This is a genomic window from Pseudoxanthomonas suwonensis J47 (genome assembly GCF_000513955.1).
In the GTDB taxonomy this organism is placed as follows: Bacteria; Pseudomonadota; Gammaproteobacteria; order Xanthomonadales; family Xanthomonadaceae; genus Pseudoxanthomonas; species Pseudoxanthomonas suwonensis_C.
Genome location: NZ_AZUZ01000014.1, coordinates 57259 through 99758 on the forward strand (window position 1 = coordinate 57259; position 42500 = coordinate 99758).

At 66.5% G+C, this 42500-nt stretch carries 38 protein-coding genes and 2 tRNA genes (1 of these 40 running past the window's edge); 8 read left to right on the forward strand and 32 right to left on the reverse strand.

Going from position 1 to position 42500, the window contains the following annotated elements; genetic code table 11:
* Positions 1–347, reverse strand: partial view of a hypothetical protein gene (locus tag M503_RS0105625; RefSeq protein WP_028920039.1) — the 5' portion only. Its footprint begins 1 nt before the window's first position; the window shows 347 of its 348 coding nt (coding positions 1–347); the start codon lies at positions 345–347; its stop codon straddles the left edge of the window (only 2 of its three bases are visible, at positions 1–2).
* A 171-nt stretch (positions 348–518) separates the two neighbouring features.
* Between M503_RS0105625 and M503_RS0105630 the strand changes: the two genes are divergently transcribed.
* Together M503_RS0105630 and M503_RS0105635 are read left to right on the forward strand one after the other, a co-directional pair.
* Entirely contained in the window at positions 519–1829 is a 1311-nt protein-coding gene (locus M503_RS0105630; protein WP_028920038.1) for a sugar MFS transporter, read from the forward strand.
* A 13-nt stretch (positions 1830–1842) separates the two neighbouring features.
* Positions 1843–2772 (forward strand): carbohydrate kinase family protein, encoded by a 930-nt coding sequence (locus tag M503_RS0105635; protein WP_028920037.1) that lies wholly within the window; start codon positions 1843–1845, stop codon positions 2770–2772.
* Positions 2773–2996: 224 nt separating this feature from the next.
* On the opposite strand, the gene M503_RS0105640 is transcribed toward M503_RS0105635, so the two are convergent.
* From M503_RS0105640 to M503_RS0105665, 6 genes are all read right to left on the reverse strand, one after another.
* Positions 2997–4193 (reverse strand): AGE family epimerase/isomerase, encoded by a 1197-nt coding sequence (locus tag M503_RS0105640; protein ID WP_028920036.1) that lies wholly within the window; start codon positions 4191–4193, stop codon positions 2997–2999.
* Positions 4194–4204: 11 nt separating this feature from the next.
* On the reverse strand, positions 4205–4600 hold the full coding sequence (locus M503_RS15755) for a PGDYG domain-containing protein (RefSeq protein WP_051414304.1): 396 nt from the start codon (positions 4598–4600) through the stop codon (positions 4205–4207).
* Complete coding sequence (locus tag M503_RS0105650) at positions 4600–5619, reverse strand: hypothetical protein (RefSeq protein ID WP_028920035.1); 1020 nt, start codon at positions 5617–5619, stop codon at positions 4600–4602. Before M503_RS0105650 ends, M503_RS15755 begins: the two co-directional genes overlap by 1 nt.
* A 12-nt stretch (positions 5620–5631) precedes the next feature.
* Positions 5632–9891, reverse strand: coding sequence for a tetratricopeptide repeat protein (locus M503_RS0105655; RefSeq protein ID WP_028920034.1), 4260 nt, complete (start codon positions 9889–9891; stop codon positions 5632–5634).
* 279 nt (positions 9892–10170) lie between these two features.
* Positions 10171–11412, reverse strand: a complete 1242-nt coding sequence (locus M503_RS0105660; protein WP_028920033.1) for a type IV secretory system conjugative DNA transfer family protein — start codon at positions 11410–11412, stop codon at positions 10171–10173.
* Complete coding sequence (locus M503_RS0105665) at positions 11396–13471, reverse strand: type IV secretory system conjugative DNA transfer family protein (protein WP_155951970.1); 2076 nt, start codon at positions 13469–13471, stop codon at positions 11396–11398. The genes M503_RS0105660 and M503_RS0105665 overlap by 17 nt, the downstream gene beginning before the upstream one ends.
* A gap of 350 nt (positions 13472–13821) precedes the next feature.
* Here M503_RS0105665 and M503_RS0105670 point away from each other — a divergent pair, with 350 nt between their 5' ends.
* Entirely contained in the window at positions 13822–14319 is a 498-nt protein-coding gene (locus M503_RS0105670) for a lysozyme (RefSeq protein WP_231472326.1), read from the forward strand.
* Here the strand turns inward: M503_RS0105670 and M503_RS17030 are convergent, their stop codons facing one another.
* The 22 genes from M503_RS17030 to M503_RS0105780 all read right to left on the reverse strand — a co-directional run bounded on the left by M503_RS17030 (position 14320) and on the right by M503_RS0105780 (position 35010).
* Entirely contained in the window at positions 14320–15048 is a 729-nt protein-coding gene (locus M503_RS17030) for a M48 family metallopeptidase (protein ID WP_081720948.1), read from the reverse strand.
* A complete protein-coding gene (locus tag M503_RS0105675) occupies positions 15045–18245 on the reverse strand; it encodes a type I restriction endonuclease subunit R (protein WP_028920030.1) in 3201 nt (1066 codons plus the stop codon). The genes M503_RS17030 and M503_RS0105675 overlap by 4 nt, the downstream gene beginning before the upstream one ends.
* Position 18246: 1 nt before the next feature.
* Positions 18247–19869, reverse strand: a complete 1623-nt coding sequence (locus M503_RS17300) for a hypothetical protein (RefSeq protein WP_155951971.1) — start codon at positions 19867–19869, stop codon at positions 18247–18249.
* A 3-nt stretch (positions 19870–19872) separates the two neighbouring features.
* Positions 19873–20691, reverse strand: coding sequence for an SMODS domain-containing nucleotidyltransferase (locus M503_RS0105685; protein ID WP_028920029.1), 819 nt, complete (start codon positions 20689–20691; stop codon positions 19873–19875).
* A complete protein-coding gene (locus M503_RS0105690) occupies positions 20688–21191 on the reverse strand; it encodes an SLATT domain-containing protein (RefSeq protein ID WP_028920028.1) in 504 nt (167 codons plus the stop codon). Before M503_RS0105690 ends, M503_RS0105685 begins: the two co-directional genes overlap by 4 nt.
* The gene (locus tag M503_RS15760) at positions 21188–22369 is read right to left on the reverse strand and encodes a restriction endonuclease subunit S (protein WP_028920027.1); all 1182 of its coding nucleotides are present in this window, start codon (positions 22367–22369) and stop codon (positions 21188–21190) included. The genes M503_RS0105690 and M503_RS15760 overlap by 4 nt, the downstream gene beginning before the upstream one ends.
* The gene (locus M503_RS15765; RefSeq protein ID WP_051414305.1) at positions 22366–23487 is read right to left on the reverse strand and encodes a virulence RhuM family protein; all 1122 of its coding nucleotides are present in this window, start codon (positions 23485–23487) and stop codon (positions 22366–22368) included. Before M503_RS15765 ends, M503_RS15760 begins: the two co-directional genes overlap by 4 nt.
* Complete coding sequence (locus M503_RS0105705; RefSeq protein WP_028920026.1) at positions 23484–25064, reverse strand: type I restriction-modification system subunit M; 1581 nt, start codon at positions 25062–25064, stop codon at positions 23484–23486. Before M503_RS0105705 ends, M503_RS15765 begins: the two co-directional genes overlap by 4 nt.
* Positions 25065–25116: 52 nt before the next feature.
* Positions 25117–25359: a DUF2188 domain-containing protein gene (locus M503_RS0105710; protein ID WP_028920025.1), complete on the reverse strand. Its 243-nt coding sequence runs from the start codon at positions 25357–25359 to the stop codon at positions 25117–25119.
* An 84-nt stretch (positions 25360–25443) separates the two neighbouring features.
* The gene (locus M503_RS0105715) at positions 25444–26022 is read right to left on the reverse strand and encodes a restriction endonuclease subunit S (protein WP_028920024.1); all 579 of its coding nucleotides are present in this window, start codon (positions 26020–26022) and stop codon (positions 25444–25446) included.
* Between the two features lie 643 nt (positions 26023–26665).
* Positions 26666–28036: a type II toxin-antitoxin system HipA family toxin gene (locus M503_RS0105720; protein ID WP_037060606.1), complete on the reverse strand. Its 1371-nt coding sequence runs from the start codon at positions 28034–28036 to the stop codon at positions 26666–26668.
* A complete protein-coding gene (locus M503_RS0105725) occupies positions 28030–28296 on the reverse strand; it encodes a helix-turn-helix domain-containing protein (RefSeq protein ID WP_028920022.1) in 267 nt (88 codons plus the stop codon). The genes M503_RS0105720 and M503_RS0105725 overlap by 7 nt, the downstream gene beginning before the upstream one ends.
* Before the next feature lie 96 nt (positions 28297–28392).
* Complete coding sequence (locus M503_RS0105730; RefSeq protein ID WP_028920021.1) at positions 28393–28899, reverse strand: GNAT family N-acetyltransferase; 507 nt, start codon at positions 28897–28899, stop codon at positions 28393–28395.
* Positions 28896–29174, reverse strand: coding sequence for a DUF1778 domain-containing protein (locus M503_RS0105735; RefSeq protein WP_028920020.1), 279 nt, complete (start codon positions 29172–29174; stop codon positions 28896–28898). Before M503_RS0105735 ends, M503_RS0105730 begins: the two co-directional genes overlap by 4 nt.
* A gap of 98 nt (positions 29175–29272) precedes the next feature.
* Entirely contained in the window at positions 29273–29893 is a 621-nt protein-coding gene (locus M503_RS0105740) for a plasmid pRiA4b ORF-3 family protein (protein WP_028928138.1), read from the reverse strand.
* A 79-nt stretch (positions 29894–29972) separates the two neighbouring features.
* A tRNA-Arg gene (locus tag M503_RS0105745) sits at positions 29973–30049 on the reverse strand.
* A 303-nt stretch (positions 30050–30352) separates the two neighbouring features.
* Entirely contained in the window at positions 30353–31243 is an 891-nt protein-coding gene (locus tag M503_RS0105750; RefSeq protein WP_231472327.1) for a nucleotidyl transferase AbiEii/AbiGii toxin family protein, read from the reverse strand.
* Between the two features lie 16 nt (positions 31244–31259).
* Entirely contained in the window at positions 31260–32027 is a 768-nt protein-coding gene (locus M503_RS0105755; protein ID WP_051414307.1) for a type IV toxin-antitoxin system AbiEi family antitoxin domain-containing protein, read from the reverse strand.
* A gap of 396 nt (positions 32028–32423) precedes the next feature.
* On the reverse strand, positions 32424–33563 hold the full coding sequence (locus tag M503_RS17720; protein ID WP_231472329.1) for a cyclin-dependent kinase inhibitor 3 family protein: 1140 nt from the start codon (positions 33561–33563) through the stop codon (positions 32424–32426).
* Between the two features lie 69 nt (positions 33564–33632).
* A complete protein-coding gene (locus M503_RS0105770; RefSeq protein WP_197017185.1) occupies positions 33633–34274 on the reverse strand; it encodes a VWA domain-containing protein in 642 nt (213 codons plus the stop codon).
* Between the two features lie 188 nt (positions 34275–34462).
* A tRNA-Arg gene (locus M503_RS0105775) sits at positions 34463–34539 on the reverse strand.
* A 123-nt stretch (positions 34540–34662) separates the two neighbouring features.
* Complete coding sequence (locus M503_RS0105780) at positions 34663–35010, reverse strand: hypothetical protein (protein ID WP_155951972.1); 348 nt, start codon at positions 35008–35010, stop codon at positions 34663–34665.
* Positions 35011–35122: 112 nt separating this feature from the next.
* Here M503_RS0105780 and tviB point away from each other — a divergent pair, with 112 nt between their 5' ends.
* The 5 genes from tviB (at position 35123) to M503_RS17305 (ending at position 39195) form a co-directional block, all read left to right on the forward strand.
* On the forward strand, positions 35123–36412 hold the full coding sequence (gene tviB / locus M503_RS0105785) for a Vi polysaccharide biosynthesis UDP-N-acetylglucosamine C-6 dehydrogenase TviB (protein WP_028928141.1): 1290 nt from the start codon (positions 35123–35125) through the stop codon (positions 36410–36412).
* 101 nt (positions 36413–36513) lie between these two features.
* Positions 36514–36936 (forward strand): glycosyltransferase, encoded by a 423-nt coding sequence (locus tag M503_RS17035; RefSeq protein WP_430536855.1) that lies wholly within the window; start codon positions 36514–36516, stop codon positions 36934–36936.
* Positions 36937–37113: 177 nt separating this feature from the next.
* The gene (locus tag M503_RS0105795) at positions 37114–38124 is read left to right on the forward strand and encodes an NAD-dependent epimerase (RefSeq protein ID WP_028920015.1); all 1011 of its coding nucleotides are present in this window, start codon (positions 37114–37116) and stop codon (positions 38122–38124) included.
* Between the two features lie 223 nt (positions 38125–38347).
* Complete coding sequence (locus tag M503_RS15775) at positions 38348–39016, forward strand: phosphatase PAP2 family protein (RefSeq protein ID WP_051414308.1); 669 nt, start codon at positions 38348–38350, stop codon at positions 39014–39016.
* A 38-nt stretch (positions 39017–39054) separates the two neighbouring features.
* Entirely contained in the window at positions 39055–39195 is a 141-nt protein-coding gene (locus tag M503_RS17305) for a hypothetical protein (protein WP_155951973.1), read from the forward strand.
* A gap of 66 nt (positions 39196–39261) precedes the next feature.
* On the opposite strand, the gene galE is transcribed toward M503_RS17305, so the two are convergent.
* The 3 genes from galE to rfbD all read right to left on the reverse strand — a co-directional run.
* Entirely contained in the window at positions 39262–40236 is a 975-nt protein-coding gene (gene galE, locus M503_RS0105810; protein WP_028920013.1) for a UDP-glucose 4-epimerase GalE, read from the reverse strand.
* Between the two features lie 84 nt (positions 40237–40320).
* Complete coding sequence (locus tag M503_RS0105815) at positions 40321–41718, reverse strand: mannose-1-phosphate guanylyltransferase/mannose-6-phosphate isomerase (protein ID WP_037060608.1); 1398 nt, start codon at positions 41716–41718, stop codon at positions 40321–40323.
* A 74-nt stretch (positions 41719–41792) separates the two neighbouring features.
* On the reverse strand, positions 41793–42500 hold a 708-nt coding region (gene rfbD / locus M503_RS0105820; protein ID WP_028928142.1), incomplete at its 5' end, for a dTDP-4-dehydrorhamnose reductase.

The window sequence follows — 42500 nt, forward strand, 5'->3', positions numbered from 1 at the left end:
CAGCTGCAGGACATCCCGGTGATCGCGTTGTTGCGGCCGGTCTCCACGGTCAGGCGCGAGCCGCCGCTGGTGGCCGGGACGGGCTGGTGGGTGCTGCCCTGGCGTTCGCCCGCGCCGCGCACCACCTGCAGTTCGGTGCTGTCGCTGTCCACCCGCGCCCGGGCGAGGGTGGCGTCGGAGGCGGCCAGGCCGACCGCGCCGCGGACCATGTCGGTATGGCACTGGCCGGAGATGACGCCGTCGATCGGCGCCACCTCGGCGATGCGCGGTCCGGCGCAGCCTGCGAGCAGGCAGGCGCCGAGCAGGCAGGCACCCGTGGCGGCAATGGGGCGGGGGGATCGCGCCATGGCGGTACTCCGTGAAGCCGGGAAAGCCAGCCTGCCGCCGCCGCCGTGGGCGCAGGATGAAGACCGCGGTATTCCGCGCGGCCATGCCCGACCCGCGCGGATGGAATAGGCGGACGGCGCCCGGCGGATGCGCCATGATCGGCGCCATCACAGCGCGGGGAGGCCGCACCGATGCATATCCAGGAAACGCCGCCGGATGCCAGCGGCGGACAGGCCGCGGTCGCGTCATGGCTGCTGCCGCTGGTGATCACCCTGTTCTTCGCCTGGGGTTTCTGCACGGTGCTGGTGGACGTGCTGATCCCCAAGCTCAAGGCGACGTTCCAGCTGAGCTACGCCGAGGCGATGCTGACCCAGTTCTGCTTCTTCCTGGCGTACTTCATCGTCTCGATCCCGGCCGGGCTGCTAGTGAGCCGGATCGGCTACATGCGCGGCATCGTGCTGGGCCTGGCGGTGATGGCCGGCGGCTGCCTGATGTTCTCGCCGGCCGCGTCGATGGGCTGGTATCCGGCCTTCCTCGCCGCGCTGTTCGTGCTGGCCGGCGGCATCACCCTGGTGCAGGTGGCGGCCAATCCGCTCGCCGCGGGACTTGGCGATCCGGCGCGGGCGCACAGCCGGCTCACCCTGGCGCAGGCGTTCAACTCCTTCGGCACCATGCTCGGGCCGCTGTTCGGTTCCTCGCTGATCCTGGCGGCGGGCGTGAGCGAGCCGACGCCGGGCATGGATGCGGCGGCGCTGGCCGCGTTCCGCGTCGAGCAGGCCGGCCACGTGCGCCTGCCGTACATGATCATCGCCGGCGTGCTGCTGGTGCTGGCCGCGCTGTGCTGGGCCTACCGCCGCGCGCCGGTGCCGGTGGTGCGACCGGTCGGGCAGGCCGACTATCTGCGCCTGCTGCGGATCCCGCGGCTGAGCCTGGGCGCGCTGTCGATCTTCCTGTACGTGGGCGCGGAAGTGGCCATCGGCAGCGCGCTGGTGAACTACCTGATCATGGTCGGCGCGACCGGTTCGGAACACGCCGCCGGCAACCTGATCTCGGTGTACTGGGGGTTGGCCATGGTGGGGCGTTTCATCGGCGCGTGGGTGCTGCGCATGGTGCCGGCCGGGGTGGTGCTGGCCACCTGCGCGACCTGCGCCGGCCTGCTGGCGCTGCTGGCCGGCACGACCCTGGAAGGCACCGCCGCGGCGGTGGCGATCCTGTCGATCGGCCTGTTCAATTCGGTGATGTTCCCGACCATCTTCACCCTGTCGATCGACGGGCTGGGCGAGGACACCCCGGGCGGTTCCGGCATCCTGTGCCTGGCCATCGTCGGCGGCGCGATCGTGCCGCTGCTGATCGGCATGACCGCGGACCGCTTCGGCCTGGCGCTGGCGCTGGTGGTGCCGGCGGCGTGCTACGTATGGATCGCCTGCTACGGGCTGCTGGTGCGGTTCGGCGTGCTGCCGGCCCGCCCGGCGCCGGCAGCGGTCGCCGCGGCGGAAACCTGAGGCGCGGTTGCGGATGGGGGCACAGGAGCGCGCGGGCGGATTGCCGCGGCTGGTGGTGTTCGGCGAGGCGCTGACCGACATGGTCCGCACCGGGCCGGACAGCTGGCGCAGCGTGGCCGGCGGCGCCTGCTGGAACGTGGCGCGGGTGGCGGCGCGGCTGGGCGCGCCCACCGGCTGGGGCGGGGCGGTGAGCAGGGACCTGTTCGGCGAGGAGATCGTCGCGCTTTCGCGCGAGGCCGGCCTCGACCTGCGTTTCCTGCAGGTGGTGGAGCGCGCGCCGCTGGTGGCGATGGTCCACGCGCTCTCGCCGCCGCGCTATTTCTTCCTCGGCAACGACACCGCCGACCTGGCCTTCGATCCTTCGCTGCTGCCGGCCGGCTGGGAGCGGGCCTGTGCGTTCGCCCATTTCGGCTGCATCAGCCTGGTGCGGCAACCGCTGGGCGCGCGCCTGCTGGCGATTGCCGAGGCGCTGCATGCGGCCGGGGTGCCGATCAGCTTCGATCCGAACTGGCGCAACCTGATGGGCGACGATTACCCGGCGCTGTTCGAACGCCTGGCGGCGCTGGCGACGGTGGTGAAGCTGTCGGACGAGGACCTGCGGCATATCTATCCGGCGCTGGAGCCGGAAGAGGCGATCGCGCATGTGCGCGGGCTCGCGCCGGCGGCGACCCTGCTGTACACGCAGGGCGTGGAGGGCATCACCGCTTGCCAGGGCGATACCTGCATGCGGCAGCCGGCGTTCCGCGTCGAAGTGGTCGATACCGTCGGTGCCGGCGACGCCTGCATTGGCGGTTACCTGGCCAGCCTGTTGCAGCGGCCGGAAGCGTCGCTGGGGGAACATGTGCGCTTCGCCGCCGCCGCTGCCGCTGCCGCCTGCACGCGCGCCGGTGCGCATGCGCCGACGGCGGCCGAGGTGCAGGCGCTGCTGGACGCATCGGCCTGAGTCGGACGCCGGCCCTCTCCCCCAACCCCTCTCCCGGTGGGAGAGGGGCTCGTTTCGCTCGTGTAGCCCGGATAAGCGAAGCGCATCCGGGACGGGTAAGCGGTTGGCGCTTGAGTCGCGTAGTGGGTGAATTACCCCGGGTGCGGCCTGCGGCCTTACCCGGGCTACGCCCCGGTTTCCGCTCTTCCTTTGCAGCTGGCGCCGGGCACAGCCGGTGAGCGTGGCTACCGGATCGTGCGCAGTACTTCGTAGCAGGCGCCCATGGTGTGGTAGTCGGTCTTGCCGGCGGGGCTCTTCTCGTCGGTGAGCTTGCGGTTGTCGGGGCCGAGGATGCGGTACCAGGCGCCGTGCTGGTGGTCGACGAAGTGCGTCCAGCTGTAGGTCCAGATGCGGTCGTACCAGTCCCAGTAAGTGGCATCGCCCGTGCGTTCGGCCAGCACTGCCGCCGCGGCGATCGCCTCGGCCTGCACCCAGAAGTACTTGTCGGCGTCGTAGATGCCGCCGTCGATGTCGTTGCCGTAGACCAGGCCGCCATGGACCGGATCCCACGCCATCGCCACGGCGCGGTCGAACAGTTCGCGCGCGCGCGGCAGTCGCCAGTCCTGCGGGTCATGCCGGTCCAGCCCGAGCAGCAGCTTGGCCCATTCCACCTGGTGGCCGGGCTGGAAGCCCCAGGGCCGGAAGATGTTGCTGCGGTCGCCGCGGTTGTAGTCCCAGTCCACCGACCAGTCCGGATGGTAGTGCTCCCATACCAGGCCACCGGCCAGCGCGGCCTGGCGGCGGGTCATGTTGTCGGCCAGCAGCGCCGCGCGCTGCAGGTAGCGCCGCTCGCCGCTGGCCTCGAACGCCGCCAGCCAGGCCTCGCAAGCGTGCATGTTGGCGTTCTGGCCGCGGTAGGGCGAGACGTTCCAGTCCGGATCGGCCTCGTCGGCGTAGAGCCCGGATTGCGGCTCCCAGAAGCGCCGCTCCATCAGTTCCCAGGTTTCCTCCAGCCAGCCGCGCGCCTCTTCCAGGCCCGCTTCCAGCGCCTTCGCGTAGGCCAGCACGACGAAGGCCAGGCCGTAGCAGTGGTTGGTCGCGTCCTGCACCTGGCCGTCGTGCAGCACCCAGGCGTAGCCGCCGGTGGCCGTATCGCGGTGCGCATCGCGCAGGAAGGCGATGCCGTGGCGGACGGCGTCGCGGTAGGCGTCCTCGCCGAATGCCTGCCAGGCCATGGAGTAGTTGAAGACGAAGCGCGTGCTGCTGACCAGGTGCCGCGTATGCGCGTCGTAGACGCGGCCGTCGTCCTTGAAGAACTGGAAGAAACCGCCGCGCGGGTCGATGCAGCGCGGATGGTAGAAGGCCATCGTGCGGCGCACGTGGTCGAGCAGGAACGGGCGGGAGTGGAAGTCGGGTGCGCTGGTGGCCGGGTTCCCGCTCATGCCGCTGCTCCTCAGTCGTCCAGGGGGTCCTGCATTACATAGGATTCGCGGAAGACGTCGTCGCGGACGATCCACTGGCTGCCGTCCGCGGCGGTGACCAGCCAGTCTCCCGCCGACCCGGTCAGCATGCCGCCTTCGATCTCGACGCTGAAGGCGGAATCCATCCGCACCGCATCCACTTCGACCGGCTGCTTGACGTAGCTGCCCGGAGCGCCGGCCACCAAGCCCGGTTCCGGACTGTAGCTGGCCAGGAAGGTCTCGCGCGGAATCGGCCAGCGCTCGCCCTTGACGCCGGTGGCGAGGGCGTCGCCGGCGCGGTAGCGCACCGGGCCCTCCAGCGTCTGGAGCGTGCCGTCTTCCGTGGCGAATTCCACCGCCACGGAAACCGGCTTCTTGGTGGCTCGCATCAGGCGGGTTCCTCCAGCTCGGCGTGTTCGACCAGGCTGAGCCAGTTGCTGTGTTCGGCGGTCAGCTCGTCGGCGATGCGCTGCGCCAGCCGCTCGAGCTCGCGCCCATTGTCCGGGCCCAGGCTTTCCAGTTCCAGCTTCAGCGCCGAGAGCCGGGCCGCCATCGCGCCGGCCTGCGAGGCCAGGCGCTTCACCTCGAGCTTGCTGGCGATGCCGTGCAGGCAGGCGGCGAACGCCGGACCGGCCGCGGTGATGATCAGCCACTTCGGGCTGTGGAAGAAATGCGCGATCGCCTCGAGAGCGTGGGGCACCGCATTGCCCATTGCGCGCCACGACTCGACGCCGATCGGCACCAGGTGGCCCGCCGCCGCCGCGAGCACCAGGTAGAAGATGCCACGGGTCGCCCGTTCCAGCCCGCCATGCAGCTCCTCCCAGCGATGGTGGGCCTTGGCCTGGTAGCCGATCTGGTCCTCGAGCAGGGCCAGGATCGCCGCACGCCGCGTCGCCTCGTCGGCGATCCCGGGCGCCGCGGGAATCCGCGCCAATGCCTCGGCCCGGAAGCGTTCCGCCTGCTTGCGGCAGGACAGCCAGGCGTGGTGGGTCGACGACTCCGGGCGGCGGTCGCGGCGGACCATGGCGACGATGCTCACCAGGATCACCACTTCCGCCAGCGCCCAGACCAGGCCCATGGCGTGGCCGAGGAAACCGATCGCGCCCAGCACCGCGGTCAGCACCGCCAGCGCGGCCAGGAAGTGCAGCAGCACGACGCGGTCGCGGTGGCGGTTGGCCGCACGCGACGCGGCACGGTCCCACTGGTCGAAGTGCCGCGCCCACGCATCCTCGTCCAGTCCGCAGGCCTCGACGAACGCCTGCGGTCCGCGATACGCACTGATGAAGCTGCCGCCTTCCAGGCGCGGATAGCCGAACGGCCGCATCAGCAGGCTGAACAGCCGACCGCTGCGCGACGGGGCGGACGGCTTGTCCCACGTCCTGGCCAAGGTTTCGTCGACTTCGTGCATGTTCTTTCCCCCTCAGTGCTGCGAATGATCGCCTTGCGCCGCCGCGCCTTGCATCGAATCCTTGCTCCCCAGCTGCGCGAGCAGGCCATCCAGGAACGCCTGGAAGTCCTGTTCCCGCCCCGCCAGCACGTGCAGCTTGTGCAGTTCCGCCAGGTACTGCCGGATGTGCGGATGCTCCGGTCCGAGCCCGCGGCACAGCAGCACCGCCGCTTCGGCGTGGATCGCGATGGCGCCGGCGAAATCGCCGGCCTTCGCGCGCAGGTCGGCGAGCTCCTTCATCACCGGGAACAGGTCCAGGTGGCCGGGGGGCAGGCGTGCGCGCAGCAGGTCGAGGGCGGTGCGGTAGTGCGGCTCGGCCTCCGCGTCCCGGCCGAGCGCGCGCAAGGCGCTGCCGAGCAGGAAGGCGGGATTGGCCGCGTCGCCGCTCCTGCCCTGGTCCGCCAGGCGGATGGCCAGGGCTTCCTCGAGCACGGGCACGCAGCCGGCCGCATCGCCGAGCCCCTGCAGGGCCGTGGCCAGGTTCACCAGGCGCAGCGCCAGTCCGGCACGGTCGTCAGGCAGATGGGCGCGACGCAGGCCGATGGCTTCGCGCAGCAGCTGCGCTGCCGAATCGAGACGCCCCAGCTCCTGGTGGCAGGTGGCGAGGTTCTCGCAGGCGAGGGCGAGGATCCCGGGCGGCGGGTTCTCCATCGCCCGCCACCCGGCCAGGGCCTCGGCCAGGACGGGTTCCGCGGCAGCGTGGTTGCCCTGCCGGGTGAGCGTCATGCCGTGGTCGTTGAGGCTGCGGACCAGGGCCTGGGCGTTGTCCGGCGCGTACTGGCGGCGCAGCGCCACGATCTCCCTGTACAGCGGTTCGGCCTCGGCCCAGCGCTGGCGCTCGCGCATCCGCGCGGCGACGGTGGCCAGGTCGACCATGAGTTCTTCCGGATCTTCCGGCAGGCGCACCCGGCGGAACTCGAGGAGCCGGCGCATCCAGGTTTCGGCCTGCTCCTCCTGGCCCGCCTTCAGGTGCAGCGAAAGCACCATCTCCGCGATCTTGGGCAGCATGGCGCCTTCGGCGGAGCGCGGATCGATCGCACCGGCGGCCGCGGAGAACAGCTCGATGCACTTTGCATCGTGCCCGGCACCGAGCAGGGGAGACACCAGCTCCAGCGAGTGCTGCAGCAGGACCGCGGGTGCGCCTTCGCCGAACTTCCAGCGCGTCGCCAGTTCGTCGCAACGGGCATCCACGGCCGCGATGGCATCGCCGAGCCGCTGGTGCGAGGCGGCGAGGATCCGGAACGCCTCGATCCGCGCGCCGGCCATCACCCTGGAATCGGGACTGGTGATCGCGAGCGCTTCGGTGCACAGCGCCAGCGCCTGGCCAGGCTCGGTCTCCTCGCACAGCTGCGCCAGGCTCACCAGCACCAGGCCCAGCGCTTCGGCCTGCGCCGGCAGGTGCTTGCGCAGGATGGCCTCGGCCGAGCGGAACCAGGCCACGGCTTCGTATGGCCGTCGGGCCGCGACTTCCAGCTGGGCGCAATGCACCAGACAGGTGGCCACGTCCGGATGGTCGGGCGCCTTGCACGCGCGCCAGATCGCCAGCGCCTCGCGGTAGGTCTTGCGGGCGGCGTCGAAGTCGCCCTGCTTGCGCTGCAGCAGGCCCACCGCATCGAGCGTGGCGGCACGCTTGGGATGGTTGGGCGGGAGGTGGACCGACATGATAGCCAGCACCCGCTCGAGCATCGCCGAGGCTTCGGCGAGCCTGCCGGTCATCGAGTAGAGCAACGCCAGGTTGTTCATGATGGACGCCGAGTCCATCGTCTGCTGCATGCCGGTGGCGCGGTCGTATTCCAGCGCCTTCAGGTATGCCGCCTCGGCTTCCTCCAGCTTCGCCTGCTCGCCCAGTGCGACGGCGAGGTTGTCGTAGGCCACCGCGAGCACGCGCGGGGGGATTCCCGGTGTCCGTTCGAAGTGGGCGGCGATTTCCCGGTACAGGGCCTCGGCTTCCGCCGGCCGGCCCTGGTCGCGGCGGATGCCGGCCAGGGTCATCTTCAGTTCCATCCGCACTTCGACGTTGCCGGGGTTCACCTTGGCCAGGATTCCTTCCAGCCTGGCCAGGGCCGCTTCGGCCTGGCCCAGGTCGCCGCTGGCCCGGTGCAGTTTGGAAAGCGTGCCCAGCGCCTGGCCGATCCAGTTCAGTTCCTCGCGCCGGCCGGAGACGCGGTCGACCAGGGCCGAGGTCCACGCCAGGCCGATGCCGACGAAGTGCCATTCCTCCAGCGCCCTGGCGAAGGCGAAGGCCTTCTGCAGGTCGATCGCGGCACCGGCGATCGATCCATGCCAGCTGGAAGCCAGCGCATGCAGGTCCCCGGTGGGCGTGGTCAGCCCGGCGCCCATCGCGGCGAGGGCGCGCCGCGCAAGCTCGGGATCGGTGCCATGCAGGGCCAGCGCCGCGGCTGGCGGCGACAGCGCGCGGCCGATGCCGGCGAGGTCGTCGAGCATCAGCAGCTGGAAGACGCGTTCGGCCACCGCCTCGCCATCCTCGCCGGTGAAGTGCCGGGCCAGGTGCTCGCGGGCAGTACGGGTGGCGGTGTCGTCGAGGTCGAGCGCCGCTTCCAGGATGCCGTGCATCAGCCGGTAGCGACCGTTGTCGTTGACCAGGTAGGGCAGCAGGCGGGAGATGACCGGCGACAGGATGCGGTCGGGAATGCGTTCCAGGCCGGGCGGCGGTGCCAGCCGCGCCAGGTCGGCACGCGCCAGGCCGCGGCGGGACAGCGACATGTAGCCGAGCAGGGTGGAGACGAGCCCGCCGTTGCCGTACTCCGCGTCCATCGACCGCAGCGCGTCGCGGAACAGCGCCGGCGTGTCCGGCATCGCCAGCAGGCGGCCGAGTTCGTCCGACAGCGTCTCGTGGTTCGGGTGCAGGCGCAGTTCCTCGAGCACCAGACGCAGGAACAGCGGCACCGCGCAGTTGCCGGCACCGGCGAGCATGTCCGCCTGCGCGGGCGAGATCGACTTGCCGTACAGCTGCAGGAACGCCCCCACCACCCGCGCGCGCGCCGCGCCGTCCAGGGGCGGCAGCCGGAGCGTGGTCCAGGTCGGGCTGGCGGCCTCGGGCGTGCAGGTGACGACGAGGGCGACGCCGCGCGGCAGCGGCAGGTGCGACAGGCGGTCGAGCGCCTGGCCTGGATCCTCCAGCTGGTTCAGCGCGTCGAGGGTGAGCAGCAGCGGCTTCGGCGTGCGCTGGGCGGCCATTCCAAGCAGCGTCGGCAGCGCGGCCCAGCGGCCATCGTCGTCGTTCGGCAGCTGGGCGTCGGCCAGGCCCGCGCGCTGCAGCCAGGCGACCAGCCGGTCGCGCCAGTGGGCCAGCGTGCGGTTGCCGTCGGCGCCGGTGTAGTGCGCGAAGCAGGTGGCGTCCACGCTGCGGGCCAGGTAGGCGAGGAAGGCGCTCTTGCCGTAACCGGAAGGCGCGACGACCTGGATGGGCGCTGCGTCATCCTGGTTCCACTGCGCGGCGCACGCGTCCTCGACGATCGCGCGGAAGTCCGGCAGCGGCACGTAAGCCTGCAGGCGCGACAGCGCGTAGTGCGCGTGCGCCTGCGAGTCGCGGGTCTGCGGATCCGGCGCGTCTTCGAGCGGGTAGATGCCGTCGAGCTCGCGCAGCAGGTAATCGAGCACGTCGGCGCCCAATTCCTCCAGGCTCGCGTAGCCGTCGATGCCGACATTGCCCGAGGCGCGCAGGCGATCCTTCAGCCGGGCCTGGCGGGGATCGGCGTCGGCGAACGCCGTCGGCTCGGTGGCGTCGTGGGCCAACTGCCCGGTGAACTCCGGCGAGCGCAGGTAGACCCGCGCGCGCGTCGCCGGTTCGGCCGGTTCGAGCACGCCCACGCGCATCTCCAGTTCGGTGACGCTGATGCCCTGCTCGAGCGCGCGGCGGATCTGCCCGGCGTGCGGCGAGTCGGGCCGCTGTTCCCAGAACGAGCGCAGGTCGGCCGGATCCGGCACCCAGCCGTAGCGCTCGCCGAGCAGGCCGATGAAGAACGGCGTCCGGCCGGAGGCGCGGCAGCGCTCGATCTCGTCCAGGCAGATCTCGATGGTGCGGCCGTTGCGCGATTCCTCCTCGGTGATGCCCCAGCGCAGGTCGATCTCGGACAGGACCACGTCGCGCTCCAGGCACGCCTTCCGCACCACGGGAAACACGTGCGAGAAGAGGTAGTCGCGCTCGGCGTGCATGTCCTTGAAGGTGGACGAGATGAAGATGCGGATCTCGCGGGAACGTCCCTGATCCATGGCGTCGTGTTTCCCCTGTTGCAAAGCCCGTACGTGTTTCACACCGCTTCGACGCGCATGACGCCGCGCCCGGGCGCATGCGCACCCGGGCGATCGAAGGGTTTACCCATGGAGTGCCGCACGTGGTGCGGCCTAGTCCGAAGGCGCCTGCCTGTCTGCAATCACAGGCCTTCCCGGCCCTTCCCCGTGACGCGACCCCCTGCTGCAATCGCTGACCAAGCAGACATCTCCATTCCCTTGGAAGCGACTTTGCCCGGAGTAGGGCACGGGCGGCAACCGTCAGCCAGCATTTGCATACCAGGGATTCGGATCAGCCCGTTGTTCCAGCACGGATTCCTGCAGGTAATTAATCCTGCGGACAATTTGCCCGGCACGCCCGGCGCGCGCGAGAACGAGCTCATCGCTGCGCAGCGCCATCAGTTCCGGCGTCGTCAGGCGCGGCATCAGCAGGCGGAATTCTTCGGCCATGCTGGGGCAGCTGGGCGCGAAGGCCTGGACCGCGGCGGCGTTGTTGAGGATCGTGCGCCATTCGTGAGGATAGGTCGCGTGCAGCTGGTCCAGGTCCTGCCAGAAGCTCCAGCACTGCACCCCGTAGCCGCGGTAGAGGGTCATCGCGGTCACGAACAGGTCCAGGTGGCCGAGCTGGGCGGCCTCGTCGATGAGCAGCAGCGTGGGGCAGGCCGGCCGTGCGCGGCGTCCCAGCAGCAGCGCCGACAGCGTGCCCAGCCACAGGCGCAGCAGCCGGGCGGACGACGGCAGCCGGTTCGGCGGGATGACGATATAGATCGTCATCGGCCGGCCGTCCCGCAGCGCGTCGAGATCGAACGAGGTCCTGGCCGTGGCCTGGGCGGTGACCCGGCCGCGCAGCGCGCTGAGCAGGGTGTCGGCGTGGGAGACCACGTCGCGCGCGGTGTCCTGGCCGCTGGCCGAGGACAGCACCACCTGGCCCTGGCTGCGCGCCTCGGCGATGGACGACTGCGCCATCTGCACGCCCAGCAGCTTCGGCTCGACGACCATCCGGCTCCCGAGCTCGAGGAAGCCGGCCAGGTTGCGCGCCGGCGCGGGCGTGGTGTCCAGGTAGTGGGCGAGCAGGCCGCAGATCAGCTGGCGCCCGGCCAGCGACCAGTACGGATCGCCGGAGGCGTCCTGCACCGGCGCCAGCAGGTTGGAGAAGGCGCGCAGTTCGCCGCCTGCGCCGATGGCGTTAGCGGGCAGCATGTCGAACGGATTGAGCGCGCCGCCGGCCCCATCGCCGATGCCGAACGGATCGAGCACGACCACGTCCTGGCCCAGCACTTCCTCGCGGTAGCGGCGGGTCACCGCGACGGCCTCGCCCTTGCAGTCGAGCACGATGGCCTGGCCGGGATGGGTGAGCAGGGCGGGGATCAGCGCGCTGACGCCCTTGCCGCCACCGGTGGGCGCGACGGTCAGCACGTGGCCTTCCGGCCCGAGGCTGATCGGCTGGCCGGTGGCCGGATCGCGGCCGAGGAGGACGGCATCGTTGTCAGAGTTCGGGAACATGGCGGACCTCCTGGCGGCGGGCGTGGATGGGGGTGACGTTGCTGGCCGGTGCGCCCTCGTGCGGGACGCCGCCGTGCAGCGGATTGGGGTCGAAGCAGCCGGCGAACGCGGCATCGGCGAGGTAGTTCGCCCGCCTGGCGTCGAGCGAGAGGCGGCCGGCCTGCATCAGCAGCATCGCGTCGCGCCCGGGCGAGAGCAGTTCGCGGTGGTCGTCGAGCCCGTGCAGCCGCGCCAGCTCCATCGCCGTGGCTTCGTTGGGCACGCCGAAGACCTGGTGGACGGCGCAGTTGTGCAGCAGGGCCTTCCACAGGTCCGGGTAGGTGGCCTGCATCTGCGCCAGGTCCTGCCAGAAGGTCCACACGTTCACGCCGTAGCCGCGGGCCAGAGTCATGGCGGTGACCAGCGGCGGCAACGGGCCCAGCTGCGCAGCCTCGTCCACCAGGAACAGGGTCCGCTCGGCCGGCGCACGCCGGCGCCCGAGTGCCGCATGCAGCAGCATGCCGACCCACAGACGCATGAGCGCGGCCTGCGCGCGCAGCTGGGTCGGCGGCAGCACCAGGTAGATGGTCATCGGCACGCCCGCGGCGAAGTCCGCCAGGTCGATGCTCGACGGCCCGACCGCCGTGCACGCGACCGCCGGATTCGACAGCTCGGCCACCAGGCCCTGCGCCACCAGCACGCAGGAGGCGAAGGCGTCGTCGCTGCCGGCCAGGAACGAACGGGCCGCCATGCGCAGGTCCGGGTTGGGCGAGTCCATGAGCGCGCGGCCCTGCGCACGCAGTTCGGCGGCTGGCACCTCGAAGAACGACAGCCAACCCTCGATGCCGCGTTCGCGGCGCTCCGGATCGATGCAGGCGAGGAGGAAGGTCGCCGCCAGCAGTTCGTGGCCGCGTTCGTACCACCACAGGTTGCGGTCGATCCGGCGGTGGCGCGGGACCAGCAGCCCGGTGACCATGGCTGCGTCTTCCCAGGTGGGATCGTCCGGATCGGCCAGCAGGTCCATCGGGTTGAGACGGTCGCTGTGGACTCCGGTGACGCCGAACGGATCGAGCACGCGCACGCGCTGGCCCAGCTGCCGGCGGAAACGTGCGGTCACCGCATGGTTCTCGCCCTTCGGATCGACGACCACGGCCGAGCCGCGGTGCGACAGCAGGGCCGGGATGACCGCGCCCACGCCCTTGCCCGCGCCGGTCGGCGCGATCGTCACCAGATGACCTTCGCCGCGGTGGAGCAGGGGCGTGGCGGCGTGGCGTGAGCCGGCACCGGCAAGGCGCCGCCCGTTCCAGCCCAGCGGCAGGCCTTCGAACACCGGCTCGCGCGACGCCGGCAGCGGGTGGCTGCCCACATGCGGCAGGCGCACGCCGTGCTGCCTGGCGCTGGCGGCCCGCGTGCGCGGCCTGGCCGGCGTCGGCGGGTCGAGCGACAGCTTGCGCTCCACCAGCCGGTCCACCAGGCGGCGGATGCCCGCCAGGCAGTTGCGATGGAAGCGCACGCCGGGCTGCCGTGCACGCGCGTCGAGCATGCCGGCGACGATGAAGTCGACGACCTGGCGCTGGTCCCCCGGCCGCGCGCTGTCGACCAGGGCTTCGGGTCGCGTCACGTGGCGCGGCAGCACCAGCCCCGCGCGCTCGGAGCGGGCCAGCCCCTGCAGGGCGCTGCACGCCTGGTCGGTGCAGCGGCGCGGCACGGGCTCCAGCCCGGCCAGCAGCTGGTGCAGGGTCAGGTGGTCCGGTGCCGCCCAGGCGCAGGCATCGGTGGACATGCCGCGGCCGAACCAGTCGGGTTCGGGCGGGTCCAGCTGCTGGCGCAGCCGCCGGGCCGGCGCGGACCAGCGCCGCGGAGGCAGACCCTTCCCGAACGTGTCGGCGAGGGCTTCCAGCGCGACCAGCCCATGATTGGGCAGGCCGAGTGCGAGCAGGCGGTCCGCGCGCCGCACGTGGACGCGACGCACCTTGGGGGAGTTTTCGAGGATGGCCAGGCCGACGGCCAGGCCATCGAGCAGCCGGGACGGCGCCGGCGGCAGATCCGCCGGGCACCGGGCAAGGGCCGACATACGCATTCCGCGCTCCTTGGAAGGAGACACCCACGGTCAGTCGCCCGGCGCAGGGCGCCGGTGCGAAGACGGTCAGCGGGGGTGAGGTTCGCTACCGGTCATATGCACCGGCGGCCGAAGTCCTCGGATGCGGGCCGCGCGTGCGGCAGCCAGGGAGAGAGGGACGCTGCGATGGCGACCTGTGCGCGCTTGCCGATGTCGGTCATGGCATTCCCCCCGTAGCGTTGACCGAAGTAGGCCGGGACGCGATTGAAGGAAAGCTTAATGGGCAGGTCGGGGGATCGGCGCGCAGGTCGGGTGGCCAAGCGGCGGTGCCGGGGACTGACAGGGGATCGCGACGTGCCGCGGAGGGCCGGATGCGGCGCGGAGAGCCGATCGGCGAAGAAGAGATGGCGCGCCCGGAGGGATTCATTCCGCAGGCGGCCATCGATCTGGCCAAGCGCTTTGAGGGCTTCCACCGCGTGCCCAAGAACGATCCCGGCCGCGCCCATCCCTACGTCTGCCCGGCTGGGTACTGGACCATCGGCTATGGGCACCTCTGCGACCCGACGCATCCGCCGATCACGGAGGCCGAGGCTTACCTTGCCCAGGATCTGCAGGTGGCGCTCGCCGCCACGCTGCGCTACTGCCCGGTGCTGGCCACCGAGCCCGAGAACCGGCTCGCGGCCATCGTGGACTTCACCTTCAACCTGGGGGCGGGGCGGCTGCAGACGTCGACGCTGCGGCGACGGGTCAACCAGAGGGACTGGGTTGCTGCCCGGCAAGAGCTGAGTCGGTGGGTCTACGGCGGCGGCCGAGCTCTTCCCGGTTTAGTCGCTCGTCGCAATGCCGAAGCAGGCTTGCTGGTCCTATAGTCAGAGCAGGGCTTGTTCGAGCCTTTGCTTGCGTGCCTGCCAGGCTGGCATGACCTGCCCAAGCAAAGCAAAGAAATCCGAGCTGTGATTCTTGTGAATCAGATGGCAGAGCTCGTGCACGATCACATATTCAACACAGGGGCGTGGTGCTTGCACCAACCGTGAGTTCAAGGTCATCTGCCCACCAGGAGACAAGCTTCCCCATCGGCTACGCATCTCGCGTACTACGATGCGTGGCTTCTCGTGCCCAAGTCGCTGGAATGTGTCAAAGGCATCCGTCAGCACTGCATCGAACACCTCACGGGCTCGCCCAAGATACCAGCGTCGCAGCAGTTCCTTCACCTTTGATGGGGGCAACTCCCCAGGGCCGACGACCCACATCTCGCCCCGGGTCAGTTTCACCTGTTCCTGACGGACCTCCGGGTCGTTGGCCTTGACGCGCAGTCGGTACTGTCGCCCCAGGTAGCGATGCGATTCACCGCTCAGATACTGCCGGGGTGCGGTGTGTCTTTCATAACGCGAGAACGTTTCAAGCTGGCGGCTGACCCAGCCGGCGCGTAGACGAAGTTTCTCGTCGATGGTGGAGTCATCGCATCCGCTTGGCGCCAACACGAGAACGCGCCCGCCCGGGTGAACCTCAATGCCTAGCGTTCGTCTCGACGGGCGCTCGACAACCTCATAGCGGATGACCCAGGCACCGTAACGAACCAAGCCGCTTCTGTCGCTCATACCACCATCCGGTGCCTGGCCAGCTGCATCGTCCGGTCGATGATGTCGTCCATCTCACCGGTGGTGAGCATGACCCCCTTCTTGCCCTTGACCTCGTCGTACAGGTAGTCGTCGATCTCGTTCATCGTTCGACGTTGTGCGTCCAGATCGTCCCAAAAGCCCACCTTCTTGTTTCGCTGAATGATCGACCAGATATCGAGAGCAGCATCGGCAGCCAGCGTTGCTGCCGCTTCTTCCGCGTTCACGTGGCCAGCCACGTAGGGCTTGAGAACGCCATACAAGGCAAGGGCATGGTCGTGACCGGCCAACTGTGCCGGGGCATCGTCACTGCGCCGGTTGACCACCGCGTCCTTGATCTCACTGACCTTGTTCAGGTACTCCAGATCGGAGATGCGTTGGGCCCGAAAGTCGTCGATGGCCTGCTGGATGAGCTTCGAGAACTTCTCGTAGAACGCAGGGTCTTGCTCCAAGCGCTCGCTGATGGCCTTCTTGGTTGCATGCGCGATCATGTCCGCCTTGGCGGCCGTCGTCCTGGTCTCACCTTGTTCTTCGACCACCTGCTTGAACGCTTGCTCATCGAAGATGTTCACGGGTTCATTCAGGCGCACCACTTCGTTCGCCGAGATGTGCGTATCCAAGAGTTTCTTGATCTTCGGCTCGAAGTCCCGGTAGTCCACCGATTCGGCGTAGCGCAGCTTGACGGACGCCTTCAGGTTCGTAAACCGCTTGAGATCGTTTTTGTAGGACTGCAGCTTCTTCTCTGGCGTCGATGCGATGAACTGCTCGGACGACATCGCGATCGACAAGGTCTTGCCATAAGCCGCCAGTCGCTCATAGAAAGATTCGCGCAGCTTTTCATCCGCCAGCAGCTGCTCGTAGGCTTCTTCGTCGTGCTGGTTCTTGACCTCTTTGAAGAGGTCCCAAAGATCGGCGTGGCGCTGAGGCAGCTTGGCCACTTCTTCATGGATGCTGACCAAGGCCCCCGCCAGGTCGTCCTCGTCGAAGCCATCCAAAGCGCTGTAGGTGGTCAGCGCCTGATCGAGCTCACCCAGTATGCCGGCGTAGTCGATGATGTAGCCGAACTCCTTGGGTTGCGTGCCCTCGTCGTCGTCATACAACCGGTTCACACGTGCGATGGCCTGAAGCAGTGTGTGTTCGCGCAGCTTGCGCGTCAGGTACAGGACCGTGTTGCGTGGCGCGTCGAAGCCGGTCAGGAGCTTGTCGACGACGATGAGGATCTCCGGGTCTTCGCCGTGCTTGAACAGGTTGATGATCTGCTTGTTGTACTCCTCCTCGGAGCCATACCGCTTCATCATCCGTTCCCAGAAGGCGACGACCTCATGGGTCGGCTCATCGTCCGTCTCCTCGTTGCCCTCGCGGGTATCCGGGGCCGAAATGATGACTTCGCTGGTCACGTGCCCGATTTCATCAAGGAATTTCTTGTAGGTCAGCGCGGCCGCCTTGCTCGGGGCGACAAGCTGCGCCTTGAAGCCCGTGCCCTGCCAGTTCTGACGGAAGTGCTCGCTGATGTCGAAGGCGCGCATGTAGATCACCTGGTCAGCCTTGTTCAGCATCTCGGCGCGGCTGTACTTCTTCTTCAAGTCGGCCTTCTGCGCGTCCGTCAGGCCTTGCGTGTGACGCTCGAACCAGGTATCGATGGCCTTCTCGTTCTGCTCCATCTCCACATGCCGCGCCTCGTAGAGCAGCGGGACCACCGCCCCATCCTTCACGGCCTGATTGATGGCGTAGGTGTCGATCAAACCTCCGAACTTGGCGAAGTTGTTCTTCTCCTTCTTCATCAGGGGCGTGCCGGTAAAGCCCAGGTAGCACGCCATCGGGAACATTTGACGCATGCGCGCGGCAAAGCCGCCAAAGTTGGTGCGGTGACTCTCGTCGACCAGGATGAAGACGCCGGCCGATTCCTCGACGTGCTTGCGGATCGATAGTGCCTTGTCGAACTTGTGAATGAGCGTGGTGACGATGTGCGCCTTGTTCTCGGACACCAGTTCCAGCAGGTGGCGCCCGCTGTCCGCCCGATCCGGCATCAGGCCGCAGGCGGCGAAGGTGTTGCCGAGTTGTTTGTCGAGGTCTACCCGGTCCGTCACCAGCACAATGCGTGGGTTGCGGATATCAGGGTCCAGGGCCAGCGCGCGGGCCAGCATCACCATCGTCAGCGACTTGCCCGACCCTTGCGTGTGCCAGATGATGCCCCCCAAACGTCGTCCCACGTCGTCCCGATGCTTGACCCGCTCGAGCACCCGCTTGATGGCGAAGAACTGCTGATAGCGGGCGACCTTGCGGACGCCGCCATCGAACACGGTGAACTGCAGCGCCAGGTCCAGTAGACGCGCAGGGCGGCATAGGGCATAGAGCATGCGGTCTTGCTCGGTGATGGCCCAGGTTTTGCCCACATCCGGTTCGCGCAGCGATTTGCCATCCCAGATCAAGTCGAACAACCCCGCCTTGGCTTCGGCAGGCAGGGGCTGATCGAGCACGGTGCGCAGTTCTTCGTCGGGAACGTCTTCGCGCCACAGGGCCCAGAACTTTGCGGGCGTCCCCGTCGTGGCGTAGCGCACCTCGTTCTTGTTGGTGGCCAGCAGCAACTGCGTGTAGGTAAAGAGTTTGGGGATGTACTCCTCGCGCTGATTGCGGATCATCTGCGACACCGCCTGGCCGACCTCGACCTTGGGCGACTTGCACTCGATGACGGCAAACGGAATGCCGTTGACGAACAGCACGATGTCTGGGCGGCAGGTTTCAGTGCTTCGTGTGCGCTCGACCGGGAACTCGGCCGTCACGTGGTAGTCGTTGTTGGCCGGATTCTTCCAGTCGATGTAGTGGAGGGTGAAGCTCTTGCTGTCGCCCTCGATGGACTGCTCCAGCGACACACCCAGCGTCAACAAGTCGTAGATGGCCTCGTTGGTCTTCAGCAGGCCGTCGTACTTGACGTTCTTCAGGCGCTGGATGGCGGTCTGGATGTTTTCCTCGGAGAAGAGGTAGCTTTGCCCCTTGTACTGGATGCGGTTGTTCTTCTTCAGCCGCTCGCGCAGGACTTCTTCCAGCAGCACCTGCCCCGGCTTGCCACCGCGTGCGGCCAGCGCCTGCTCGGGCGTGAGGTAGGTGTAGCCCAGGCTGATGAGCAACTGCAGCGCGGGGATTTGCGAAAGGTACTTCTCGTTGAAGCGAAAGCCTTCCATGTCAGGTCGCTCCCGTCCTAATGTGAGCTGGCATGGTGGCAATCACCACAATCTGGCTCTCATCATCCCAAAAGTAATAGATGCGGAGGCAGCGCCTAGGGTCCCGGGTATTGCCGCCGTTCTTGACGTGCCATTCGACTGGAACCTGTTGGCCATTCCAGGCGAACTCAAAGCTGTCCGCGCCGCAGCGGTCGTTATGGATGCCATCGGCGATAGGTTTGCGCAGGTCCCCGGCAGCACCATTCATCCGTGAGTCGCGGTATTCGTTTGCCAGCCACAGCAGGCAGCGTGCTGCCGTCTGCGGTTCATCGAAAACAGCAGACTTCGTCTCACGGCGTGCTCTGCTGGAGAGCATGACGCGGCCACCGAGGACTTCGTCACACCAATCGGAAAACGTGTCCCAGCTTTCTGGGAGTCGCACGGCCGAGTCTGGTTCGTCGCCGCGTTCTTTGATCTGCGCCAGCAGTTGTTGGATCCGAAACTGGGCACCGCGCAGCTGCTGCTGATAACTCTGGGCGTCTTCCTCCGCGCGCTGGAAATCACACATCCACTGTTCCGCCTCGGCCTTGGAGCGCTCCAGATCATCTTTCAAGGCTTCGAGCTGAATTTGGGCAGCCTTAAGCTGCTCTGCATCTGATGAACCGATCCGCTGCAACCTTTGGCGTTCAAAGTCGAGACTCGATTCCCGAACCGCTGAAAAGGCGACGACATCGTCACCCAGCCGCAAGCGACGCAAGCTCTCACTCGCCACCAGCCAACGCAGCGCCTTTTGGGTCGATCGTGCCTGCTCATAGTCGTCCGAGGGGTCGATAAAGAACAGCCGGTGCGCATATGGGTTTGCATCCAGCGAAAATCCCGGCATGTAGGACCGCACAGCGCCGTTGTAGACCGAACGGGGCTTGCCAAGCTGCTCCGTCAAAACCCAGGTATGGACTGATGGAACGACAACCACTTTTGCGATCCCAAGAGTCGCCTTTGCCAACAAACGAGCATCGAGCCGGGGAGCCGATTCGCCTTCAGCGATAGAGCACACCAGGTAGGGGATAGACCGACTCGGATTGATCAGTTTTTCGACCAGGTCTTCTGCGTCAGTTTGGGAGGTGATGAACCAAGGTAATCCATCAAAGCGAACATCGCCCTGCTCCAGACCGCAAACGGAATTGACTTGCCGCACCAGCCCGGGAACGGCGGGTTCAATCGCCAGGAACTCCTCCGGGGTACTGACCAGCAGGCGCAGACTGAACAGGGCGGGGCCGCTGGTCTGGGCGTAGCCGATGACGACCTCTGTCGTCCATGTGCGCTGGGCGACATTGGCGTCGGGCCTATCGACCCGAAGAGCCCAAAGCGCGCGGCGGTCATCCGCGAAACTCGCGCCAAGGCAAGTTCGACCTCCACGAAGATGTTCGAAGGAGTGTCCCTCCGCCGCTGCAGCTGGCAACTGGTCGCGGATCTGTTTTGCCGCCCATGACAACACCTCGCTTCGTGCTGCACTGGCTGCAGCTACAGCATTGGTGTCGGAAAGCGCCGCTGCGACACGAAGCAGCTCGCGTTCTCGAACACGGGGCATACGGTTGCCGGCAATGGCCGGAGAGTCAGTGAACTTGGGTAATTGCAGAGAGTTCATCATTTACCTCCCGAGCAAGCCGCCCACAGGGGGCACGAGCTTGGCGATGACGGCATCCGCTTGGGCGGTCTGCCCGGCGCGCTCCAGGGCGCGTGCCTGAGTGGTCAGATCTTTTAGCCGCGTTACCGCGTCGCGTTTCCATTGCGGCGCGAACAACCCCGCATCGAGCGCATCGACGATCTCAAAGAAGTAGTCGCCAACCTGTCGCGAGGCGAGCAGGCCGAAGAAGCCGTACCCGTGGCCGGCGACTTGTTGCTCCAAGGCATAGGACTCGAACGGATACCCGGCCTTGGCGTTCCAGTACTTCATGATGCGCGCCAAGGGCTTGATGAGGTTGCCGTTGGCCTGATTGGCGCTGGTCAGCATGTTGTTGAAACCCTTCGGATCGGTGCCTTGCCAGCTTTGGTAGCCGGAGCCCTTGGCCGGAATCTGCAAACCACCCCACCAGTTCTGTAGCGCAGGCACAAGCTCGAAACGGATGTGGTTCAACTCCAGCGCGACGGTCGGGTGCGACTGCGCGACTTCAGAGCGGGCGTACCGAAGCTCCGCGAATCGGCGTAGTCGGTCGAGGTAACTTTGGGGCTGCAACCCGCCGTCCGAGAAGACGACCATGTAATCCACGTCGGACTGCGGGTCCATCGAGCGGGGCAGGATCGTCCCTCGGCTGTAGGAGCCGAAGACAAAGTGCTGGCTCATCTGAGCGCCGAAGTGATCCTCCAGGCGCGTTTGCAGCGTCGCGATGGAACGCTGCACGCCTGCCTTCTCGTCGTCACGCAGGATGGCCTGGTTCGCCAAGTTCGTGAGGTAGCTATTGATGGTCATGGACTCACCTCGTCCACGCGGTAGCGGGCCCGGCCGCTGTCGATGTCGTTCTTCGCCTGTTCGTAATCGCAGCGCGCTATAGCCGGCGAGCTCTGATTCAGCTCGTCGCGGGTCCTTGCCAGCTCGAACAGGCGCGCTTTCGCTTCGTCTGCCGCAAGGCCGTCCGTCAGGCCGATTTCTCGAAAGATGCGCGCCTGATTGCGCAGCGCCTGGTATTGGCCTGCGACAGCCTTGTGCATCTCTGCGCGCTCCGACGGCTTCAGGAAAGTCAGCACCGTCGTCAGCGCGGTGGACAGGAGCGCCAGCGCGCCCGCCAGTTCCGGTTGGTCCTTGAACGCGGCGGCGCCAGCAATCGCGGCCAGCAGCGCCGATGGCAGGCCGATCCACAGGTGATAACGCGCCCAGCGCACCGCCGCGTTGTAGTGACCCTTGAACGAGTGTTCGGTGTCTTCTTCGATGCGCTGGGCCTCGGCGGCCAGCTTGCTGATCAGTTCGCTCATGCGGTGGCCTCCTCGGGAACAGGCACGCGCCACTGGCCCGTGAGCAGCTTTTGCATCAGGCCGCGTTTTTGGCGCTTGAGGGCATCAAGCGACTTGCCGAGCAGGTCGATTTCCTCGCGCAGCGCGTTGAGGTAGCGGGCAATGGCGGTTTGGGGGGCGAGGTCAGGCAGAGGAATGACAACGCTCGCAAAATCACCAAAAGAGACGGTTTCCCGAACACTGCCTTGAACACTCTTTTTGATCCGTTCCCGTGCCTCATAGGAGTTGAGCCAATGCCGAAAATAGTCTGAGTCAACCTTGGTTGAGTCGAGTTCAAACACTACATACATAGGGCTCAGCACGCCTTCGTCCCAGGCATCCAGCCGGGCAATGGAGCCAACGTTAATCCGCGACGGGTTATAGGCGTACTGGCCACGTCGAACGACTTTGTAGTTCGAGAGGTCGTCGCTAGCGACACGGCGCTCGAACTGTTCTTCCGGTAACACGACGCCGCGCGAATTCGTCACACTCAGCACGCGGGTGCAATAGCTGCCGCTATTGCGCTCGGAAACTTCGCAAGCGACAGCGCCGACATGCGTGCGGGGATGCTGACCGCGACTGATGAGGCGCGAGAGTTCGTGGGTGTAATGGCGCTCCTTCGCCGCGATGAGGCGCTCGGTGGTTTCGATGGCGGTGTCCCAAGCAGAGAGCACGCTAGCTGTCCGCCGCTGTAGTTGAATGTCTGGCAGCGGTACCTCTTGAAGTTTCAGGTTCCGCCCATTGATGACCGGGACGGTTCCCGAGTTGCAGAAGTCCTGAAGATCATGGAAATCAAACCAGTAGTAGAGATACTCTGGGTCGCAAACATTCGCATCCCGTACTGTGACGACAAGGACGTTATCGTCAGTCAGACAGTCCTCGGCGAGAATTCTCTTGTTGTTGTTTCGGAGAGCTGCTCCGACACGCGGGAACACGATGCTCCCTGCAGGAAATGGGGTAGCACGCATTTCACGAAGCACCTCGGAGCTGACGTAGTTCAAGGACTTGCGCAGGTACTTTGAGCTTGTTGGAGAGCCGATATCGGCCACCTTGACGTACGCCCACTCACCGCAGGACTGTCCTTGGTAGTCGGGCTTGAACGTGTAGCCTTGTTGAACGTCGGCAATCTGTCCTAGGCGGTAGGTGATCAAAGAGGTCATTTGGCTTTCCGCTCCTTGCTCTCCAGCTGCCGCTCGATCCGCTCCAACGCCCGCACATCCTCCGTATCGGCCGCCAGGCGCTCCTTCACCGCCCGGTCAAAGTCGGAAACATATTCGGCTTCCTGTATCCGGCGGTACTTTTCGAACTCGCTTTCGGCATGCGCTTGGGCGGCCTCGGCGCCGATGGAACCTGCGCCTTGCAGGATGCCGCGGTCGGTCAGTTCCAGAAAGCGGTCGAGCTGCTTGGCCCAGTCTTCCATGGTCATGGGGATGTGGCGGCGGGCGCGGTCTTCGGCGAGGTCGAGGTAGCTGTTGACCAGGCGGCCCAGCGCCTCCAGCTCTTCGCGGGTCAGGTAGTTCTTGGCCACGGCGACATCGCTTTTGAGGATGCGCCCGTGCGGCGCTTTGTCCCAGGTGGTCAGGCCCATGTGGGGCTTGCTGGCGTCGGCGCGGGCGCGGATGAGTTCGGCGGCGGTGTGGCCGTGGATGGCGTAGTGCAATTTGTTTTGCACCTTGGCGAAGAAGGCGCGTGTGGCGGGCGCGGCCGCGTCGTAGTCGATGGCGGTGGCGTAGAGGTCGGTGATTTTCTGGTAGAAGTGTCGCTCGGACAGGCGGATCTCGCGGATTTCTTCGAGCAGGCGCGCAAAGTAATCCACGCCGAGGAAGGCACCGTTTTCCAGCCGTTTTTTGTCGAGCACATAGCCCCGGATGGCGAACTCGCGCAGCACCTGGGTGGCCCAGCGGCGGAACTGGGTGGCGCGCACCGAGTTGACCCGGTAGCCGACGGAGATGATGGCGTCCAGGTGATAGTGAGCGACCTCACGCGCGACCTGTCGGCTGCCTTCGGTTTGAACTGTCCGGAAATTCCGGATAGTTGCCGCCTCATCCAGCTCGCCGCTGGTGTAGATGTTGCGCAGGTGCTCGCTGATGGTGCGCACGTCCACGTCGAAGAGCGCGGCCATCAGCTTCTGGGTCAGCCAGATGGTCTCGTCCTCGTAGCGCACCTCGATGCTGGGCTCGCCGGCCTGTTGGGTGAAGATCAGAAACTCGGCGGTGCTGGCGCGGATGCGCAGCGTGTCATCCGCGGGCGGCGGGGCGGCGGGGCGCTTGCGGCTCATACGCCCTCCACACCCAGGGCCTTGAGGTGCTCGCGCATCCGGGCGCGCACCTCGGTGAGTTCCCGTTCGAGCTGCTCGATCTCGCGCTGCACGGCGGCGACGTCGATTTCCGCCTCTTCCTCGAAGGTATCGACGTAACGGGGGATATTGAGGTTGAAGTCTTTCTCGGCGATTTCGTCGAGAGGCGCGACGTAGGCGTATTTGTCCACGTTGCGGCGCTCGGCCACGGTCGCGATGATCTTCTGAAAGTGCGCCTCGGAAAGCTGGTTCTGGTTCTTGCCGGGGATGAACTCGCGGCTGGCGTCGACGAGCAGCACGTCCCGCACGTGTTCGCGCGGGCCGCCTTTCTCGCGGGCGCGGTCGAACAGCAGGATGGCCACCGGAATCGAGGTGGTAGGGAACAGGTTGCCCGGCAGGCCGACGACGGCATCGAGCAGGTTTTCTTCGATCATCGCGCGGCGGATGCGCCCTTCGGCACCGCCACGGAAGAGCACCCCATGCGGCACGACGACCGCGACCCGGCCTTCCTGGGGCAGCGCGCGCTCGATCATGTTGGTGATGAAGGCCCAGTCGCCCTTGGACTTGGGCGGCACGCCGCGCCAGAAGCGGTTGAAGCGGTCGTGGTCGGCGTGCTCCGCGCCCCACTTGTCCAGCGAAAAGGGCGGGTTGGCGACGACCACGTTGAACTTCATCAGCCGGTCGCCTTCGATCAGCGCCGGGCTGTTGAGCGTGTCGCACCACTCGATGCGGGCGGCGTCCTTGCTGTGGATGAACATGTTCATGCGCGCCAGGGCCCAGGTGGCACCGTTGACCTCTTCGCCGAAGAGGGCGTAGTTGTGGCTGCCTTGGGCCTCGACCCATTGGGCGGCTTCGATCAGCAAGCTGCCGGAGCCGCAGGAAGGGTCGCAAATACGGTCGCCGGGCTTGGGGTTGGCCAAGGCCGCCAACAGGCGCGAGACCATCTTGGGTGTGTAGAACTCGCCCGCCTTCTTGCCGGCATCCGACCCGAAGCGCTCGATGAGGTAGATGTAGGTGTTGCCGATGACGTCTTCGGCCACCCGGGAGGGGCGCAGATCGAGCTTGGCGAAGTCCTCCAGCAGGGTCTTCAGGCGGCGGTTGCGGTCCTTGGCCTTGCCGAGATTGGCCTCGCTGTTGAAGTCGATGTTGCGGAACACGCCTTCGAGCTTGGCCTTGTTCGCATCTTCGATATGGTCGAGCACGATGTTGATCAGCTCGCCGATGTTAGGCTCGTTGCGGCGTTCGTACAGCGCGTTGAAGTCCCCCAGGAATCGGTCGATGACGCGGCCTTTCCCGGTCTGCGGATCTTCTTCTTTCAACTCGACATACGGCAGGACGAAGCGCTCGCGCTCGAGCTTGCGGCGGATGCGTTCGTCGTCATCGCCGTACTGGGCCTTGTATTCGGCGTAGTGGTCGTTCCAGAGATCGCTGATGTACTTGAGGAACAGCATCACCAGGATGTAGTCCTTGTACTGCGCGGGATCGACCACGCCCCGGAACGTGTCGCACGCGGCCCAGGCCGTGGCGTTGACTTCTTGTTGGGTGAGCTTTTCGGTCATTCCTTGCTCCTTGTTGGGCGGGGTGCTCGCTACCGGGCACCCCGCTCGTTCATCAGCCGGGGATCTTCTTGGGGTCGTTGCCGTGGCTGTCGGACTGACTGATCTTCCCGTCGCGGTTGTGGATCTTCAGTTCCGACCCCTCGCGCTGGCTCATGCGACGTGCGGCGTCGATGGCCTCCTGCTTGGTGTCGTGGTGAGATCTGGCACGGGTCGCCCCGCCGCGCTTGTTGTCCCAACCGCCATTGGGGTTCGGCACGACATGCCGCGTGTTGCGGGTTGAAGCCTTGTTGGCCATAATCGATACCTCAAACGTTGTGTTGAACGACGTGCCGGTCTGAGTAGGTCCAGTACTCGGGCCGGCTTCCTCACCCGCCATATATCAGCGGGCCTCCTGCGCTTCTCGCAGCAGGATTCCTTCGAGCAGCGCCTTTCGGCGGCCCCTCAATTCCTCCAACAAGGCAGCCTCGCGCGATGCGAGCTGTGCGACCTCGACGATGAGTCGCTGCCTATCAAGCGGCGGCAGAGCTACCTCGAGTTCATCGAGCACACCCTTGCCGATCATCTTCACGGCCGTTCCGGCCGCCTGCCCGGCAAGCGCTGCTTGCGTAGCGCGGTGGTTGATGAACCACTGAAGGTAGGCCGGCTCGACGATTTCCGTCTTTGGCCGGATCAGAAGCATCGGCGCGGCCAGCACAGCGCGGCCAATGTATCCCCCAACTAGTGCAGCTGAATTGGTCACTCCCCGTGATCGAAACAGCAGGTCCCCCTCCTGAACCAGATGGCGATCTTTCAGGTCGGGCATCTGAATGCGAGCGAAGCCTTCGGGATGGAGGAGATTGGTGTCATCGATGTCCTTCATCTGGATTACAGCGACATCGCCCTCCGCATCTGGTTCCAGGCGACTGCGGAACGAGTAGCCCATGCGGACTTCTGCGATGTCGGCCAGCAAGACATTCATGGCGCTGTAATCTGATTACTGTGTTCAATAGCTTGCTTCATGAACGAATGCTAGGCGCACAAGACAAGCCTGTCAAGTGCTGTAAAGGCTTTTCTGGAAAGTTCATGAGTGAGCTCGCGGCAGAAGCTCTGACGAGGGCCGGTGCGGCCAAATCGTCTAATCCACGCCCTCAAGGCCCAGGCTTTACTATCTGGCTTGGAAAACGGACGCGGGTTCGGTTCCGTGATCCGCCACCAATAATGGATGGCCAGTTCGGACATCTGCCCGAAGGCCCTGCGGCGGACGCGGGCGGCCAAGGTCCAGGTGGAGGCGGCTTGACGGCCCGGGGAGTGGGCGTGCACGCCTTTACTCAGTTGGCCCAGCGAGGCCAAACAAAACTAGGCACAGCCAGGGCACAGATCTGTCACAGGGCCCTTGGCGCGCCCGGAGGGATTCGAATCCCCGACCAATGGCTTCGGAAGCCGTGAAAGTTCAATCATGGCAATGGATTGCGGATGGCCTCCGTTGGTCCTGGGCCGCGACTGCGGGGTTTCCAGCGGCAAGCCCACGGGCGCTGCGAGCTCAATTGACGTCCATCCTGCGCGCGGTGTCAGGCTCTTGCTGGCACAGGCTGCCGAGTAAAGGCCGCCAACCACGGGACGCATCAGCCGCCGGCCAGCTGCCTCGCCGCCCGCTCCAGGCCTTGCAGCACCGGGCCTGCGACCTGGTCTGGGAAGCCCCTCGGGAGACCGGCTTCAACGTCGGCAAGCACGCCGGACGTCCGGGCAACAAGATCGTCGACTATTGCTTCGATATCGCGCCCGTCGTCCTCCAGCACGCCATGGCGCTTGCCGAGCGCCAGCCAGTGCCGTCGCTGGATCTCCTTCATCTTCCAGTGCGCGTTGGTCGAACGGATCGCCATCGCCAGGCGGATCTTGTGCTCCGAAAGCAGGCCGGGGCCTTCGCCGATGAGGGGCCAGGCCGACATCACGTCGTACAGCGGCGTGAGGCGATACGCGCCCCGCGGCCGGATGGCGAGGCTGAAATTCTTGGCGTGGCCGTCCGGGGCGCGAAGCATCCAGAACACCAGTTGCGCCAGCAGGAAGGTGCGCCGGTCAGCCTGCGGCGCTTCCGACGTGGCCAGCAGGCCCATGATGCGCTCGATGCCCGGGCCGCCGTCCGACTCGTACTTGAGCGCGGCGGGCGTGCCGGTGGCCTGGCAGAAGTCTTCCTGCGGCAGCCTCGCCAGCCATCGGCCCGACGGACCGTCCAGCCAGGCACGATCGAAGCGCTTCACCGCCAGCACCTTCATGTCCTCGAACTGCAGCGGCTCGCACTCGGCCACGGGCAGTCCGTAGGCCGCGAGGATGCGCGAACACAGCCACTCGTTTTCGATGGAATGGCTCAGGTCGAGTTTCATGTTGCCGACCAGGCCCATCGGCAGCTTCAGGATGTGCGTCGTCGGCGTCGAGCCGTGGGGCAGGCACCAGTGGCCGTCGATCCACGCCAGTGCGGTCTTCTCCTGCGCGCCGGCAATGGAGATGCGGAAGTCGTCGTATTCCACCGGCATCGCGCCGGCCATCGCCGGCGGGGCCACGGTGCCGCGCAGGAGGGCGGCCACCTCGTGTTCGTCCAGCGGCGTGGCATCAAGCGTGCGCACGTCGCCCGGCGTCATGCCGTCGGGCAGGATCTGCAGCGCGCCCACGCAATCGCGTCCGATCTGCGCCAGCAGATCGAACGCCTGTGTGGACTTGGCGCGGAATCGGCGCGCGGCCCGGGCCCGGATCTCCTGGCTGTCGGGCAGCAGGTTCTCGAAGTACGCGCGCACGACATCGCCGCGATGCGGCAAGCCGCCCGGCGTGAACGGGAGCGAGAGCGACAGCGGGCGGCCCTGCGGCGCAGCCTGCCAGCCGGCGTCGTATTCGAGGACATCGCCGGCGCTGGCGTCGAGGCGCCAGGTGCCTACGAACTCGCCGTTCATCCACAGACCCAGGGCCTGGCGGCGCGACGTGCGTCCGGTACGGGGCGTCACCATCCGGCACCTCCCGTGGCGGACGGCTTCGGGTCGGTTTTGGGGCCGCGCGACTGCAGCACCAGGTCCACGCCGAGGATGCCCAGCAATTGCAGCAGCCGATCAGCGCTGACCTTGTTGGCGTTGCGCTCGAGGGCGGAGAGCGTCTGCTGCGTGATGCCCAGTCGCGCGGCGAGCTGGCCCTGGGTCAGTCCGGCCTGTTTACGGAAGGCCTTGAGCAGGGCAGGCAACTGGTCGGGGGTTCGGACGATGTACTGGCTCACGGCACGCATCCTGAGCTGTATTCTCAGGAAACAGCTTATAGGCTGTTGGTGTGGAAAACGCAACAGGGGCTGTATTTTCCCACCCCGGTGGCAAAGTCAGTCGCCAACGATCGCCTTGAGGTCCTTCATCAGCAGGAACAGGTGGTAAGGGTCGCTGGGGCTGGGCTCGAAATCCCAGCCTTCGTACCACTGCCGCGCGGCATCATCCTTCGCGTGAACCAGCAGGCATCGGATGCCTGCGATGTCTGCCGCCTGCGCGGTGCGAAGCAGGGCGTCCTTCAGCAGTGCCTGCCCCAGCCCCCGGCGCTGGTGCGCAGTTGCCACCGCGAGCCGGGCAAGGATCATCACCGGCACCGGATGGCGGGCGAGGCCCTTGGTGACGCGGGTGGTCGCTGCATCGGGCTCGACGCTGCCGACCGCCAGGCTGTAGTAGCCGACCACGTCCTTCCCCTGGCAGCAGACATAGGTCTGTGCACTGTTCGCCTTCTGGTTGACCAGGGCGAATCGCTGGAGGAACTGGTTCAGGGGCTCGCGGCCGCAGTCGAAGCCTTCGGTGCGGTCGGTGGCGGCGAGCTTGCGGACTGGCGAGTAACCGCCACTCAATCCAGCGCCCCGGGCTCACGCAGTAGCTTGCGCAGGCGCGGCTTGTCTTGGACCGGGCGATCCAGGGCCTCCTGGAAGGCCTGCCATTGGGTTTCATCCAGGACAAACCGGCGGCGATCCGCCAGCGCCTGCGACGCGGCATTCACGCCGGCATCAAGCAGGAACTCGCTGACGTTCTTGTGGCACGCGCGCGCCGCTTCCTGCAGCAGCTGCTTGACCGGCGCCGTGGCGCGGACATCGATGCGTTCGGATTTGGACGGATTGGCGGCAGCCATGGCGCGCACCTCGAGGGAATGGTTGCGGTCATCATATTGTCCGGACATCGTCCTGACAAGCTGCTGGGCGGTGGTACCGCCGCTCCGTTCAGGCCCAATCAGCGTTGGGACGCGATGTACGCCAGCAGCCGCTTGAGCCGCGGCGCCGGGTTGGCGAACTTCACCTGCTGCTCGTCGAAAGCCTCCGGGTCGAACTTGCCGCGCTTGCCCTTCTGGCTGCTGGCCCAGACGTGGGACGACTTGTGATCCGGGTCCTCGGGGTCGGCCAAGGTTTCGAGCAGGCTTTCGTAGCCGCTGGGGCCGCCACAGTCGTCCGGCGGGGCCGAGCGCTCGCCGGCGGTGCAGCGCGGGTACTTCTTGCCCGGTGCCGCCTCGAGGATCTCTTCGAGCACGACCGTGTGCTCCCAGCCGTCACCGAAGTCGTACTCGTACTCGAGCCGCGGGTTGGCGCGGGTCAGGACGTCGGCCACGCGGTGCTCCCAGCCGGGCAGGGGCGGGTTCTCGTCGAAGTCTTCGAGCGGCATGCCGAAGCGCGGGCTGCCATCGCGCTGGCCCCAGGGCCGGAACTCGTGCAGGTGGGTGTCGGTCCAGGCGAAGGCGCTCTGGATGGCCACGTGCAGGTCCCAGAAGGTGTAGTCGCCCGGTACCTGGATACGGCGCCAGATCAGCGGCTCGACCTCCTGGAGCTCGATGCGGATCTGGAGGATGGGCTTGGGCATGGCGCGCCTTTACTCAGTGCGCCCGGGGGTGCCAGAAAAAACCTGGCACAGCCAGGGCACAGATTTGTCACAGGAGGTTTGGCGCGCCCGGAGGGATTCGAACCCCCGACCAATGGCTTCGGAAGCCACTACTCTATCCGGCTGAGCTACGGGCGCGTTTTTAAAGGACTTTTTGCTGCTCGGGCCCTGAAACTGAGTTCAGGCCCTGTGCCACTTTACCCGGGTCTGGCAGGGGGTGAGTAGGGGCTTCGGAAACCGATAGCGGGCATCAGTTCCAAGGGAGTTCAATGGTCACGGATCGGTGTAGAACGACGGAATACCTGCTAACTGTTTGAATCCCTTGGATGGGCCGAATCCCCCTTGAGGCCTATCTGCACCACTTGGCACGCCCTGCCCTGCAGCGGAATCTGTCACAAGTCCTTGTACTGAAAGTGAGTAGTGGCCCACTGTGCGGCGCGATCAAGGGAACAGCAGGCCTTCCAGCTGATCTGCTTGCCGACTGAAGTCCTTCGGCCGCCGTTCGCGGAACCGATGCAGGTTTTCGACCTTCCAGCGAAGTGCCGGCAGTTCGCTGGCATGGGTGCAGGCCAGCAGGTTCCAGTCGGGCTCGGCACGTGCCAGCCCGACCAGAAAGTGGCGCTGCCGGTCGGTGAGCCGGGCCGCCAGCTCCTCGCGCAGCCGGGCACGGGCACCCAGCAGGGTGTCCAGCGCCACAGGGTCGCGGGTCATGCCGGCGAACTGGCTCCGGAACTCCGTGCCGATGTCCTTGTCGTTGCCGAACAGAACCTCATGCGTCGGCCGGTTGTGGCCGGCCAGATAGGTGACGAAGCACTCCACGGCCCCCTCGGTCAGGCCGCCCGACTCGAACATCACGTGGACGTCGAGCAGGTCCCGTGGATGCTGCCGGTCCAGCGCCGCCACCAGCTTGCCGCCATACAGTTCGTCCGGCGCCAGGGTGGGCAGGCTGAACTCGGTGGCGAACGCCGCCGCGGCGGCAGGTACCAGGGGGCGAGACTGCACCGGGAGCACGGTGCCCCGGAAGACCGTGTTCACCTCGATCTTGACTTGGCTGGTCGGGTCTTCGACCAGCAGCTTGGACTCGCCTTCGTTCCCGGCAATGGCGCGTGCCTCCCATCCACGGCGCCGCACCCTGGATGCCATCGCCTCCAGCCCGGCGGCGATGGCGGCCAATGCCTCCTGACGGGGTGGCTGCCAAGGTGTGTAGACCACGTCGATGTCCACCGACAGGCGTGGCAGGTCGTGCAGGAACAGGTTCAGGGCGGTGCCACCCTTCAGGGCGAAGGCATCGTCCTCGAATACGAGCGGCGCCACCGACAGCAGCAGGCGCACGGCATCTGCGTAGGTCCTATCCATGCGGGCGCAGGCTCAAAAGGGTGCCGTCCTTCAGCCGGGTCATCCAGCGGCTGTCGCTGCCTACCGGCAAGGTGTAGTCGGACAGCAGCTTGTCCACGTCCAGCAGCCTGGTTTCGCGTGCCCAGGTCAGGAACAGGCGCACCGCCTTGATGCTGGTGCAGCACTGCAGCAGCTTTGCCAGCAGTTCGCGACGGGGGGGGCGCAGGTTCTCGAACAGCTGGCGGGCCTCCTCGAGGCTCTGGTGGACGCCGACCTCGTAGAGCATCTCGAGCAGGGCCCGCTCGGGGACCGACACAGTCAGTCCGGGATGGACCCCGGGAGGTGTCCCAAGGGTTGCCGTCGCCAGCGTCCCGTCGGGCCAGTCGAAGAGGTGGGTGCCGGCATAGCGGGCCGGGAATCGCTCCACGTACCACGCGGGCAGTCGTGCAGGCCCATCGCCCCACAGGATCCAGGCGCCGTTGGCGCCAAGGTTGTGCCGCACGCCATGCATGTGGAGCGCGGTGCGCGCGGCCACATGCAGGCCCGGCATCCGCGTTTGCAGGAACACTGTGGTGCTGGCCCGATCCAGTGGATCGTTGGGGAAGGCATAGATGCCTTGGCCTAGCCGGACCAGCCACCCATTGCGGGCTTGGCGTGCTGCGGCCTGACGGTCCACACCCAGATTGGCCAAGGCGTCCAAGGCGAAAGGGGCGCCGCGCGGGACCTCGGTTTGGACAACCTTGATTGGATTAGTGGGCGAATGTTCTCTTTCGGACGACATTTTCCACCAACTTTTAATCAGGGGCCTCCGTTACAACAATAGCCGCATGATTAGATTTATGCAATAAATGTTACGTCTATAGATACATTTCAGCATGCATTCAATCGCAAGTTGTATTGGACTGAGCCTGCAGCAGCTCGCGGCGCAGTTTTCTTTCGGTAGTGTGGGCATGGCGCAAGTCCCCTTGCCGTCGGAAGCTGGCAACCCGGTCGTTGGCCGCTTGGCGGGATGGGGATGGAACAGGCAACAAGCTATGTCGCCGACGATGTCGACGGGACCGTCGAACAATGGCTGTATGTAGTGGTTCATACGGTTTCGTCCTGGTGTGGAATGGGTGCGGCAACCGGATCGGCTGCCGCCTGGCGATAGCCGGTATCCGCGCCTGTGTCGCAGGACTCATCCGGCCTCGTAGTTGAAGTGGTCGCGCAGGAATCGCTCCTGCACCTCGGTCTCGATGGCGCCCGGCCGGACCAGACGCACGCGGCGCACGGCTTCGTCGAGGCCCAGCTCCGGGTGGGCAAGCATCAGCAGCATCGTCGCCACCGTGCCGGCGCGCCCCAGCCCACCCTTGCAATGCACGACGATGCGTCCCCCGGCCCGAAGGCGATCGGCCAGGGCGGGTCCCAGTACGAGCCACGGGATCAGCAGGCGCTCGTCCGGCGCGCACTGGTCAGTAATCGGTAGCCCGTGCCAGCTGATGCCGAGGCTCGCCGCATGCCCCGGCAGCGATTCGATCCGCAGTTCGGTGAACTCGAATGGTTCGATCAGGCTGACCAGATCGGTCGCACCCCAGTCGCGGATCGCCTGGAGGTCGGCGTCGAGGTCACGCGCCCAGGCACCGGTCATGGCCCCGGGTTGCCACTTGCCCGGCACGAAGGTGAGGCCGATGGCGCCGCCCCGGTCGCCGACCGGCAATGCATCGATCCGCAGGGGATGGCTGAGGCTAGTTCGCGCCCCAGCCGCACCGAAGTCCGGCAAGCCGGGGAAAAAATCATCCAGATAAACCATGCCCGCGTCGTCGACCCAAGTGTGCCGTGCCTCCTGGATCCGGGGCTTGGCCTGATGCCGTCCAAGCGACCACCGATAGGCGTGTTCGAGATACCCGGGCTCCTTCGCCGCATCCGTGCACAGGTAGCGCGGATCGGGCCGGATCCCGATCCGGCCCAGGTCGAGCCGGTCCGAATCCCAGCAGGCCTGCACGGTCGCGTCGGCCTGCGTATGGCCTTGGCTATGGCCGATGCAGGCTTCCTGCAGCAGCGCGAAAGCGGCGTCCTCGAGGTCGAAGAAGCCGCGTTCGCGCAGCGAGGCGGCATAGATCGCCGCCCGCACCCCGTGGTCGGGATCCTCCCAGTCGTCCTGCCGCCGGCTGTCATGCAGGAAGGCGAACAGCTCGCATACACGCAGGTCGGCGCCTGTGCGGGCGCCGACCACCTGTCCATGGTGGTAGACCCGCGCCCAGTGCGGTGCGCCATGGATGCCGTTCCAGTCCAGCCGGAATTGCGCCCGGATTTCCCGAAGCATCGAGGGGCTGACCATCCTCGGTTTCACTGCTTGCACCTGTCCCCCTGTTCCCCCAGGCACGCTGCCACTGCCGCCCGCGGATGTCTACCGCCGCTCCGCCAGCTCCCGGTCGAGATCATCGAAGACCACCTTTGCCGCGACGCCCGTGCGCCGGTCGCGGATCTTCAGCGACGCGGCGGCCCAAGCATTGTTGTTGCCCTCGCTGGACTTTTCGAACTTCAGGCGGGAATCGAATTCCACGCCGATCTGGCCGGCGTCTTCGAACGCTCCCAAGTCGGCGCTGAGGAACATGAAGTCCCAGCCGAGCCGCTTCTTGGCCTCGACCAGCCGGTTGACCCGCGCGCGGTCGAATTCCCGGCTGGCGTTCTCCTGTCCGTCGGTGACGACCACGAAGATCACCTTGCTAGGACGCTCGGCGTCCGGTTTGGCGGCCAGCCAGGTCTCGAGATCGAGGATGCCCCGGCCCATGGCGTCATAAAGCGGTGTCGACGCGCGTGGCACGTACTGCTCCAGCGCGAGCGGCGGCACCGAGGCGATGTCCGCGGCCGCATGCAGGACTTCATACGGGTCCTGCGAATCGAACTGGACCAAGGTCAGGGTAGCCGGGTATGGGGTGTCCTTCTGTGCGGCTAGGAACGCGTTGTACCCGTCCACCACGTCGGCCCGGATGTCCTGCATGGAACCGGTGCGGTCGAGGATGACGGAGATATGGCTGCGGTCGTTCATGGCGTTCCCCCTGCTTGGCATGGAACGCCATCGTGGCCGGGTCGTGTCTCAGGGGCTGCGACGCGGTTGGTTGGCACATCTCGCGTACAACGGGAGCGAGTTTGGCGTCACGGAGGCTTGTACTCAGCCGTGTAGCACGGGCGCTCTAGGGGTGTCCCAGATAAGTCCCAGATTCGTCACGGGAGAGATGGCGCGCCTGGAGGGATTCGAACCCCCGACCAATGGCTTCGGAAGCCACTACTCTATCCGGCTGAGCTACAGGCGCGTGGCCGGGCATTGTAGCTGAATTCCGCAGCGCGCCCACCCGGGCGTGGCCGGCAGGTGTCCAGTCGTGGTGTGGCGGGCCGCCAGGCCTCAGCCGCGCTTGCCGCCGAAGCTGGGCTCTTCGTCACGCGAGGCCTACCCCGGTGACCGGCGGCCTCGGCTGACGGCAACACTGGCCTGGGCGCTGATCTGGCTGTTGCAGCCGATCGCGCAACGCCCAGCAGGGATTGCAGTCCGCCGGCCCCAGCTGCTCGATGCGCACGCCACCGAGGTAGACCATCAACAGCGCGGCCACCACCTGGGCGAGGATGCGCCACCACCAGCGCAGGTCGTAGCGGTCGTCGAGCAGGCCGACCACGATCAGCAGCCCGCCGCCGAGCAGGTAGGCGCCCTTGCCCCAGGTCATCGGCAGGGGTACGAGCAGGTGGACCTGCGAAGCGCCGGGGATGACCGGCCGCTGCCGCCCTGGCACCAGCCACTGCGCCCGGTACTGGTGCCAAGGCCCGGCATGACCCACGATGGAGCGACTCAGGGCCGCCAGGCCGCGTCAATCGATGGAAGACGATCTTCGACTTGGGAACTCAATGGAAAACTCCCCGTTCTCGGCACCGGCCGAGGTTCGCATCGCAGTAGCAGGACTGGGTTACGTGGGCCTGCCGCTGGCCGTTGAATTCGGCAAGCGCTATCCCACGGTCGGCTTCGACATCAATCCCGCCAGGATCGAAGAGCTGAAAGGGGGGCGCGACAGCACCCTCGAAGTCGAGCCCGAACTTCTCGCGTCCGCGCGCCATCTCCGGTATGCCTCGAACGTCGACGAGGTGCGGGAATGCAACGTCTTCATCGTGACGGTGCCGACGCCGATCGATGCCGCGCGCCGGCCGGACCTCAGCCCACTGGTGAAGGCGAGCGAAGCCATCGCCACGGTGCTGAAGCCGGGGGACACGGTGGTATACGAATCCACCGTCTACCCGGGCTGTACGGAAGAAGTGTGCGTGCCGATCCTCGAGCGGGGTTCCGGCCTGCGGTTCAACAAGGACTTCTTCGCCGGCTACAGTCCCGAGCGCATCAATCCGGGCGACAAGCAGCACCGTCTTCCCGACATCACCAAAGTGACCTCAGGGTCCACGCCGGAAGTGGCCGACTTCCTCGATGGCCTGTACGGCAGCATCATCAGGGCGGGCACGCACAAGGCTTCGAGCATCAAGGTGGCCGAGGCCGCCAAGGTCATCGAGAACACCCAGCGCGACCTCAACATCGCCCTGGTCAACGACCTGGCGATCCTGTTCAACAAGCTGGGCATCGATACCCTGGAGGTACTTGAGGCCGCCGGCACCAAGTGGAACTTCCTGCCGTTCCGGCCCGGTCTGGTCGGCGGCCATTGCATCAGCGTCGATCCGTACTACCTGACCCACAAGGCGCAGGAGGTGGGGCATCACCCGGATGTCATTCTCGCCGGTCGCCGTACCAACGACGGGATGGGCGAGTACGTAGCGGGCGAGGTCCTGCGCCTGATGATGCGGAAGGGTATCAACCCGGTTGGCGCCCGCGTACTCGTCCTCGGACTGGCATTCAAGGAGAACTGCCCGGACCTGCGCAATACACGCGTGGTGGACATCATCGAGGCGCTGGAGGGCTACAACGCACGGGTCGATGTATGCGATCCATGGGTGGATGCCACCGAGGCCATGGCCGAGTACGGACTGGAACTGGCGACACCGGAAAACGGACAGTACGACGCCATCGTAGTTGCGGTCGGCCACGAACAGTTCCGTAACCTGGGTGCCAGTGGGATCAAGGCCTACGGAAAACCCGAAGCGGTGCTGTATGACGTGAAGTACGTGTTGCCACGCGACGCGGTGGACGGGCGCCTATGACTACGTTCCTTCGCTGCCCGAGAGTCGATCACGCCGATGAACACCTCGGCGAAGGTCGTACGTAACGACTCCCGTGGGTATGACTGGCAACCTGCGAAGTCATATCAAAGAGGGCCGCATGCGGTCCCTACTGGTCAAGGCACTTGGCGGAGAGCGTAATCAACTGGCTGGGCCACGTGGACGACATGCCTGCCCTGCTTGCCTCGGTAGACATCGTAGTACTTCCGAGTTACCGCGAAGGCCTTCCGAAAGGCCTGATCGAAGCCGCCGCATGCGGACTTCCACTTGTCACCACCGACGTCCCGGGTTGCCGGGAGGTGGTGAATGACGGGGTCGATGGGCTCCTGGTCCCACCGCGGGATGCAGTGGCCTTGGCGAGGGCAATCGCCAGATTGCAGGATGACAGAGGCCTCGCGGAAAGGCTGGGCGAGGCGGCACGCTCGAAGGCGATGAACGAGTTCGACGAGAAGATCGTGATCAGCAAGACGCTGGCGACCTACGGCGAAGTGTGCCAATGCGAATAACCAGTCGAGTCAGAATGGACCTGGTTCTGGCACGCAATGCGCTAGCGCACACTCCTTTCGCTACGATATCGTGCGTGGCGAACGAGAGGTTCCGGGGGCACTGCCAGCCGGGTACCACGGAGTTCTTCGGAAGCATCCTTTCCGCGGTCAGGAAGCCAGTTCAAGGACGCGAGCGCCATGAAAGTATTGGTTACAGGCACAGCAGGTTTCATCGGATCTCACGTGGCCCAGCTCCTGCTCGCCCGCGGCGACGAAGTAGTAGGGATCGATAACCTGAACGACTACTACGACGTTTCGCTGAAGCACGCGAGGCTCGCCCGACTGCTGGCACAGGGCGGATATCGACACGTTCAAGCAGACCTTGCGGATCGGGAATCACTCGATGATGTTTTCAGCACTTACAAGCCCCAGCGCGTAATCAACCTGGCCGCCCAGGCTGGCGTCCGCTACGCCGCCGAGAACCCGCATGTCTACGTCGCCAGCAACGTCACCGGCTTCCTGCACGTGCTGGAAGGGTGCCGGCACCATGGCGTGGAGCACCTGGTGTACGCATCCACCAGTTCGGTCTACGGCGCGAACACCAACATGCCGTTCTCCGAGCATGGGTCCACCGAGCATCCCCTGACGCTGTACGCGGCGACGAAGAAGGCCAATGAGATGATGGCGCACAGCTACGCGCATCTCTACGGCGTCCCTTGTACCGGCCTGCGGTTCTTCACCGTGTACGGTCCCTGGGGACGGCCGGACATGGCGCTGTTCCTGTTCACCAAGGCGATCCTCGAGGGCAAGCCGATCCGGGTGTTCAACCATGGTCGGCACAAGCGCAGCTTTACCTACATCGACGACATCGTCGAAGGCGTCGTTCGCGCACTCGATCGGGTGCCCACGGTGGACGCCGGGTGGTCCGGAGCCAAACCTGATCCTGCCACCAGCGGCGTGGCGCCGTATCGGCTCTACAACATCGGCAACGAGCAGCCCGTGGAGCTGCTGCGTTACATCGAGGTGCTCGAGCAGTGCCTGGGCAGGAAGGCCCAGATGGAGATGCTGCCGCTGCAGGCGGGCGACGTGCCGGATACCGAGGCGGACGTGTCCGACCTGGTCGCCAACGTCGGCTACCGTCCGGTGGTCTCGGTGGAAGAGGGGGTCGCGCGCTTCGTGGCCTGGTACCGCGAGTACTACGGCGTCTGAGCTTCCCTCGTGTCGAGTCGGCCCGCGGCGGCAATCCCGGCCAGCAGCGCCGCGACAGTCATCATCGCCGGCGTGCGCAACGGGTAGTCCACTGCGCTATGGGCGAGCACCAGTACCAGCCCCACCCACGCTCCCACCGCCAGCCAATCGGGCCGGTCGGGCCCGGTGCTGTTCAAGCATTTACAGGGGCAATGCAGGTGGACGGACGGGCGGGCGCACGCCGATGAGCGCGGATTGGCGGATCTTCGTCCTTCCGGGCAGTGCCTGGTGTGTCCTGCCCCTGGTCGCCGTGCTCGGTACCGCGCTGGCGGTGCGGGATCCGTCCGCGCGCGGGCCTGTAGTGCGCTGGTGGAACGCGATCGCGGTCGCCGTGGTGCTGGTCGCGGCCAGCAAGATCGCCTTCTACGGCTGGGGCACCGGCGTGCGCGCCTGGGACCTGACCTGCTTCAGCGGCCACACCGTGCTGGGGCTGGTGTTCTGGCCGGTGGCGCTGGCGCTGCTGGTGCCGCCGCGGTACCGGGGCTGGCGGGTGTCCATGGCCACCGCGGGGTGGGTGTTCGCCGGGCTGATCGGCGTGTCCCGGGTCATGCTCCGCGCCCATCCGCTCTCGGAGGTGCTGGCCGGCGCCGTGCTCGGGGCGATCGTAGGCGGGTACGGACTGCACGTGCTGCGTGGTCACCGGTGGCCGCGGGTCTGGGGCACCGGTGTGGTCGCGGTATGCCTGATCGTCACCCTCTGGCTCGACCCTCGATCCATGCGTCTGCCGGATAGCGAGCGCGGGTTCGCACAAATCGGGGCCACCTTGGCCGGAAATGAGAAACCGGTGTCACGACGGGCGTTCAAAGATGTGAAGCCTGCCCCATCCCACGGTGCCCGAAAGGTGCCACGATAGATCCCGCTGGGAGGGCCAGCGAGGAGGGGAGAACGCACATGCTGCTGTTCCTGCTGGGGGCTTCGATCGGCGCCTGCCTGGGCGTGGTCGCGATGGGCATCTTTCGCTTTACCAACGACACAGCAGCTGCCAGATTGCCGAAAGCAAATGGCCGCCGCCGTCCGCGCGTAATGGCCTGATCGACGCCATCATTCGGTAGATAGACCTAGGGGATCCCGCCTGCCACAAGATCGGCAGGCGGGGCCTCAGAAGGCCTGGGCCTGGTGCCAGCGCCAGGCGCTGTCGATGATTGCGTCCAGATCGGTCCAGACCGGGCGCCAGCCAAGCATTTCCCGGGCGCGTTGGCTTGAAGCCACCAGGCGGGCCGGGTCGCCTTCGCGACGGGGCGCCACTTCGTGTGGCACCGGACGTCCTGCTACCCGGGCAGACGCCGCGATCACCTCGCGCACCGAGAAGCCCTGGCCATTGCCCAGGTTGAACGCGTGGGCGCCCGCTTCCCGATCCATGAACTCAAGTGCCAGTGCATGCGCCTGGGCCAGATCCTGCACGTGCACGTAGTCGCGCACGCAGGTGCCGTCGGGAGTGGGGTAATCGTCGCCAAACAGCTTCAGCGCGGGACCGGTGCCCAGCGCCGCGCGCAGGGCGTTCGGGATCAGGTGGGTCTCGCAGGCATGCGCCTCACCGATGCCATGTTCCGACAGCGCACCTGCGGCATTGAAGTAACGCAGCGCCACCGAGCGCAACCCGTAGGCATCCGCCGCATCGGCCAGGATCCGCTCGACCATCAGCTTGGAAGCGCCATAAGGATTGATCGGCGCCTTCGGATGATCCTCGTCGATCAGCTCCGAAACCGGGTTGCCGAACACCGCCGCGGTGGACGAGAACACCAGCCGCTCCACGCCGTGGCGGCGCATCGCCTCCAACAGGTGGAGCGTGCCGGTGACGTTGTTGGCGTAGTAGTCGTAGGGCTGGCGCACCGACTCGCCCACCAGCGAACGCGCGCAGAAATGCATCACCGCATCGAAGCGGCGCGCGCTGAAGACCCGCTCCATCGAGGCCGGGTCGAGCAGGTCGGCCTCAACCAGCTCGCCCCACTTGATCGCCTCGCGGTGTCCGGTAGAAAGATTGTCCAGCACCGTGACCGAGTGGCCTGCTTCGCCCAGCCACTGCGCCATGTGGCTGCCGATGTACCCGGCACCACCGCACACCAGGATATTCATGCCTCACCCCCGTAGAGCGGGGCTTGCCCCGCTCCTCCTCCATCCACCAGGGGCAGATCCGATCCGCCCCCGATCTAGACGGCCTCAGCCGCGCCCGTACACATCCTCGAACCGGACGATGTCGTCCTCGCCCAGATAGCTGCCGGACTGCACCTCGATCAGTTCCAGCGGCACCTTGCCCGGGTTGCGCAGGCGGTGGGTCACGCCCAGCGGGATGTAGGTGCTCTGGTTCTCCGACAGCAGCAGCACCTCGTCGCCGCGGGTGACCTCGGCGGTGCCGCTGACCACGATCCAGTGCTCGGCGCGGTGGTGGTGCATCTGCAGGCTCAGCGCGGCACCGGGCTTCACGGTGATGCGCTTGACCTGGTGGCGCGGGCCCATGTCGATGGAGTCGTACGCGCCCCAGGGGCGGTAGACCTTGCGGTGCAGGGTCGGTTCGGAACGGCCGGCGGCCTTCAGTTGCGACACCACGGTCTTGACGTCCTGCACGTGGTCCTTGTGGGCCACCAGCACGGAGTCGTCGGTGTCGACCACGACCACGTTCTCCAGGCCGATCAGTGCCACCAGGCGGCCGTCGCCCCAGGCTAGGGTGTTGCGGCAGTCCAGCGCGACCACGTCGCCGTGGTGGGCGTTGCCGTTGCCGTCCTGCTCGGCCACTTCCCACAGCGCCGACCAGCTGCCCACATCGTTCCAGCCCACCGAGATCGGCAGCACCGCGGCGTCAGCGGTTTTCTCCATCACCGCGTAGTCGATCGAATCGGACGGGCAGGCGGCGAAGGCTTCCTTGTCCAAGCGCACGAAGTCCTGGTCGCGACGGGCGCCCTCGAATGCGGCCCGGCAGGCGGCGAGCATCTGCGGCTGGTGGCGACCCAGCTCCTCCAGGTAACGCGAGGCCTTGAACAGGAACATGCCGCTGTTCCAGAAGTACTCGCCGGATGCGACATAGCCCTGGGCGGTGGCCGCATCGGGCTTCTCGACGAAGCGTTCGACCGCGCGTACGCCCTGGCCGGCGGCGGCCTTGATGTAGCCGTAGCCCGTTTCCGGGCCGGTCGGCACGATCCCGAAGGTCACCAGCTTGCCCGCTTCGGCTGCCGCAGCCGCCTCGGACACCGCAGCGCGGAAAGCGGCCGCATCGGTGATCACGTGATCGGAGGGAAGGACCAGCAGCAGCGGGTCCTCGCCATTGGCGCCGGCCTGCAGCGCAGCCACGGCAATTGCAGGGGCGGTATTGCGACCGACCGGCTCGAGCAGGATTGCCGCGGGAGTGCAGCCAGCCTCACGCAGCTGCTCGGCCACCATGAAGCGGTGGTCCTCGTTGGCGACCAGGATCGGCGCCGAACTGGCCAGCGGCGCGACCCGCTTCCACGTGGCCTGGAGCATGGTGTCGCTACCGGCCAGCGGCAGGAACTGCTTCGGATAGGCCTCGCGCGAGAGGGGCCAGAGGCGGGTGCCGGAGCCGCCGGAGAGGATGACGGGAATCATGTGCTTACACCATGGAATCAGTCAGGAAGGATATCAGTGGACGCGTTGTGGCCAGGTACGCACGCAGGCCATTCTCACACTGCCAGCTCGCCGATCACGCCCTTCAGTCCCTGCCGCCAGTCCGGCAGGGCCAGGCCGAAATCGCGCTTGAGCGTCTGCGTATCCAGGCACGAGTACGCCGGCCGCTTGGCCGGCGTCGGGTAGTCGGCGGTGGCGATCGCCTGCACCCGCGGCGCGCGCGGCAGCAGGCCGGCCGCCACCGCTTCGGCGAAGATCGCCTCGGCAAAGCCATGCCAGCTGGTCTGGCCATCGGCGACCAGGTGCCAGGTTCCCGACACCGCCGCGTCGTCCAGCGCCTTGCACAGGGCGGTGGCGGTGACATCGGCGATCAGCGCCGCCGGGGTCGGGGTGCCGACCTGGTCGGCCACCACCCGCANCTCGTCGCGCTCGGCGCCCACGCGCAGCATGGTGCGCAGAAAGTTGTGACCGTGCGCGGCATAGACCCACGCGGTGCGGAACAGCAGAGGTTGGCCGCCGGCCGCACGCACCGCCTCCTCGCCGGCCAGCTTGCTGGCCCCATACACGCCCAGCGGCGCGGTCGGGTCGTCGACCCGGTACGGCCGGGTGCCCTGCCCGTCGAACACGTAGTCGGTGGAGTAGTGCACGAACGGGATGTCGGCCTCGGCGCAGGCCTTCGCCAGCGCGCCGGGCGCTTCGGCATTGATCCGGAACGCGGCCTCGCGCTCGCTCTCGGCCTTGTCCACGGCGGTGTAGGCGGCGGC

What these genes read in the sequence shown, in the direction of transcription:
- M503_RS0105720 (WP_037060606.1), bottom strand. Translation starts at nt 28,036, where the DNA reads ATGGTGACGCCCCGTACCGGACGCACGTCGCGCCGCCAGGCCCTGGGT.
- M503_RS0105715 (WP_028920024.1), bottom strand. Translation starts at nt 26,022, where the DNA reads ATGAATGTCTTGCTGGCCGACATCGCAGAAGTCCGCATGGGCTACTCG.
- M503_RS0105655 (WP_028920034.1), bottom strand. Translation starts at nt 9,891, where the DNA reads ATGGATCAGGGACGTTCCCGCGAGATCCGCATCTTCATCTCGTCCACC.
- M503_RS0105640 (WP_028920036.1), bottom strand. Translation starts at nt 4,193, where the DNA reads ATGAGCGGGAACCCGGCCACCAGCGCACCCGACTTCCACTCCCGCCCG.
- M503_RS0105755 (WP_051414307.1), bottom strand. Translation starts at nt 32,027, where the DNA reads ATGTCGTCCGAAAGAGAACATTCGCCCACTAATCCAATCAAGGTTGTC.
- M503_RS15755 (WP_051414304.1), bottom strand. Translation starts at nt 4,600, where the DNA reads ATGCGAGCCACCAAGAAGCCGGTTTCCGTGGCGGTGGAATTCGCCACG.
- M503_RS0105815 (WP_037060608.1), bottom strand. Translation starts at nt 41,718, where the DNA reads ATGATTCCCGTCATCCTCTCCGGCGGCTCCGGCACCCGCCTCTGGCCC.
- M503_RS0105685 (WP_028920029.1), bottom strand. Translation starts at nt 20,691, where the DNA reads ATGACCATCAATAGCTACCTCACGAACTTGGCGAACCAGGCCATCCTG.
- M503_RS0105675 (WP_028920030.1), bottom strand. Translation starts at nt 18,245, where the DNA reads ATGGAAGGCTTTCGCTTCAACGAGAAGTACCTTTCGCAAATCCCCGCG.
- M503_RS0105770 (WP_197017185.1), bottom strand. Translation starts at nt 34,274, where the DNA reads ATGAACGACCGCAGCCATATCTCCGTCATCCTCGACCGCACCGGTTCC.
- M503_RS15760 (WP_028920027.1), bottom strand. Translation starts at nt 22,369, where the DNA reads ATGACCTCTTTGATCACCTACCGCCTAGGACAGATTGCCGACGTTCAA.
- M503_RS0105690 (WP_028920028.1), bottom strand. Translation starts at nt 21,191, where the DNA reads ATGAGCGAACTGATCAGCAAGCTGGCCGCCGAGGCCCAGCGCATCGAA.
- M503_RS0105660 (WP_028920033.1), bottom strand. Translation starts at nt 11,412, where the DNA reads ATGTTCCCGAACTCTGACAACGATGCCGTCCTCCTCGGCCGCGATCCG.
- M503_RS0105735 (WP_028920020.1), bottom strand. Translation starts at nt 29,174, where the DNA reads ATGGCTGCCGCCAATCCGTCCAAATCCGAACGCATCGATGTCCGCGCC.
- M503_RS17720 (WP_231472329.1), bottom strand. Translation starts at nt 33,563, where the DNA reads ATGGTCAGCCCCTCGATGCTTCGGGAAATCCGGGCGCAATTCCGGCTG.
- M503_RS0105710 (WP_028920025.1), bottom strand. Translation starts at nt 25,359, where the DNA reads ATGGCCAACAAGGCTTCAACCCGCAACACGCGGCATGTCGTGCCGAAC.
- M503_RS0105670 (WP_231472326.1), top strand. Translation starts at nt 13,822, where the DNA reads ATGCGGCGCGGAGAGCCGATCGGCGAAGAAGAGATGGCGCGCCCGGAG.
- M503_RS0105650 (WP_028920035.1), bottom strand. Translation starts at nt 5,619, where the DNA reads ATGCACGAAGTCGACGAAACCTTGGCCAGGACGTGGGACAAGCCGTCC.
- M503_RS0105740 (WP_028928138.1), bottom strand. Translation starts at nt 29,893, where the DNA reads ATGCCCAAGCCCATCCTCCAGATCCGCATCGAGCTCCAGGAGGTCGAG.
- M503_RS17305 (WP_155951973.1), top strand. Translation starts at nt 39,055, where the DNA reads ATGCTGCTGTTCCTGCTGGGGGCTTCGATCGGCGCCTGCCTGGGCGTG.
- M503_RS0105795 (WP_028920015.1), top strand. Translation starts at nt 37,114, where the DNA reads ATGAAAGTATTGGTTACAGGCACAGCAGGTTTCATCGGATCTCACGTG.
- M503_RS17030 (WP_081720948.1), bottom strand. Translation starts at nt 15,048, where the DNA reads ATGAGCGACAGAAGCGGCTTGGTTCGTTACGGTGCCTGGGTCATCCGC.
- M503_RS17300 (WP_155951971.1), bottom strand. Translation starts at nt 19,869, where the DNA reads ATGAACTCTCTGCAATTACCCAAGTTCACTGACTCTCCGGCCATTGCC.
- M503_RS0105665 (WP_155951970.1), bottom strand. Translation starts at nt 13,471, where the DNA reads ATGCGTATGTCGGCCCTTGCCCGGTGCCCGGCGGATCTGCCGCCGGCG.
- M503_RS15765 (WP_051414305.1), bottom strand. Translation starts at nt 23,487, where the DNA reads ATGAGCCGCAAGCGCCCCGCCGCCCCGCCGCCCGCGGATGACACGCTG.
- galE (WP_028920013.1), bottom strand. Translation starts at nt 40,236, where the DNA reads ATGAATATCCTGGTGTGCGGTGGTGCCGGGTACATCGGCAGCCACATG.
- M503_RS15775 (WP_051414308.1), top strand. Translation starts at nt 38,348, where the DNA reads ATGAGCGCGGATTGGCGGATCTTCGTCCTTCCGGGCAGTGCCTGGTGT.
- M503_RS0105630 (WP_028920038.1), top strand. Translation starts at nt 519, where the DNA reads ATGCATATCCAGGAAACGCCGCCGGATGCCAGCGGCGGACAGGCCGCG.
- M503_RS0105705 (WP_028920026.1), bottom strand. Translation starts at nt 25,064, where the DNA reads ATGACCGAAAAGCTCACCCAACAAGAAGTCAACGCCACGGCCTGGGCC.
- tviB (WP_028928141.1), top strand. Translation starts at nt 35,123, where the DNA reads ATGGAAAACTCCCCGTTCTCGGCACCGGCCGAGGTTCGCATCGCAGTA.
- M503_RS0105635 (WP_028920037.1), top strand. Translation starts at nt 1,843, where the DNA reads ATGGGGGCACAGGAGCGCGCGGGCGGATTGCCGCGGCTGGTGGTGTTC.